This is a genomic window from Marinitoga sp. 1138, from assembly GCF_013363265.1.
GTDB lineage: Bacteria > Thermotogota > Thermotogae > Petrotogales > Petrotogaceae > Marinitoga > Marinitoga piezophila.
This window is the reverse complement of sequence record NZ_LBFA01000020.1, coordinates 1-57,671: the sequence shown is the minus strand read 5'-3', so window position 1 is coordinate 57,671 and position 57,671 is coordinate 1. Positions and strand designations below refer to the sequence as shown.

General features: G+C 28.5%; 51 protein-coding genes, 5 tRNA genes and 1 pseudogene (1 of these 57 running past the window's edge). 14 read left to right on the top strand and 43 right to left on the bottom strand.

The annotated features are described in order from the left end of the window. The 13 genes from XO11_RS07600 to XO11_RS07540 all read right to left on the bottom strand — a co-directional run. Positions 1-1,035 carry the 5' portion of a glycoside hydrolase family 57 protein gene (locus XO11_RS07600; RefSeq protein WP_014297024.1) on the bottom strand. 552 nt of this gene lie to the left of the window's left edge, so only the first 1,035 of its 1,587 coding nucleotides appear in the window; the start codon lies at positions 1,033-1,035; its stop codon lies off the left edge, out of view. Next, positions 1,032-1,826 carry a DUF4912 domain-containing protein gene (locus XO11_RS07595; RefSeq protein ID WP_175418450.1) on the bottom strand — a complete coding sequence of 265 codons (795 nt, stop codon included), beginning with the start codon at positions 1,824-1,826 and terminating at the stop codon, positions 1,032-1,034. The genes XO11_RS07600 and XO11_RS07595 overlap by 4 nt, the downstream gene beginning before the upstream one ends. 140 nt (positions 1,827-1,966) lie before the next feature. Next, positions 1,967-2,422: a ComF family protein gene (locus XO11_RS07590; protein ID WP_148265163.1), complete on the bottom strand. Its 456-nt coding sequence runs from the start codon at positions 2,420-2,422 to the stop codon at positions 1,967-1,969. A gap of 148 nt (positions 2,423-2,570) precedes the next feature. Beyond that, on the bottom strand, positions 2,571-3,845 hold the full coding sequence (locus XO11_RS07585; RefSeq protein ID WP_014297021.1) for a HEAT repeat domain-containing protein: 1,275 nt from the start codon (positions 3,843-3,845) through the stop codon (positions 2,571-2,573). Position 3,846: 1 nt separating this feature from the next. Continuing rightward, positions 3,847-4,287, bottom strand: a complete 441-nt coding sequence (locus XO11_RS07580) for a type II secretion system protein (protein ID WP_014297020.1) — start codon at positions 4,285-4,287, stop codon at positions 3,847-3,849. Then, complete coding sequence (locus XO11_RS07575) at positions 4,284-4,826, bottom strand: hypothetical protein (protein WP_014297019.1); 543 nt, start codon at positions 4,824-4,826, stop codon at positions 4,284-4,286. The genes XO11_RS07580 and XO11_RS07575 overlap by 4 nt, the downstream gene beginning before the upstream one ends. After that, complete coding sequence (locus XO11_RS07570; RefSeq protein ID WP_014297018.1) at positions 4,826-5,068, bottom strand: DNA-directed RNA polymerase subunit omega; 243 nt, start codon at positions 5,066-5,068, stop codon at positions 4,826-4,828. Before XO11_RS07570 ends, XO11_RS07575 begins: the two co-directional genes overlap by 1 nt. Positions 5,069-5,070: 2 nt before the next feature. After that, positions 5,071-5,694, bottom strand: a complete 624-nt coding sequence (gmk, locus tag XO11_RS07565) for a guanylate kinase (RefSeq protein WP_014297017.1) — start codon at positions 5,692-5,694, stop codon at positions 5,071-5,073. Then, the gene (locus tag XO11_RS07560) at positions 5,691-5,984 is read right to left on the bottom strand and encodes a DUF370 domain-containing protein (protein WP_014297016.1); all 294 of its coding nucleotides are present in this window, start codon (positions 5,982-5,984) and stop codon (positions 5,691-5,693) included. The genes gmk and XO11_RS07560 overlap by 4 nt, the downstream gene beginning before the upstream one ends. 29 nt (positions 5,985-6,013) lie before the next feature. Continuing rightward, a complete protein-coding gene (locus tag XO11_RS07555) occupies positions 6,014-6,889 on the bottom strand; it encodes a YicC/YloC family endoribonuclease (RefSeq protein ID WP_014297015.1) in 876 nt (291 codons plus the stop codon). A 52-nt stretch (positions 6,890-6,941) separates the two neighbouring features. After that, a complete protein-coding gene (locus XO11_RS07550; RefSeq protein ID WP_175418449.1) occupies positions 6,942-8,276 on the bottom strand; it encodes a cell wall metabolism sensor histidine kinase WalK in 1,335 nt (444 codons plus the stop codon). After that, the gene (locus XO11_RS07545; protein ID WP_014297013.1) at positions 8,251-8,913 is read right to left on the bottom strand and encodes a response regulator transcription factor; all 663 of its coding nucleotides are present in this window, start codon (positions 8,911-8,913) and stop codon (positions 8,251-8,253) included. The genes XO11_RS07550 and XO11_RS07545 overlap by 26 nt, the downstream gene beginning before the upstream one ends. Positions 8,914-8,923: 10 nt before the next feature. Beyond that, positions 8,924-9,373 (bottom strand): hypothetical protein, encoded by a 450-nt coding sequence (locus XO11_RS07540; protein WP_075780668.1) that lies wholly within the window; start codon positions 9,371-9,373, stop codon positions 8,924-8,926. A gap of 120 nt (positions 9,374-9,493) precedes the next feature. On the opposite strand from XO11_RS07540, the gene hslV reads away from it, so the two are divergent. From hslV to ispE, 3 genes are read left to right on the top strand one after another with little or no spacing between them, the layout of a single operon-like run. Then, the gene (hslV, locus tag XO11_RS07535) at positions 9,494-10,027 is read left to right on the top strand and encodes an ATP-dependent protease subunit HslV (protein WP_014297011.1); all 534 of its coding nucleotides are present in this window, start codon (positions 9,494-9,496) and stop codon (positions 10,025-10,027) included. Beyond that, complete coding sequence (locus XO11_RS07530) at positions 10,024-10,608, top strand: NUDIX domain-containing protein (protein WP_175418448.1); 585 nt, start codon at positions 10,024-10,026, stop codon at positions 10,606-10,608. The genes hslV and XO11_RS07530 overlap by 4 nt, the downstream gene beginning before the upstream one ends. Continuing rightward, positions 10,608-11,375, top strand: a complete 768-nt coding sequence (ispE, locus tag XO11_RS07525) for a 4-(cytidine 5'-diphospho)-2-C-methyl-D-erythritol kinase (protein ID WP_014297009.1) — start codon at positions 10,608-10,610, stop codon at positions 11,373-11,375. The genes XO11_RS07530 and ispE overlap by 1 nt, the downstream gene beginning before the upstream one ends. Before the next feature lie 10 nt (positions 11,376-11,385). Here the strand turns inward: ispE and XO11_RS07520 are convergent, their stop codons facing one another. After that, on the bottom strand, positions 11,386-11,916 hold the full coding sequence (locus XO11_RS07520; RefSeq protein ID WP_175418447.1) for a GNAT family N-acetyltransferase: 531 nt from the start codon (positions 11,914-11,916) through the stop codon (positions 11,386-11,388). 877 nt (positions 11,917-12,793) lie between these two features. Between XO11_RS07520 and mnmE the strand changes: the two genes are divergently transcribed. From mnmE to XO11_RS07490, 6 genes are all read left to right on the top strand, one after another. Beyond that, positions 12,794-14,137 (top strand): tRNA uridine-5-carboxymethylaminomethyl(34) synthesis GTPase MnmE, encoded by a 1,344-nt coding sequence (mnmE, locus tag XO11_RS07515; RefSeq protein WP_014297007.1) that lies wholly within the window; start codon positions 12,794-12,796, stop codon positions 14,135-14,137. Positions 14,138-14,148: 11 nt separating this feature from the next. Next, positions 14,149-14,856, top strand: coding sequence for a hypothetical protein (locus XO11_RS07510; RefSeq protein WP_175418446.1), 708 nt, complete (start codon positions 14,149-14,151; stop codon positions 14,854-14,856). A gap of 92 nt (positions 14,857-14,948) precedes the next feature. Further along, positions 14,949-15,024 (top strand) — tRNA-Pro (locus XO11_RS07505). A gap of 20 nt (positions 15,025-15,044) precedes the next feature. After that, a tRNA-Gly gene (locus tag XO11_RS07500) sits at positions 15,045-15,120 on the top strand. Further along, positions 15,121-15,197 (top strand) — tRNA-Arg (locus XO11_RS07495). A 20-nt stretch (positions 15,198-15,217) separates the two neighbouring features. Beyond that, positions 15,218-15,292 (top strand) — tRNA-His (locus XO11_RS07490). A gap of 106 nt (positions 15,293-15,398) precedes the next feature. Here XO11_RS07490 and XO11_RS07485 read toward each other — a convergent pair. The 8 genes from XO11_RS07485 to lon all read right to left on the bottom strand — a co-directional run bounded on the left by XO11_RS07485 (position 15,399) and on the right by lon (position 26,087). Further along, positions 15,399-17,447 (bottom strand): hypothetical protein, encoded by a 2,049-nt coding sequence (locus XO11_RS07485; RefSeq protein WP_175418445.1) that lies wholly within the window; start codon positions 17,445-17,447, stop codon positions 15,399-15,401. A 142-nt stretch (positions 17,448-17,589) separates the two neighbouring features. Next, the gene (oraE, locus tag XO11_RS07480; RefSeq protein ID WP_041639013.1) at positions 17,590-19,785 is read right to left on the bottom strand and encodes a D-ornithine 4,5-aminomutase subunit OraE; all 2,196 of its coding nucleotides are present in this window, start codon (positions 19,783-19,785) and stop codon (positions 17,590-17,592) included. Beyond that, a complete protein-coding gene (locus XO11_RS07475) occupies positions 19,785-20,156 on the bottom strand; it encodes an ornithine aminomutase subunit alpha (RefSeq protein WP_014297001.1) in 372 nt (123 codons plus the stop codon). The genes oraE and XO11_RS07475 overlap by 1 nt, the downstream gene beginning before the upstream one ends. Continuing rightward, positions 20,156-21,568 carry a 2-amino-4-oxopentanoate thiolase subunit OrtB gene (gene ortB, locus XO11_RS07470; protein ID WP_014297000.1) on the bottom strand — a complete coding sequence of 471 codons (1,413 nt, stop codon included), beginning with the start codon at positions 21,566-21,568 and terminating at the stop codon, positions 20,156-20,158. The genes XO11_RS07475 and ortB overlap by 1 nt, the downstream gene beginning before the upstream one ends. Further along, complete coding sequence (ortA, locus tag XO11_RS07465) at positions 21,565-21,870, bottom strand: 2-amino-4-oxopentanoate thiolase subunit OrtA (protein ID WP_014296999.1); 306 nt, start codon at positions 21,868-21,870, stop codon at positions 21,565-21,567. The genes ortB and ortA overlap by 4 nt, the downstream gene beginning before the upstream one ends. 20 nt (positions 21,871-21,890) lie before the next feature. Beyond that, positions 21,891-22,904 (bottom strand): 2,4-diaminopentanoate dehydrogenase, encoded by a 1,014-nt coding sequence (gene ord, locus XO11_RS07460; protein WP_175418444.1) that lies wholly within the window; start codon positions 22,902-22,904, stop codon positions 21,891-21,893. A 241-nt stretch (positions 22,905-23,145) separates the two neighbouring features. Continuing rightward, positions 23,146-23,724 carry a ribosome biogenesis GTP-binding protein YihA/YsxC gene (gene yihA, locus XO11_RS07455; protein ID WP_014296997.1) on the bottom strand — a complete coding sequence of 193 codons (579 nt, stop codon included), beginning with the start codon at positions 23,722-23,724 and terminating at the stop codon, positions 23,146-23,148. Between the two features lie 2 nt (positions 23,725-23,726). Beyond that, a complete protein-coding gene (lon, locus tag XO11_RS07450) occupies positions 23,727-26,087 on the bottom strand; it encodes an endopeptidase La (RefSeq protein WP_175418443.1) in 2,361 nt (786 codons plus the stop codon). Between the two features lie 199 nt (positions 26,088-26,286). Here lon and XO11_RS07445 point away from each other — a divergent pair, with 199 nt between their 5' ends. After that, positions 26,287-27,021 carry a WecB/TagA/CpsF family glycosyltransferase gene (locus tag XO11_RS07445; RefSeq protein WP_041639012.1) on the top strand — a complete coding sequence of 245 codons (735 nt, stop codon included), beginning with the start codon at positions 26,287-26,289 and terminating at the stop codon, positions 27,019-27,021. A gap of 35 nt (positions 27,022-27,056) precedes the next feature. Here the strand turns inward: XO11_RS07445 and XO11_RS07440 are convergent, their stop codons facing one another. Next, positions 27,057-29,144, bottom strand: coding sequence for a methyl-accepting chemotaxis protein (locus tag XO11_RS07440; RefSeq protein ID WP_175418442.1), 2,088 nt, complete (start codon positions 29,142-29,144; stop codon positions 27,057-27,059). 211 nt (positions 29,145-29,355) lie between these two features. Here XO11_RS07440 and XO11_RS07435 point away from each other — a divergent pair, with 211 nt between their 5' ends. Both XO11_RS07435 and XO11_RS07430 read left to right on the top strand, forming a co-directional pair. Then, a complete protein-coding gene (locus tag XO11_RS07435; protein WP_175418441.1) occupies positions 29,356-31,491 on the top strand; it encodes a hypothetical protein in 2,136 nt (711 codons plus the stop codon). A gap of 40 nt (positions 31,492-31,531) precedes the next feature. Beyond that, a complete protein-coding gene (locus tag XO11_RS07430) occupies positions 31,532-32,734 on the top strand; it encodes a flagellin (RefSeq protein WP_175418440.1) in 1,203 nt (400 codons plus the stop codon). Positions 32,735-32,776: 42 nt separating this feature from the next. On the opposite strand, the gene XO11_RS07425 is transcribed toward XO11_RS07430, so the two are convergent. Together XO11_RS07425 and XO11_RS07420 are read right to left on the bottom strand one after the other, a co-directional pair. Next, on the bottom strand, positions 32,777-34,900 hold the full coding sequence (locus tag XO11_RS07425; protein WP_175418439.1) for an RND family transporter: 2,124 nt from the start codon (positions 34,898-34,900) through the stop codon (positions 32,777-32,779). Between the two features lie 13 nt (positions 34,901-34,913). After that, complete coding sequence (locus XO11_RS07420; protein ID WP_175418438.1) at positions 34,914-35,510, bottom strand: TetR/AcrR family transcriptional regulator; 597 nt, start codon at positions 35,508-35,510, stop codon at positions 34,914-34,916. A 184-nt stretch (positions 35,511-35,694) separates the two neighbouring features. Here XO11_RS07420 and XO11_RS07415 point away from each other — a divergent pair, with 184 nt between their 5' ends. After that, positions 35,695-38,217, top strand: coding sequence for an adenosylcobalamin-dependent ribonucleoside-diphosphate reductase (locus XO11_RS07415; protein ID WP_175418437.1), 2,523 nt, complete (start codon positions 35,695-35,697; stop codon positions 38,215-38,217). 22 nt (positions 38,218-38,239) lie between these two features. Here the strand turns inward: XO11_RS07415 and XO11_RS07410 are convergent, their stop codons facing one another. The 18 genes from XO11_RS07410 to XO11_RS10650 all read right to left on the bottom strand — a co-directional run bounded on the left by XO11_RS07410 (position 38,240) and on the right by XO11_RS10650 (position 56,753). Then, the gene (locus XO11_RS07410) at positions 38,240-38,467 is read right to left on the bottom strand and encodes a hypothetical protein (RefSeq protein ID WP_175418436.1); all 228 of its coding nucleotides are present in this window, start codon (positions 38,465-38,467) and stop codon (positions 38,240-38,242) included. Between the two features lie 166 nt (positions 38,468-38,633). Continuing rightward, positions 38,634-40,841 carry a methyl-accepting chemotaxis protein gene (locus tag XO11_RS07405; protein WP_175418435.1) on the bottom strand — a complete coding sequence of 736 codons (2,208 nt, stop codon included), beginning with the start codon at positions 40,839-40,841 and terminating at the stop codon, positions 38,634-38,636. Positions 40,842-40,903: 62 nt separating this feature from the next. Beyond that, on the bottom strand, positions 40,904-43,606 hold the full coding sequence (locus XO11_RS07400; protein ID WP_217671890.1) for a fibronectin type III domain-containing protein: 2,703 nt from the start codon (positions 43,604-43,606) through the stop codon (positions 40,904-40,906). Between the two features lie 26 nt (positions 43,607-43,632). Continuing rightward, on the bottom strand, positions 43,633-44,775 hold the full coding sequence (locus XO11_RS07395; protein WP_014296985.1) for an Ig-like domain-containing protein: 1,143 nt from the start codon (positions 44,773-44,775) through the stop codon (positions 43,633-43,635). 28 nt (positions 44,776-44,803) lie between these two features. After that, positions 44,804-46,570, bottom strand: coding sequence for a lipopolysaccharide assembly protein LapB (locus XO11_RS07390; protein WP_014296984.1), 1,767 nt, complete (start codon positions 46,568-46,570; stop codon positions 44,804-44,806). Then, the gene (locus XO11_RS07385) at positions 46,567-46,836 is read right to left on the bottom strand and encodes an EscU/YscU/HrcU family type III secretion system export apparatus switch protein (RefSeq protein WP_175418433.1); all 270 of its coding nucleotides are present in this window, start codon (positions 46,834-46,836) and stop codon (positions 46,567-46,569) included. Before XO11_RS07385 ends, XO11_RS07390 begins: the two co-directional genes overlap by 4 nt. Further along, complete coding sequence (locus tag XO11_RS07380; protein ID WP_175418432.1) at positions 46,829-48,001, bottom strand: hypothetical protein; 1,173 nt, start codon at positions 47,999-48,001, stop codon at positions 46,829-46,831. The genes XO11_RS07385 and XO11_RS07380 overlap by 8 nt, the downstream gene beginning before the upstream one ends. A 54-nt stretch (positions 48,002-48,055) precedes the next feature. Then, entirely contained in the window at positions 48,056-48,880 is an 825-nt protein-coding gene (gene ylqF / locus XO11_RS07375) for a ribosome biogenesis GTPase YlqF (RefSeq protein WP_014296981.1), read from the bottom strand. Positions 48,881-48,934: 54 nt separating this feature from the next. After that, positions 48,935-49,009, bottom strand: a tRNA-Arg gene (locus XO11_RS07370). Positions 49,010-49,223: 214 nt separating this feature from the next. Beyond that, complete coding sequence (locus tag XO11_RS07365; RefSeq protein ID WP_175418431.1) at positions 49,224-49,946, bottom strand: ABC transporter ATP-binding protein; 723 nt, start codon at positions 49,944-49,946, stop codon at positions 49,224-49,226. Between the two features lie 11 nt (positions 49,947-49,957). Then, a complete protein-coding gene (locus XO11_RS07360; protein ID WP_175418430.1) occupies positions 49,958-50,770 on the bottom strand; it encodes an ABC transporter permease in 813 nt (270 codons plus the stop codon). Positions 50,771-50,772: 2 nt separating this feature from the next. Further along, positions 50,773-50,934, bottom strand: a complete 162-nt coding sequence (locus XO11_RS07355) for a hypothetical protein (protein WP_156865423.1) — start codon at positions 50,932-50,934, stop codon at positions 50,773-50,775. After that, entirely contained in the window at positions 50,918-52,258 is a 1,341-nt protein-coding gene (locus XO11_RS07350) for a radical SAM protein (RefSeq protein ID WP_175418429.1), read from the bottom strand. The genes XO11_RS07355 and XO11_RS07350 overlap by 17 nt, the downstream gene beginning before the upstream one ends. Beyond that, a complete protein-coding gene (locus XO11_RS07345) occupies positions 52,255-53,550 on the bottom strand; it encodes a radical SAM protein (RefSeq protein ID WP_175418428.1) in 1,296 nt (431 codons plus the stop codon). Before XO11_RS07345 ends, XO11_RS07350 begins: the two co-directional genes overlap by 4 nt. 654 nt (positions 53,551-54,204) lie before the next feature. Continuing rightward, entirely contained in the window at positions 54,205-55,473 is a 1,269-nt protein-coding gene (locus XO11_RS07340; protein WP_014296976.1) for a radical SAM protein, read from the bottom strand. Between the two features lie 11 nt (positions 55,474-55,484). Beyond that, positions 55,485-56,216 carry a GNAT family N-acetyltransferase gene (locus XO11_RS07335; RefSeq protein ID WP_014296975.1) on the bottom strand — a complete coding sequence of 244 codons (732 nt, stop codon included), beginning with the start codon at positions 56,214-56,216 and terminating at the stop codon, positions 55,485-55,487. 60 nt (positions 56,217-56,276) lie between these two features. After that, positions 56,277-56,420: a hypothetical protein gene (locus XO11_RS07330; RefSeq protein WP_014296974.1), complete on the bottom strand. Its 144-nt coding sequence runs from the start codon at positions 56,418-56,420 to the stop codon at positions 56,277-56,279. Positions 56,421-56,621: 201 nt separating this feature from the next. After that, the gene (locus XO11_RS10650; protein WP_014296973.1) at positions 56,622-56,753 is read right to left on the bottom strand and encodes a hypothetical protein; all 132 of its coding nucleotides are present in this window, start codon (positions 56,751-56,753) and stop codon (positions 56,622-56,624) included. Positions 56,754-57,053: 300 nt separating this feature from the next. On the opposite strand from XO11_RS10650, the pseudogene XO11_RS07325 reads away from it, so the two are divergent. Beyond that, positions 57,054-57,671, top strand: a pseudogene (locus XO11_RS07325) (hypothetical protein); the annotation flags it as partial.

Sequence of the window (57,671 nt, the reverse complement as noted above, 5' to 3'; positions counted from 1 at the left end):
TGGATATTCGTTAGATAGCTTTTTTAACTGTTTTTTCCTTTTTTCAACGAAATCTTTTGCATGTTCTTTTACAACGCTATATGCTTCATCTATATCATATAATCCTTTTTCGAATAATTCTTTTTCCTTTCCTGTTATTTTATGATATTTTATTCCTGTGTTGCATCTTACTCCACTTTTATCAATATAATCTTTTATATACTCATATTCCCTATCAAATCCTATATCTCTATAAAATTCTCTATATCTTGGATCCGATGTATATCCATATTCCGGATCAAAAATCTCAAAATTATTTTCTTTATCTCTTCCAAATACAAATAATCCTTCATGTGTCATTATTGGATTATATACATTATACAGTGGATAACTTTCACCGTGTATCAGAGCTTCTCTTTCAAGTATTGTATATTCTATTCCAAATTCCTTTAATATTGCATCAAGTCCTTCATAATAAGCTAATTCAGGAAGCCAGAAACCTTTTGGATAATATCCAAATGCTTTTTTAAATGTTTCAAGACCATATTTTACCTGCATTTTAACTATATCAGGATATTCCTGATATATTGGAAGAACCGCATGAGTTGCTGCTGTGGTAATTAATTCGAGATAACCTTTTTCTGCATATTCTTTAAATGCTTCAAGAATATTTTTCTCATATTCTCTTTCAAATATAACAAGAATTTCTTTAAACCTATTTAGATAATAGTCTGCCATTTTATGTTTTTGTATCTCTTCATCTTTTGTTTTTATATATTCATTTTCTGCAAGTTTTATAATCTTTTTTAAATAACGAACATACTTTTCCTGTAAATCAATGCTACTCAACATTTCAATTAATGTAGGCGAAAAACTCATTGTTAATTTAAATTCTATTCCTCTATGTTCAAGCTTTTTAAACATCTGAATTAATGGCACATATGTTTCTGTTATAGCCTCAAAAAGCCATCTCTCTTCCATAAACTCTTCATAATCCGGATGTCTTACATATGGAAGATGTGAATGTAAAACAAATAATATATTTCCTTTTTTCATTTCTTTATCCCCCTATTTAAAGAATACAAGTTCCAGATAAATGATCCTCCACCTGATATAGGGGGTTTATCTCCCAATTGAGAAAATATAATATTTCCATTAGAGACTCCGGAAATTTTTTCAATTATATTAAATTCTTTTTTATGCTTTATTTTTCTTTTTTTACCAGTTTTTAAATTATACATATATACTGATTCTGAAAAATTTGGCTTATCAGATGGCATCTTCACTCTATTACTTCTAATTATCGCTATAAATTCTTTTTCCTGTGTAAAATACCCTAATTCTGCAATGTATTCTTTGTTAGGAACTGGTAAATAAAAATAGTAGTTTGTATATTCTTTTAAATCATTTGGATATTCATATGTTCTATGAGGTACATCTATATCCATTTCTATTCCTGTTATATCATAAAATCTCATTATAAGTTTTGTACTTTCAGAAATTTTATTTAATTTTTCTATTATTTCATTTGAAAATTCCCAAAATGCATGAACCCAATTTGCATTTACACTTGTAATAACAAGAATATTTTTATTTAATTTCTTCCCGTATTTAAGTATAGAATTTTTATTAATTGACTTCGTTGTAAAACTGTTCATAACCGTTGGATCTGTAATTAATCCTTCTTCCTTCAATTGTAATAGCTTGTTTTTTATAACTTTTATAATATCTTTTTTTCTCATTGATCTTTTTAATTTAATGCCCATATTTTTGGCAATATTTCTTAACTCTTGAATGCTGGGCTCATCATTTTCAAGCAACATGGATAGTTTTTTGTCTATTATCATTTCTATGACCTCCGATAGAATTTTGTCATTTAAATTCTATCATATATTTTTTTTTAGCAAACAAGAGCATATTTAAAAATTTTTCTTATAACTATATTTAATTATTTGTAATAACCAGATTTTCAACATTATGAACAAATTCATTTCTTTACATTTTTGCAAAGAGTTATAACAGTAATTTTACCTTTTAGTATATTTAATACCTCTTCTATTGTAGCACCTGTCGTATAAACATCATCAATTAGTATATAATCTTTTTTTTCTAACTCACTGACCAATACGAATTTTCCTTTTATTTGCTTTTTTCTTTCTTCAATCGTATTAGCTTCTACCTGGGATTTATTATACCCTTTTTTTACTGAAATTGCATGATTTATTTTAAAGCCTGTATATTTAGAAAAATTCTTTGCAATTTCCTTTACAGGATTATATCCCCTTATTTTATAATGACGTTTTATTGACGGAATATATAATATTTCTGGTTCATTTGAAAAATCTATTTTAAAATATTTATATGTTTTTAATAGCATTTTTGAAAGAAAATCAGCATAATGTATTTTTTCACGAAATTTGAATTCCTGTACTATTCTTTTCATTGTTTCCTCATAAAACGAGGAATGGTATATAATTGTGTTATTTAATACTGTTATTGAAGGATCAAATAACTTTTCTTTGCATTCAATACAAAGAAATTCATAGAAAGGTATTTTTTTCCCGCAGGAAATACATTTATTTGGAAATATCTCATTCAAGAACACTTGGAACAACCTCTGGATTTAATTTTAAAAGTGTTGTTAATGCTGCTAATTTTAAAGCACCATTTTCATTTTCATCTTTTAAAATATTATATGGTGTTTCCCAGAAATTGTTTGCTTTTAATATTTTTAATATATTTATGGCATTTTTCCTTAAATTAACTGGATATGATTTATTTTCTGCGATTTTAGAAACTTCCATTAAAAATTGTTCTGCCTTTAATTTTCTTATTATTTGCAATGCATAACCTTTTCTCTTTACTGAAAGTGATTCTAAAAACTCTGGAATTTTATCAAGTAATGTATAATCAAGAAAATGTAAAAGATAACTTACCGCACCGCTCAAAAATTCATCTTCTACGGTATCCAATATTTCCCTTGCATAATCTACATAATTCATATCATCCTTATCTGCTGCAAGTTTAAATCCAAAATTCTTAATTTTAGGAATTTCTGATTTTATAAATTCGTCTATTACCCAATCTTCTACTATATCATTTCCGCATATTTTCTTACCTTTATTAACCAATTCATATAATAAATCTATATCTTTTTCTTCTTCAATATTCTTTGTAAAGAAATTCTTCGATATTTCACACGGCAATGCAGACATATATTTTATTATCAATAATTTTATCTCTTTTGATGCATTTAAATACGCCTCACCTAATGCATTATATACAGTAACAGAGTCATTCGCTTCAAAAAATCGTTTTAACAATAACTTTTTTAATGTCATGGATATTTCTTCTGATAATAGGCTATCGTTTATTGAATCGCTATAATCCAACAATACTTTTATTTGCGCATTAGGTTCATCTTTAAAATAAGGTTTTATTTTTTCTATATCTTCTGGATAGAACTCTATAAATGAATTAACCAATTGAAATCTAACCTTGAAATCCGGATCTTTTGAAAGAGGATATATTTTTTCAAAGTTCTCACATCCAAGAGCTAAATATAATTTTACACTTTCTTTTCTTATTACCGGAGAAATATCTGTAAACAATTCTTCTAATAAGTCGCATCTTAATTTCCCCATTTTTTCCAGATATTTTAACGCAGAAAGACGTACATTTGCATTATGGTCTTTTAACATTTCCTCTATATGAGTTACTTCAACCTTTTGTTTAGAAAGTTCCTGTATTGATTTTGCTTTAACTGTGGAAACCTTTGATTCAAGCAATTCAAGATATGTTCTCATGTTTTCAATTCTTATTTTTTCCTGTAATAATTTGTATGCCTCAATTATTGGATTTGCCATTTTACCACTCCTCAGAATATATATTTAATTCATAATTATCAAATCTAAATTTCATTATTTTGTTTTGATAGTTTAAATCTGACATATTTACACTTCTATATAAATAATCTCTAGTTTTTTGACCGGCTTCATTGATATACACCACACTTAAATCATTTCCATATTTTTCTATTATTACTGGTTTATCTTCATTATTTAAAAATATCATTTGTTTAGTAAGACTGTATTCTTTAAATTCTATTGTTTCAGGTTTTATATCGTATTTTAATAATTTAAACAATGATAAAATTGAATTTTCTGCATTAAGTCTTTTAAAATCTTTATATAAAATCTCTTTATACATAACAATTGTCCTTGCACTAATTGCAAGGACAATTGCTGATATTATTGATAGTATCATCAAAGATATTACACTTTCAAGAAGAATATATCCTTTTTTCATTGTATTGGCTCCGAAAAATATATTGAAAAATCCTTTCTTCCATTTAAAAATCTAAATTCAAGTTTTAAATCATCTATGAAATCTTCTGGTGGTGGAACTATATAAGTTATCTTAAAAAACATATAATCGCTTAAATTAGTGGAATATGTTTCCTGTGAAAGCGGATAACCAAACCCTGCTTTTAAACTTATATTTTCCATATTTAATTTCAATCCTGAATATAAAAGATAAATACTTCTATTTTCTGTTGCATCTTTTGTAATTCTATCATTAAACCATGCAACACCAAAATTTATATTACTGGTATCGCTTATTTTAAGAATAGAAGTACTTACATCTATTAATGTTATAAAAGATAATTCCGGCTCATTTACATATGAAATATCTGTTAAAAATTCAAAGTTATTTTCGTCTAATCCCAGACGCAATCCCATATTCCAATTATCTTTCCCTGTTAATATAGACATACCTATATCAAAATTAATAGCACTTGCTATAAATGCAATGATTAAAAAAGTAAATAGTAAAGTTTTTTTCACTATTTCACCTCTGGTTTTAAGTCAGAAAGTCTATCTTTGTTTTTTAATCTTACATGTCCTTTCTCAATTTCTTTAAAAGCTATGGTAACAAGGTTATTGTCAGAAGTCTCTACAAGTGGTTTTGATGTCGCATCAAAACCTTCATCTTTTAATATCTGTACTCTTTTTGCAACCATAATTGGCACAACATATTTGAACCCAACTTTTTCCATTATTTTATCATAGTTAAAATCCATTGACATACTCATTCCTCCTCAAATTTAAAGAATGAATAATTACCAAGATGTTCGGTAACCCTTTCAGTCTTTATTTGTTCAGCTATAAATATTGAAATTAATTGGTTGATTGATTCGTTTAAATCCTCATTTACTATTAGATAATCAAATTCATTTATTTTAGATAATTCCCATTTTGCATCTTCAAGACGTCTTTTAAGATCTTCCATCTTTTCTGTTCCTCGATTTAAAAGACGCTTTTTTAATTCAGAATATGATGGTGGTGCAATAAATATAAGAACTGTTTCTTTTCTCATTTGTTTTACCACATTTAATGCACCCTGAACATCAATATCCAGGACTATACTGAAACCTTCATTGATTTTTTCTTTTATAAAACTTTTTGATGTTCCATATTTATGACCATGCACTTCGGCATATTCAAGAAATTCGTTATTTTTTACCATTTCATCAAATGTTTTTTCATCTACAAAGAAATAATCCTTTCCATTTACTTCGCCAGGACGAGGTTTTCTTGTTGTATATGAAATGGAAAAAGTAAATCCCTTAAGTCTTTTCATTGCTTCTTTTATAATTGAAGATTTACCTACTCCACTTGGCCCACTAACGACATAAAGTATTCCTTTTGTCATTTAGAATAAACCTCTCTCCTGATTTTTTCAAGAGCACTTTCAACATCATAAAAATTCTGCATAAATCTTCCACTAATTGTTTCAGGTTGTATAGCACTTAATATGATATGGTTACTATCAGTAATTACAATAGCTCTTGTTTTTCTTCCATATGTTGCGTCAATTAATTTTCCTTCTTCTTTTGCAATATCCTTTAATCTTTTTAATGGTGAAGATTCTGGGTTAACAATAGCGATAACTCTATCACCAATTACAACATTACCAAAACCAATATTAATTAATCCGTACATACACACACCTCCGAATATTTTGTTTTATATCAATGTATATTTTGAACCTGCTCTTTTATCTTATTTACATATAGCCTTCCATCAAGCGAAAAAGCTGTAATTTCTTTTAATTTTGATTTAGAAGCTATTGTATTAAATTCTCTATGCATTTCCTGGGCAAGAAAATCAAGATTCTGGCCTATTGATTCTTTTTCAGAATTTACAACTTCCTTAAATTTCTTGGTATGCATTTTTAATCTATCGATTTCTTCTGTAATATCTCCTCTTTCAAGAATTAAGGCTATTTCATATTCCAATCTTTCTTTATTGTATTCAATATTTAAATCCAGGTCTTTTAATGATTCTTTTAATTTATTTTTATAATATTCCTTCATTTCTCCACTTTTTTCTTCTATTAATGTAGTTAATTTTTCTATTTCTTCTACATATTCAAGAATAACCCCTTTAATCTTTTCACCTTCAGACTCCTGAACACTTATAACCTTATCTATAGCAATATTAACAGCCTCTTCAAGACCTTCCCATATTACCAATAATTCTTCTTCATCAATTGAATACCTCATTATTTCTTTAAATTTTACCAGTAAATCAAGAGATGGACTATCACTAAGGTGGAGATATTGTGCAAGTTCATTTAATGCATCGTAGTAAGATTTTGCTAATGGTTTATCTATTTTTATAATACTTTTGGGTTGAAGAAGTCTAATATCAATATATACACTTAATGATCCTCTTTTAAAATTCTTTTTTAGAAGATCATTTACTTTTAATTCCAGTGAAGAATATATCCAGGGGAGATTTGTTTTAATATTTAGATGCTTTCCATTTAAAGATTTTATTTCAACAGTATAACTATAATTACCTATATTTTTCTCTATTCTTCCATAACCTGTCATACTTCTCATATTTTCACCTCTTAATATCATTATACAACAAAAAAATAAAAAAACAAAATTTTCAAGAAAATTTAATCTTAAATGAACTTCCTTTACCCAGAATGCTGTTAACCTCTATTTTTAATCCTAATTTTTCACTTAATTTCTTTGCTATTGATAATCCAAGCCCAAATCCTTTACCTGTTCTTGATTTTTCAGATTTATAAAATCTCTCAAAAATCCTATTAATCTCATCTTCAGGAATTCCAGGCCCTTCATCTATAATTTCAATTGTAGAATTATACATTTTTATATATACATTGTTTTTATTATTTTGCTTTGTGTATTTTATAGCATTTTCAAGAATAACTTTTATTATAATTCCAAGGTAATTACTATTTGTCTTTACATATAAATCCTTTAATTCATAATGTATATTTATATCCTCGTTTTTATATATATTTATAATCTTTTCTACTACATCCTTTACATTTAATTCTTCAAAAACTATATCTTCTTCATTTTTAGTAAGCAATAATAAATTTTCAACCATATCTTTTAAATACTCTGCAGAGTTTTTTATATTTTCAAGTGATTCCTCAAAAATTTGTTTATCCTCTTTTCCCCAACGTTCTATTAATTTTATATATCCAATAATAGATGTAAGCGGCGTTCTTAATTCATGAGATACATCAGATACAAACTGTTTCTGCAACTTATAACCTTCATCTATTTTTTCAAGCATTAAATTAATATTCTGAGTCAACTTGTCAAATTCATAATAATTTTGCTCTGGCATTCGTTTATTTAAATTTTCAACATTAATCTCCGCTATTTCTTCAGAAATAATCAATAACGGTTTAAGAGAACGTTTAGCAAAGTAATACGATACTAATAGCGATATTAAAATACTCAAAAAACTTAAATTAAGCGCCATAGAATTAAATGTTTTCAATAATGCTGTATATTCAAGGGATGGCCCACCTATAATCAAATCTGAATTATCAAAAATTTTTGTTTTTATAAAAATATAATAGATATCATCTTTTTCATATACAGCATATTTTTCTTTCATATTAAATAATTTTTCATCTACTATTCCATATGGGTCATTTACAATAATGCCATCCAGGATAACAACCTTATTAGCCAACAAGCTTGCTTTCAATCTTTCAGCATCCTTTAAAAGCGAAGGTCTTGACATCATTCTTCCCATAAAGTGTTGAGGCGTGTCTGAAAAACGTTCAACCTGCTGTTTTAAATAAATGGCATAAGTTTTCACAGATGATTTTTCAACAAAATATCGAAGAGAAAATATGATAGCAAGTAAAACCACTATCATAATTCCTGTATATATAAATGTAAGGCTCCAGACCACACTTTTTTTATTATCAATCCTCTTTAAATACGTAACCAACACCTCGTACTGTCTTTATTTTTTTTCCTTCTTTTCCAAGCTTTTTTCTTAAATAATTAATATATACCTCTACCAGATTTATATTTTCAAGATCATCATATCCCCATATTTCTTCAAGTAATTTTTCTTTTGATATTACCACATTTTTATTCTGCATAAAATACTTTAATAGATTGAATTCAGTAAGTGTTAAGTTTACAACTTTTTCATTAACCTTCACTTCCATTTTTTCAAGATCCATTTCTATATTCCCAACCTTCATACTTTCATGTTTTCCCAGCCTTCTTAATAATGCTTCTATTCGTGCAACCAGCTCTTCTATTTCAAAAGGCTTTACCATGTAATCATCTGCACCTGTTTTTAATCCTTCAATTTTCGAAGGCAGATCGCTTTTTGCAGTTAGCATAATTATTCCAACATTATGATCATAATTTCTAATTGAGTCAGCAACTTCAATACCATCTATTTCAGGAAGCATTAAATCAAGTATAATAACATCGGGCTTGAATTCCTCGTACTTTTCAAGCCCCTCTTTTCCTGTAAAAGCAACTTCTACAATATATCCTTCATGTTTCAATTCAAGTTCTAACAACCTTGAAATACTTTTATCGTCTTCAACTACAAGAATTTTATACATTAATTACACCTCAATACGTAAAACCAACAAAAATATCCTTTAATGTTGTTGATATAATCACATTTCCATTGAGCCCTTCTACAAAAAATCTAATTCCATATTTTGTGGAATATTCCAGATCAGAAGTAATAGGTTGTTCAATAAACATTGAAGCTTCTCTTTTTCCAAAGGTATAAATCACAGAAAATTCTGTTTTATATTCCAATGTATTAATTGAAGTTGCAAAATCAAATGTACCATTTAAATCAAAAAGATTGTATTTTATAAAAGGTACAAAAAAACCTGAAGCAAATCCATATTTTATTTCAGATGGACTTTTAAAAGACAAAATTCCTTCCATTCTTCCATCCAAATCCCTTAATGTTGGAAACACAACAGACATGTTAAAAACAGTTTTTGCTGAAAATGCCACGTTAAATATTAATACTGTCATAGCCAAAAATAAAAATACTTTTTTCATAATCTTTACCCCTCCTGTGATATAATTTGTATTGTTGATTAATAAAATTATAAGCAAAATTCTTTACGAATTAATTAAAAATGAGTATATTAATAAATAATAGAAAAATGAGGTGAAAGTATGGAATTTAGAGGAACAACTATTGTAGGAGTAAAAAAAGACGGAAAAACAGTAATTGCTGGAGACGGACAAATAACTCTTGGAAATACTATATTTAAAGGAACTGCAAGAAAAGTTAGAAGATTGGGTGAAGGAAAGGTTGTTGCCGGGTTTGCAGGTTCTGTTGCAGATGCATTAGCTTTATTTGAACGTTTTGAAGCAAAATACAGAGCAAACGCTGGAAATCTTTTAAAAGCTGCCGTTGAATTATCAAAAGATTGGAGAACTGATAAAATTCTAAGAAAATTAGAAGCTATGTTACTCGTTGCTGATAAAAACTATCTTTTATTAATTTCTGGAAATGGTGAAGTAATTGAACCAGAAGAAAACGTTATGGCTATAGGTTCAGGAGGACCATATGCACTTGCAGCAGCTAAAGCTTTACTTAAAAATTCCGATCTCGATGCAGAAAAAATCGCTACAGAAGCATTAAAAATTGCCGGTGAAATATGTATTTACACCAATCAAAACATCACTGTGGAGGTTGTGGAATGAAAGAAAAAGTCTGGGTTATAGATAATGAAGTCCTAAACGATATTGAATTTGATAACAGTTTTGCAGTAGTTGAACAAACCATTCTTGAAAAAATCTTTAAAAATGCATACTTTATAGATAGAGATATAGCTGAAAATGATGAATCGAAAAAACAAATTATTCCATATGTTGTTTTAAAAAATGAAAATAATGAAATACTTGTTGTAAAAAGAACAAAAAAACAAACAGAAAAAAGATTGCATAATTTATATAGTGTGGGAATTGGCGGTCATATAAATCCCGTTGATGAATCTGAAAACCCTGAACAAACATTTTATAACGGCCTTAATAGGGAATTAGATGAAGAAACAGATATTGAAAAGATCAAATCATTAAAATACGTGGGATTAATACTTGATGATACCACATCAGTTTCAAGAGTTCACCTTGGAATATTGTTCATTGCATATATAACAAAAGCTGAAATAAAAGAAAAAGAAAATTTTGAAGAAACCTGGATATCAGAAAAGGAATTAAAGAATTTTGATGGAAATTTTGAAGGTTGGTCTGAAATAGCATTAAAAGCTTTAGAGGTGATCTAATGCTATTTAAAGCATATGCCAAGGTTAATCTCTATCTTGATGTTGTTAATAAACGATCAGATGGATATCATGATATACTCACATTATTCCAGACAATTCCAATATATGATGAAATTGAAATAGAATTTTCAGAAAAAGAAGAATTTCACTCAGAACCAGAATTGAATTTTCCCTGGGAAAAGAATATTATAAAAAAAGCTATTGATACATTTAAAAAATTAACGGGATATAAATTTAATCTCAAAATTCAATTGCAAAAAAAACTTCCTCAAGGTGGCGGAATTGGTGGTGGAAGTGCTGATGCTGCAGCTGTATTAAAATTTTTAAAAGAACATTATAATATTTCTGATAAAGACATTATTGAAATCGGTACGAAAATTGGTGGTGATGTTCCATTTTTAATATTTGGTGGAACAGCAATTGCTGAAGGTATCGGGGATAAACTTACATTTCTTAATCCATTAAACCTTAATTTTGAATTTAATTTTCCAGGAATACATGTTTCAACACCGGAAATGTATGGTGAAATAGACAATAACTGGAATGAATTACAAAGATATGGAGATCCATACAAGCTTTATGAAGCATTAAAAGAAAAAAATTTTATGTTAGCCAGAGAAAATGCGTTTAATATCTTTGAACAGGTTGTATTTAAAAAATATCCTGAACTAAAAAAAATAAAATATGATATGTCAAAAAAATCTGTATTTTCTTTAATGAGCGGCTCTGGAAGCACTATATTCGCAATAAATAAGGCGCAACCTTAAAGGTAGCGCCTTATTTATTCCATTCTTTCCTCAATATCCCCATTATTACTTCATCGTGATATTTTCCTTCTCTAAAAATTTGTTCTCTTAGTATTCCTTCAACTTTAAATCCAACTTTTTCATATGATTTTATCGCTCTTTGATTAAAACTAAAAACATGCAACTTCACTTTATTTATATTCATTTCTTTAAAAACAAAATCAACAAGCAACTTCATAGCTTCTGTTCCGTATCCCTTATTAAAAAAAGGTTTCCCTATAAAAATTCCGACAGTAGCTACAGAATTTTTCCAATCTATTTCATTTACCCCACAACCACCTATATATTCTCCGGTTTTCTTTAATTCAATAGCAAAATCATACTTTCCTCCACCAAAAGGATTGAGTTTTTCATACCACTTTTCTTCATCTTCCATTCTAAAAGGATAAGGAATCCCCGGCATTAAATTCTTTCTAACTTCTTCATCATTAATATATTCAAGAACCTTTTCTAAATCATTTTTTGAATAAGCTCTTAATTTCACTAATTCCCCTTCTAACATAATTCCACCCCCATATTTCGTTAAGCTAATTATATCAAAAATTCTTTTTTCTGTCAATAATATAGATTTACTGAAATTAAATCATCTTTTATATTAAAGTTATTTTAAAAGTAGAAAAATAATATTCTCTCAGACGACAAGAATTTCTGATCTTTGTTCTATAAAAAACACTCCTAAAAAGGTTCATTCAGGCGGTGAAATTTCTTATTCCTCACTCCAATATTGCTTGCCGCCGCCGCTCAGACATCGCCTCCTGCGCTGCTTCGCTAAAAATCACATCCGTGTGATTTTTACGGCTCACGCAATATCTCCGTTCGGGAAATTTCAAGCCTTCATTCACCTTTTTACTCGTGTTTTTTATGTTTTACTTATATAATAAAATATAATAAGAAATAAGAAAATAGAAATAATAATATGAGCGAAAACTTGAAAATTCCGAAGAGAAACAACTATGATTGAGAAAAATAAAAACGAACGAAAACTCGCAGGTTGCCCGAGAAAATCACGAATGGAGGCTGTCAAAAAAACAGGATGTTTTTTTGAGCGCAGCTTCTGCAGGGATGCAGAATCTAAGCGACAGCCGGGAATGAGTGATTTTCGAGGATTAGCAACCAAGTTGTTTGAGGGAGTTTTTATTTTTCTCAATCAACATCAAAAGGACGAACATGGATGTGAGTCTGCAACAACCGGTGGGAACAAGAATTTTTGAGGATTAGTATCGAACACCAAGAGTAAATCTTTTTATAAAGTTTCCTAATAAATATATTTTTACTTTAATTTCAGTAAATCTATATTTACAATAAAAAATTATAATATTAAAAAAAGAAACTACATTAATATGATATAATAAATCAGAAATTTTTCAAGGAGTGGTTATATGATTTTTGATACTATTGCTGCAATTTCTTCGCCTCCAGGAACTGGAGCAATTTCAGTAATAAGACTATCTGGTGATAAAGTTATTAAAGTTATTAAAGAACTATTTAATATGGAAAATCCAAAACCCAAATATATGTATTATAGTTTTCTAAAACAAAATAATGAATTAATTGATGAAGTAACGTGGGTATATCATAAGGGACCAAAAAGCTACACAGGCGAAGATATGCTCGAAATATTTGGACATGGTGGTATTCTCCTTACAAAAAAAATATTAAATATAATCTTATCTTTAGGTGTAAGAGAAGCCTTGCCTGGCGAATTCTCTAAACGTGCTGTAATGAACAAAAAAATGGATCTTATAAAAGCTGAAGCTATAAATGAAATGATACACGCTAACTCAGAATATTCCTTAAAAGCTGCAGCAAGTCAAATAGACGGAAAGCTTTCAAAAGATATAAAAGAATTAAAAAGCGTCTTATACAATATTGCGGCAAGAATTGAAGTTGAAATGGATTATCCTGATGATTTTGAAGTTGACAACTTTGAATTTTTGGATTCCCTTAATTCTGTAAAAGAAAAACTCAATTATCTATATGAAAATGCTGATAACGGAATTGCAGCAGTTGAAGGAATTAAAATGGCTATTGTTGGAAAACCAAATGCTGGAAAATCCACACTTTTAAATGCACTTTTAAGAAAAGATAGAGCTATAGTGACTGATATTCCTGGAACAACCAGAGATACTATAGAAGAAAATTTAAACATTCGAGGTATATATATAAAAGTAATTGATACAGCAGGAATTAGAGAAACAGGAGATATTGTAGAAAAAATAGGCGTAGAACGTTCGTTAAAAGCTATTGAGGAATCAAAAATGATATTATTTGTTCTTGATAATTCCACTGGAATTGAAGATTATGATCTTGAAATCTTTGAAAAAATAAAAAACTATACAGACAAAAAAATTGTAATTGTAATAAATAAATCAGATATAAAAAATACCGATAAAATTGATATCCCATGGAAGGAATATAAAATAGTGAAAATTTCCGCTGCAAATGGTGAAATCCAGGAATTAGAAAATCTTATTTATAACGAATTAAAAGATGTGGTAATTACAAAAGAGTATACCCTCACTAACGAAAGACAAAAAAACGCTGTTAAAAAAGCTATCGATTCTATTGAAAATGCTCTAAATGGTATTCATTTAGGTCTTACCAATGATGCTATAATGTTTGATGTAAGAAAATCTATCGAATCTTTAAATGAATTAACAGGCGAAGATTATACAGAAACACTTCTTGATAATATTTTTGGAAATTTCTGCGTAGGAAAATAGGAGGTACGAAAATGAATTATAGTATTTTAGCAATATTATTTGGATTAACCCCATTATTGCAGTATTTTATAAAAGGTTGGGCTTTTTTCGGTGTTTCATTAATACTTTTTATAATATTCTATAGAATATTAAAACTTCAAGGAAAACAGGTATTTTCCTTTTTGGCAGGAACAATTATAGCAGCAGAAGCTATTGCATTGTTATTTGGATTTACTAACTTATTTATACTTGCTTATTTAATAACAGTAGCTATTATATTTCTTGTTGCAGCAAATGATGAGAAAAAAATTGATATTTTAAAAGAATATTTATCAGAAAGCGGTGAAAATGAAAAAGATTGGAATTTCTATCATTTATTTTTTGGTCGTGGTGAAGTTTCTTCAATAGAAGAAATTGGAAAGTTATTAGGAAGCATTTTAGGTATAAAAGATGGAAAAATCGCTTTTTCTGTTCAAATGCCAAATGGCGATTATTATAAACGCATTATAAATAAATCAGATATAAAAAGTTATAATCTATATGACATAAAAAGCAATCAAGAATTATACTACGTAAAAATACGTGATTTATTTATGCCGAACAGAAGGCTCAGAACCCTTCATAAACCGCACCTTGAAACATTCTGTTTAACTATCGAAACAACAGATGGTGAGATAGTTTCCTTTTATGAAGAACCTGATGTGTTACAAAAAATTGTAAAACAGCTCGATGAGCTATAAACTTGTAAAAAACTTGAAATAATTTTTAACTTGACAGAATTTGATTTTTGTGGTATTATAATTCTCGGACGTCGAATGAAGACGGTAAGTGGCGGAGCGTAGCGCAGATGGTAGCGCGCCGGTCTTGGGAACCGGAGGTCGCTGGTTCGATCCCAGTCGCTCCGACCAGAAGGTGGCGGTTTTTCTGTGCGGCTGTAGTTCAATTGGTAGAACACTGGCCTTCCAAGCCAGGGGTTGCGAGTTCGAGTCTCGTCGGCCGCTCCAGCGCCCATAGCTCAATAGGATAGAGCATTGGATTTCTAATCCAAGGGTTGGGGGTTCGAGTCCCTCTGGGCGCGCCACCTTTTTTTATTTAGTGATGGTGGCATTAGTTCAGTGGTAGAACGCCTGACTGTGGATCAGGATGTCGTGGGTTCAAATCCCACATGCCACCCCAACAACAAAAAAGACCCATTATGCGGGTCTTTTTTTGTTACATTGTTTATATTAAATTATGTTTTAATCTAAAAAAATAAGCACCGATAATACCGGTGCTTATTTTTTTATTCAACATTTAATGTATAAATAGGACTTATTATAGTTTTATCTTCATTAATAAATGCCAAATAAATCTCACCTAAATCTAAATTTATGTTTTTAACATATTGATAATTTTCTACCTCATATATTTTTATTGTATCTGTGGAATTATTGTTTTCAATATATCCAATTAAATCATCTTCATTATTTGAAATTATAACTTTAAATGTTTTTTGTAATTCCTCAAAATCTGATCTGTTATATACTTCAAAAATCAGATTGTATGCATTATCATTTTTTTCAATTAATATTTTATCCGGCACAAACATTAAATTTTTTCTTGACAAAATTATTTTATAATCATCTGAAAATTCTAATATCATATAATTTCTGTATAAAGTTATTTTAGCTGATTTTTGATTTCCACTTTCATCTTTAAAAGTTATAACATTATCTGATAGTTCTATATTATAATTTTTATTTTGTTCCATAGAAGTTTCATTATAAAAATATAAAAATGCTACTTTAGAATCTATATCAATATTAATTTTATAAAAAAACGTATCAAATGGATTTTTTTCATTCTTATTATAACTTAAATTTATCCAATCACCATTAATTGCTTTAGGCGTAAAATCTATAAAACCTTTATTTTCTACATAATCATGAGGAATATTCATAAATTTTATAGGTTTATATATAGTAATTACATTATTTCCTATAGTTTCATATAAAACTTTAGCCGAAAAATTAGAAACCCATATATTTTCATTATCAATATCAATATCTTGATCCAAATATTGAGAATTTTCAATATAATACTTATTTGAAAATTTATGATAATACAAATTTGTTTGAACTTCCTCAAATTTTTCATCATATTCTTTATGTGTTAAATATTCAAAATATGGCTTTTTTGTATTATCCATTACTAAATTAACTAATTTTTCTTTTACCGGTACCAACCTTTCCTCACTAAGCAAGCTCCAGTCCCATTCTAAATTTTTTATTTTTCCATCAGAATATGCATTTATAACATAACTTGGTACAGGAATACCAAAATTTTCAAAGGTTAAAAATTGCATATTATTAAAATAAAATATCTTTTCTTTTCCATCTTTCGTTTTGAGCTTTATTTGATAATCACCATTAAATGGAAATTCATCAATCAAAGGATTATTAAGCGGAATAAAAACAGCTACATGATAAGCGTTATCATAATATGCTGATTCTATCTGAATATCCTTGATTTTAAACGGTTGCCCTTGAAAGGTTGTTTCAAGATATTCTCCATTAACCAATACTGATAAAAAAGCATTTCCTTCTAAGAATTCTTTGTTCTTTACATTTTCAAAAATTATTTCTATACCTTTTTCTATTGTTTTTATATTTTCATTATCTATTGAATAACTATAAAATACTTTAAACTCCCAATTATCATATTCTTTATCTTCTTCTGAATCTAAAATTCCATTATGATTAATATCTAAATTCATAAACTTTTTCAAAGTTACATCAAAATCTCCAAAACTTTCTAAAACATCATCATCAATTTTTAAAACTTTGCTAAATTGCGACATATTTAATTTCCCAGACTTAAATTTCTTTTTCTCAAATATTAATTTCCCTAAATCAATAATTTTATCTGCTTCATCAAATATTGGAAATGTATTCAATTTTTCGACACCAACAATACCAATAGTTTCAATCCAACCTTCTTCATTCTTTTTAGCTACACCAATAATGTAAATATCACCTTTTTTAAGTTTTAAATCCGCTTTTTCAATTTCAGATAACTTATAAATATTATAATTATTATTTTTCACACTGACAACTATAATATAATAATTTTGTTCATCAATAGCTTTAGTATTTGTTTCATTAATCAATGAACCGGAAAAATCCATCTTCACGAGAACTTCGTCATCTGCAATTTCAACATCATTTTCATTATTTTCTTCATTTGTAGTCAAAGTATTATCATTTTGAGACGTTTTTCTAACATCTATACACGAACTCAATAATGAGGATAATAATAAAATAATGATAAAAATAATATATAATTTTTTCATTCTTCTTCCTCCCTATATTATTTTTATAATTTTAACTAAAAAGTAAAGTTATTCTAGATATATTAATTTTTATATATAAAAACGCTAAAAACTTCCCCATTCTATAAAATTTAGAGAATGGGGAGTATTTGTTTCTATAATATTATTCTTCCATTTTTTCTTTTAATTTCTTTGCAATGAATGTTGCAACATGAGCTCCTTTTGTTCCTCTTCCAAATCCTGCGTCCATTCCATTTTCCTTTGCTAAATCGTCATTTAGCTGTGTTCCTCCAACTATTAATAACAATTTATCCCTTACACCTTTTTCTATTGCTAATTGATGCAATTTTTTCATGTTTTCAACATGTACATCATTATGTGTAACAATCATTGAAGCAAGTACAGCCTGTGCGCCAAATTCAATTGCAGCATCTATTAATTTTTCTGGTGGAACACTTGTTCCAAGATATTCATATTTTATACCGTATTTTTCTATACCGCCATGTTTAATATCGAGAATTTCCCTGATACCAACATTGTGTTCATCATTACCAACTGTACCAGCTACAACCTTTACCTTGTTTTTAGCAAAGAATTCAAATAATTCATCATCTGACATTACTTCTGCTTTTTTAGGCAATACAAGTTCGTCCTTCTTAATAGCAAATGGTACTTTTGCCTTTAACTCAAGATATGTTCCTTCTGTTGGGTGAAGAACTGTTTTTGCAATAACCTGTGCGTCTTCAAGTCCCATTCTCTTACAAATTTCAAGAGCGGCTGCTTCTGCATATTCTGGTGATTCAGGAATTGTCATATCAAGCTGAATGTAACCGTCATAACTCCATTCTACTTCTGGTTTGATTAAGTTATTTTCTCTGTATTCCCTTATTTTTTCAAGTCTCTTATATACATTATCCTCTTCATCTAGTTCGTCTATGTATTGAATTTTATCAGGATTACATAATGTACATCCACCAATTAAGTCACATGGCTTTTCAAGACCTTCTGGAAGGTTGTTATAACCAAAGTGGTGACATACAGGTGCCATGTAATCTTTATCTCTTGGAACAACAGAACCTGCTCCAATTCCTCCATCTTTCTTTCTTACAATACCGTCGCCCATTCTTTCTGGATATTCGCCATTGTCAACGAACATTCCATTTTCAACAGCTTCAAAGTATCCGCCCATTTCAATTATTTCTTCGAGCATTAATATAGCTCTCATCTTTAATTCTCTAACTTTGTCTCTTACATTATCCCAGTTAATCTGAACCATTTCTTTAATGCCGTCTAAAGCAATTAATGTGTGTTTTGCAGTTTCTACGCCACGGATAGAGTTAATGTGCCATGGAACGTTTCTTCCTTCATCTGGTGTAATTGTTGATTGTATATCTGCCTTTGTTAATCTGGAAATTAATGTATCCAATACGTGTATTCTTGTTGCGTCAAAGAGGTCGGATTCTATATATCTTGTATTCATTTGTGCCCTGAATTTATAATCTTTGAATAATTCCCTTATTGTTATTGCATATACGAAGTTTAATCTAAATTCTGGTGTTGGTGAAACTATTGGTGGAACTGTGGATAAAGCAATATTTTCTTTTTTCATTCCAGCCTTTACTGAGTATAATGAGTTAATTGCATGTTGTACCAACAATTCTGGCATAACCTTCCATGCAAATTTTGCTGATGCATTTGCATTGTGAGCTCCGTCAATTTGAAGCATATCAACCGATGCCATAATCTTTTTTGCAACAGCAGCATCAACAAATGATCTGATCATATTAATGCCTCTGTATAATACGTTGTATTGTGGATCCTGATGAGCTCCGTTTACACCTTCTTCAGCAAATAATACAGCAACTTCCGGACCTGCAACACCAGAAACATAACTGTGGAAGTTTATAGGTCTACCCACTTCTTCTTCTATTAAGTCAAGAGCCTTTCTTGAAGCTCTTAATTGCTTTCTTGTAATTGGTATACCACCAATACCCTCTGGTGTTCCTTCAATTAAACCGTCCATATGACTTTGACCTAATGTTCTAATAACCATAATATGGTCTGCACCATGCCATGCGGCCATTCTCATTCTTCTTATATCTTCTTCAAATCTACCTGAAGCAATTTCTGATGTAATTACTTCCTGTGGTTGTGGATCAATATTGTTGAAATAATGTGCTGCTGGTAATGCAACAAAGTTTTTTAGAGGTTCGCTTACTTCATAATATTCAAATTCTCCTATTTTGGTTCTTGGAGGTAATTTTTTTCTCCATGTCCAACCTTTTCTTTTTGGTCTGTATTTATCTAAATCCTTTAAGATTTCTTCTACATTTAATTTTTTGTTAGGCTCTAATTTCATCATTTATCGCCTCCATGAATAAAAATTCTATCCACATCGTCCCAGTATTTTCCTGCAATTAAATCTCTTCCTGCCTGTATGTAATCAATATTATGTTCTTTTGCTATTGTATATACAATATTTCCAGCACCTTTACCGAGTATATTCTTTTCAAAGAATTTATCAACTAATGCTTTTGCTTCCATGCTGTTGAATCCCATTCTCAATAATACAGATCTTTCAACAGATGGTGATGTATGTGTTGAAGCTAATTCAATTAGAGGATCTACTACTTTTTCAACAAGATCCCAGAAATATTTATCTAATTCCTCATCGGACATATTCATTAAATGTTTTGCTCTTTCTTCAAAATCTGATTTTCTTGGTTCCATTAGCTCAATACCTCCTTAATAAGGTTTTTCACTTCTTCTGTAGAAATTCTCAAATCTTCTGCAATAAATTCAATTTCCTTTTCTGTAAATTCTGTTTTTCCAAATCTCTTTTTTAATTCTTTTATATATGATTTTCTCATTTTTTCTATTGGATATTTTATTACCTTTAATTTTGATGGATGATCAGGCAATACTATGTTTTTACCTGGTTTATCCTCTTCAATTGGATCTCCAAATTTTATTTCAATACCATTTTCCTTTGCAAATGTAAGCTGTGCTGAAGGCAATTTACCTGCACCTGTATATTCTGTTTCGTTTACAACAATTATCTGGTCTTCTTCCATTTCCATTGCCAATGCAAATGCAGCAGCTAATGATGTGTTCCCGGCAGGTCCTCTCTGCATACCTTCTATATTTGCAAGCATTTCTGTAATATAGAAGACTTCACCCTGAGTTACAAGCACATATTCATCCATATATCTCAAAGGTCTTGCGGCATTTCTTGGAACATCTGATCTATCCGGAAATGTTGCAAATGGTATTCCAAATCCTGTATGACCTGTTGTAAATGATTTTTTGTTAAAGTCTGTATCTGATGCCATATGCAATCCATGAAGATCCACACTGGCACCTATAATTTTTGTATTAACAGCACCAGCTTTTTTCAATCCTCTGGCTGTTCCTGTTACATTACCACCACCGGCATGAGTAATAACAACAGCATCAGGATACTTTCCAAATTGATTCATTGATTGTTCTGCTATTTCATATCCCAATGTTTCAACACCAGCTATACCAAATGGTGTATAAAGTGAAGCATTAAAATACCCCGTTTCTTCAAGGAGAACGAGGAAATAGTAAAAGAGTTCGGGTCCAACACTTAATTGCACAACTTCTGCACCATATGCTTCACATGCTCTTGCTTTTTCAAGGATTTCTGGTTGTCCAATTCCTCTGCTGTCAAAACATTCTTGAACAATTATTGATTTTAATCCTCTTTTTGAAGCCTGAGATGCAACTGCTGCACCATAATTACCGCTTGTAGCAGCCATTACTCCTTTGTATCCCATAACTTTTGCTCTGTATGCACTAACAGATGCTCTTCTGTCTTTAAACGAGCCTGATGGATTTGTTGCTTCATCCTTTACAAATATTCTTGCACCTTTTCCTTTAGGAGCTATTTGTTTTATTAATTTATTTATATTCTTTAATTCTACAAGAGGTGTGTTTCCAACACCTGTTTCAAGCTGTATTTTTCTTATTTCTTCAATTGAATATCCAGCATCTTTCATCATTGCTTCATAATCAAAGGCTATTCCCTCTATTTCGTATTTTGTATAATCTACTCCTACTGATTGTTTCATTATTTCATTTTTTCTTGCCATTACTGCATCATAACTCATATCTCTCATTGCTGATCACCTTCGATCATATTTCTTAATTGCTTTCCCACTTCTAAAAGTTCTTTTACAGGTTTTCCAAAGTTGTGTTTATATTCAGGATATATTTCTTCCAATTTCCCTTCAACTTCTCTTCCAACTGGCGTTTCTATCTTTACAATATCTCCAATATTAGCTTCATCATTTAACAGAAAACCTTTTATTCTAATTTCCAGAGGAACACGTTTTGTGTCCTCTGGAAGATTAGCAGCTCTTTGCTGTGGATTTAATCCTACAAAATATATTTGAACCCAATCGCCTTTTCTGGCTATCATTGTATCAACTCCTTATGAGCTTATATTGTAAGATCACCTATTAATGATCTTGGAACTGGTAAATCTGCCATTGATAATAATCCTGATTCTGCTTCAATTACTGAAGGAATCATATTTGTAGCAACAGCAATTGTTCCTTTTCCACCAGGTATTTCTGGTTTTATTGCTAAGTTAAGGTTAGGATCTCCTATAATTTCAATATAATCTCCTGTATCTACATTTTCCAATTCAGGTCTTACCTGTTGTGGATGTTTTAATTCAATAACGAGTTTATCTCCCATATATGCTCTTGCAACATGATTACATCCTGCAACCATTCCTGGTTCAACCTTTACATATTTTGTTTCCCTTAAAACATTTGAAATTATTGGTTCTCTTGTCTGTTCAATTTTGTCTATATTCCAACCTAAGGCGTCTGCAATCATATAAATTGATTGTTCAAAACCAATATGTCCTACGATTTTTCCTGATTTTAAACCTTCTTCGAATTCTTCAACTGTTGTTCCAACACCCTGAGTTTCCATAACTGTTGGACCAAATGGTGATAAATCATTAATTCTTGCAGCCTTTATTTGTTCAACATTTAATGCTGCACCTGACAATGCAAGAATTAATGTATCAAGAACAAAACCAGGATTTATACCTGTTCCTAAAACAGAAACTCCATATCTTCTTGCAAGACTATCCATTTCTTCTGCTTCTTCTGGATGTGTATAGAATGGATATGCCATTTCTTCTGCAATTGTAATTACATTAATATGTCTTTTTACAGCAGTTATGATATGTTCTTTCACAACTTTAACAAATGAGTTTGTAGCAATTACAACTAAATCTGGATTTGTTTCATCTAACATTTTTTCTGGTGTGTCATAAACAGGCATATTGATATTTCCAATTCCCAATAATTCTCCTACATCTTTTCCAACATATCTTGTGTCATGAACACCTACCAATTCCAATTCATACTTTGATAAAATATTTTTTGCAATTCCGCTACCCATAGCGCCAAATCCCCATAAAGCTACTCTATACATGTTTTAGGCCTCCCTTTAAAATTTTTATGAATAATTTCTCAACAAAACCTTTACATATTAATTTTATGAAATTTCTTTCATATAGTCAAATTCGCATACTCAAACATACTCACTCATACTCAAGCATACTCTATATTTTTACTAATGATAGAATTTATTCAATAAATTTGACGATTTTTAAGCAAATTTGGAAATATGTACTATAAAATAAAGAAATCTCTCGAAAATTCGAGAGATTTCTTTATTTTAAAAACTTTATTATTTCATTTTTTAGCTGTCCAATACCTTCTCCTGTTTTGGATGAAACAGGGAAGTATATATAATCCCCATATTTTGACAAATGGGATTTTATAAGGTTTAACTGTTTTACTCTTTCGTTTTTCTTTAATTTATCCAGTTTTGTTAAAACAATCATAAATGGAATTTCGAGTTCCTTTAACCATTGTATCATTTCTATATCTTTTTTTTGCGGTTCATGTCTATGATCAATTAGAAGGAATACCATTTGTAATGAATATCTGTTTTTAAAGTAATCCTCCATTAAATCTGCCCATTTTTTCTTTTCGGATTTTGAAACGTTAGCAAATCCATATCCCGGTAAATCTACAAGATAGCCTTTATTATCAACATTATAGAAATTTATGGATCTTGTTTTACCAGGATTGGAACTGATTTTTGCAATTTTAATTCCAAATAATTTATTTAATAAACTGGATTTTCCAACATTTGAACGTCCGGCAAAGGCTATTTCCGCATTTAATATTGGTGGATAATCACCTTTTGTATATGCTGTTTTTACCAGCTCAATTTTTTTAAACATTTCTATCCCTCCATTAAGGCTATTTTTAACACCTCATTTATATTCTCTACTTTATAAACTTTGAGTTTTTCTAATATTTCTTCTGGAATTTTTTCCAGATCCTTTTCATTATGCTTTGGAATTATTATGTTTGTAATTCCACTTCTATATGCAGATAAAAGCTTTTCTTTTATTCCACCAACTGGTAATACCTTTCCCATTAAGGTAATTTCGCCTGTCATAGCAACATCATTTCTAATAGGTATATTTAGAATAGAGGATATTATAGAAGTTGTTAAAGTTACCCCGGCTGATGGACCATCCTTTGGAACTGCTCCTTCTGGAACATGTATATGAAAATCACATTTCTCAAATTTTTCCAATAAACTTTCATCTTTTTTTTCTATGATTTTTTTAGACAACGTCAAAGCTATTTGTGCAGATTCTTTCATTACATCTCCAAGTTTTCCTGTTATTATTAACTTTCCCTTTCCTGATGTAATTAATGTTTCTACCTGTAAAATTTCTCCTCCATATGCTGTCCATGCCATACCTGTTGCTACACCAACTTCTGGTTTTTCAAGTTTATCTGATCTGAAATATGGAGGTGTTCCCAATAACTCTTTGACATTATTTATTTTTACATGAACACTTTTTTCACCTTCTGCTAATTTTAAGGCTACTTTTCTCATTAGTTTTGCCAATATTCTTTCAAGGGAACGAACCCCAGATTCTCTTGTGTATTCTGAAATTATTTTTTGTAAAGCACCTTTTGTTATTTTTATCTGAGTTTTTTCTATTCCATGTTCTTTAAGTAGCTTTGGAATAATATAATCTTTGGCGATATAATATTTTTCTGCATCTGTATATCCTGGAATCTGTATAATTTCCATTCTATCTCTTAAAGCACCTGGTATAGTATGTAATACATTTGCAGTTGTAATAAATATTATTTCAGAAAGATCAAAGGGTATTTCAAGATAATGATCTACAAAAGCATTATTTTGTTCCGGATCAAGTACTTCTAATAAAGCAGAAGCTGGATCTCCCTGATATGAGATTCCCATTTTGTCTATTTCATCAAGTACTATTACTGGATTTTTTACACCAAGTTTTTTTATTAATTGTATTATTCTTCCCGGCATAGCTCCAACATATGTTCTTCTGTGACCTCTAATTTCAGCTTCATCTCTCATTCCACCAAGCGAAATTCTTCCAAATTTTCTTCCCAAAGCTTCCGCTACAGATTTACCTAATGAGGTCTTTCCAACACCAGGAGCCCCAACAAAACATAATATTGGAGAACGTGGTTTTTTTGATAATTTTCTAACTGCTAAAAATTCCAAAATTCTCTCTTTTGGCTCTTTAAGGCCATAATGATTTTTGTTTAATAATTTTTCTGCTTCTTTTATGTTTAATCTATCTCTCGTTTTCTGTTCCCAGGGCAATTCCAGCAACCAATCTATATATGTTCTTGAAACATTAGCTTCAGGCGAAAATGGTGACATTTTCTCTAACCTTGAGAGCTCGTATTCCGCTTTTTCTTTTACATATTCAGGTGCTTTTAATTTTTTTATCTTTTCTTTTAATAATGTAAATTCATTTTCCGCTTCACCGGTTAATTCTTCCTGTATTACTTTAAGTTTTTCTCTTAAATAAAATTCCTTCTGACCTTTTTCTATTTTCTCACGCACTTTACTTTCAATTGTTTCTTCTATTTCCAGTAATTCAACTTCCTGAGTTAAAATTTCAAGTATCATTTCAAGCCTTTTTTTAGGATGTAACTCTTCAAGAATTTCCTGTTTTTCAGTATGTTCTATTGGCAATACAGAAGCTACTAAGTCACTTATTACTTCTGGATCCTCTGTTTCTTCTATAATCATTATAGCTTCCTGTGGAAATTTCTTTGTATGACTGATATACTTTTCAAATAATGATTTTACTCTTCTAACAAGAGCTTCTAAAACCTTTGTTTTTTTATATGAAACATTTAGTGGTTTAATTTTACATTTTATTACTTCATCAAATTCTGTAAATTCCTTTATTTCTGCTCTTTTAAGTCCTTCAACAAGAACTTTATATTCTCCTTCAGGTCCCCTAATTATTTGAACAACTTTTCCTATAGTACCTATTCTATAAAAATCATCTATTGTTGGCTCTTCTAATTCTATATTTTTTTGAGAAACAAAGAACATTAAATTGTTATACTTTTCAAGCGATTCTTCCAGAGCAGCTATTGATTTTTTTCTTCCTATTATCATTGGTATTATTGAGTTTGGAAATACAACAAATTTAGCCCTGGTAGGGATCAGAGGCAGTTCTTCAGGAAATGTTTCGCTTAATGTCTTGTCTATAAATTTATCTATAGCACTTTTTTCTGCCATATGCTCAACCTCCATTATTATTGTAATTTTAACAATCCTATCAATATTTTAATCATTTATTATGGTAAAATAAAAACAGAAATGCATAAAATATTTTAACACATATTAATGTAATTTATAGGTATTATAGGTAAAGATAAAGAAAAAATAAATAGAAGCGTTTATTAAAAAACATAAAGGTGGGAATATAGTGACTCAAATGGTTCAGTTGTTTGGTCTTAGATTGTTATCGGGGAAAAAAGAAGATATGTGGAATTTTATAAAGCATAAAATGGAAACAGATGAAAAGGTCTGGATAGTGACCTTAAATGCTCTTATGTTTCTTGAATATTTCAAAAATAATGAATATAAGTATGAATTGCAAAATTCAACCATTTCTATTCCTGACGGCATAGGTGTTGTAAAATATCTTGAAAAATGGGGATATCATACAGAGCGCTGTCCAGGAATTGATACAATGCTTAAAATCTGCGAATGGCAAAAACATAACATATTTTTACTTGGTTCAGAGCCAGGGATAGCTGAAAAGGCAAAGGAAAACCTTGAAAAAAGATTTGAAAATATTTCTATTGTTGGAACACATCACGGATATTTTAAAGATAATGAAACAGAAGATATTATCGATATGATTAATAATAGTGGTGCCGAGGTTTTATTTGTTGGTATGGGTGTTCCAAAACAGGAAGAATTTATATATAAGAACTTACATAGATTAAATGTTAAATTAGCAATGGGTGTAGGCGGTAGTATAGATGTAATTTCCGGAAAGGTTTCAAGAGCTCCAAGATTTTTCCAATTATTCGGTCTTGAATGGTTATATAGAATGATAAGAGAACCAAAGAGATTTAAAAAGTTTCCAGATTTAATGTATTTTTATTTTAAAATTTATCGTTCAAAAGAGGTTCCTGTAAATTTAGAGGTTATAAATTTATAATAAAAGGGCATGCGATTTGCATGCCCTTTTATTATTTATATTTTAAATTTTTTAATAAGTTCCATCAATGATTGCGATAATTTATTACTTTCTTCTGCTGCTTCATTTACCTGTCTTGAACTTTCTGTTTGTTGTTCAATCGCGGAAACCATATGTTTTACCTGCTGAGAAATTTCATCTATAACTCCAGAAATTCTATCCATAGCAGCAGCCATTTCTTCTGTTGATGCGCTCTGTTCTTCTGCTCCCGAGGATAATTCATGAACTTTCATATTTATATCTTCAACCTTTTCATGAATTGCTTTAAATTGTTCAAAAACATTTTCGGATTCAATATCAATATCTTTAATTACCTTTGCTATATCGTTCATAGCTTCATTTGCATCCTGAGCTCCTTCTTTTACTGATATAAGTATCTTTGCAATTTCTTCAGTTGCAGATTTACTCTGTTCTGCCAATTTTCTAATTTCATCTGCAACTACCGCAAATCCTTTTCCAGCCTCACCAGCTCTTGCAGCTTCTATTGCAGCATTTAATGCCAATAGATTTGTCTGTTCTGTAATTTTTGTTATTGTTTCTACAATATTTCCAATATTTTGAGCTTTTTCAGACAAAGCCTGTACTTTTTCCTGTGTAACTTTCGATTCTTCAACTGCTTTTTCTACTATTTCTACAATTTTTTCTACAGATTTTTCACCATTTTTAGCTGCTTCTGATGTTTCAGTAGCTTTAAACGCTAACTCTTCTGCACTTTGCGAAATTAAATGAGCTGAATCCGCGATTTCTTCAACACCTGATGATACTTCTTCAACAGACGCTGATGCATCATCTGTGTTACTTTCAATTATTCTGGATTGAGACTGTAAATCTTCAGAAATAGCATTTTGTTCTTCGGAAACTGAAGCCAAAGCGTCAGCTGATAAAGCCAATTTATTGGATGATTCAGATATTAATTGCATGGATTTTCTTAAATCTTTTGCCATTACTGCAAGAGAATTTGCCATCTGTGCAATTTCATCTTTTCCACTTAAAGAGAAGTCTACTGTTAAATCACCTTTACCAAATGCCTTTATCTTTTTCATAAGGATATTTATTCTTTTTGAGATATTTGAGCTTATAATAAGTCCAAGTAATATTGAAACTATCACACCTGCAATTATCCCTGTAAGAACCATAAACAATGCTTTTTGTGATTTAGAAAGAGCATCTTCGCCTTTTTTCTCCGCTTCTGCTTTATTATATTCAACTATTTTCTTTAATACTGCTGTGGATTCTTCAAACAACGGTAAATCTACATTTAAACTTTGATATGCCATTTGATCTTTTAACTTTAAAGCCTCATCTGAAATATTATTAATTGTATCAAAAACATCAAATATTTTATCTAAATATGGCATTAAAGCATTATTATATATTTTCTGCATCATTTGTGTTTTACTACTATCCTGCTTTTTTAAAAATCTGTTTATTGTACTTGCAGTTTTTAATAATCCAGAATTGTATTTTTTCATATCTTTAAACATATCTGCAAGATAATCATTTTCTGTCTGGTAACTATCAAGCCATCTTCCAAATGGGTTTTTGTGGGGATTTAATTCTTCATTAAATGGTTCATTTTCAAGTATGGATTTCTCCAGCATCCAGGCAAAGCGATATAAATCTGCTTCATATGTTTTTATATCTAACTTTAATGATTTTGGATCCAATATTTTGGTTTCATCTAATTTTTTTGATAATGCCATGAAATTTGCATGTTCTATTTTCCAATTTTGTAATTTCTTTTTATATTCTACCCAATATTTTTTTTCCTGATCTGTCAATTTTATCTGTTCATATTCACTAATTAATCTGTCTATTTCCTTCCATGTTTTAGAAATTTTTTCATATTCTGCTGTTCTTAATTTTTGATCAGTAAATCCCAATAAAGCCATTTCTGATCTTTCAATTTCGGTTTGCAATTGATAAATTGACATAATCTTTTGTACTTTTGGAAGATTTTCGCTTGCAATTTCAATTACAGAAGTTTTTATATCGTTTGTAGAGTATATTCCAAGAACACCAATTATAACAGAAATAATCACAATAAGGAAAAAATCAAGTAAAATACGTTGTTTTAAATTCATCATATCACCTCTTTATAAAATTTTCTTTGGTAATTAATTATACTCTTTTTAGTTTAAATTTTAAAGTGTGAAAATTAAGATTAATATTGAATTAATACTCATTTTTTACATACAGGATAATATATTAATTATTTTTGAGGATTCTTATTTTTAGGAAAAAAATTTTTTCCAAAGAATGATATATTGAAAGAATTTCCATGGAGGGATCCGTATGAAATTAAAAAACATATATCTTCTTGTTTTTATATTTATTCTACTTTTTTCAGGGTGTACTAAACCTGCAAAATCAAAATTCGAAGTTAATGTGGAAATATCATATAGTAGCGAGAGTGTTTCTGTTATTAACAAGAGTGTTTCAGAAGCAAATGAATCTATCACTCTTAAAATTTCTTCTCCACTGGCAGATATTGGAAGTGCGACATTAAAAATTGAAGATATGAATAATACATCAAACATAAAATCAGTAAATATGACTGCTGTCGATCAATATACATATACTGCTTCTTTTAAAATTAATGAAGCAGGAAAATATAAGATTACAGGAATATTTTTGTTGGGTGGAGATACGTATGAAAGCAATAATTCATTAATTTTGAACATTTATGACTACCAAAAAGAACTAAACCCAAATTTGAAATTTAAAAATATTAAAACCAACGAAATTATTGATAGCACTGAATTATATGATCCATATAGATACTATACAGCTCTGGTTTCATTTGACAACAATCTATTATATAATAGCGATTTTACATATAAAATATACTTCGATTCTAATTTAATTGAAAGTGGCAGTTTAAAAAACAAAACCTTTGAATCAACTCCTATGTTTTTTGAAAATAAAAAACACACTATTAGCGTTGAAGTTTATGATACACAAAATAACGGTTTTGGAAGAACAACCGTTGAGGTTAACCCTAAAAATATAGATACTACTTTTAATTTTTCCTTTGAATTACATAAAGATTCTTTTAACGGAGACTTAGTTTCAAAAAATAGCACATTAACCACCAATGAACCGTTATATGCATTAATAAACTTAAATGAAAAATATGATTTACCAGCTTCGTATACATATAAGATTTCAACAGAAGATACAACTATTGAATCAACAATGTTAGCAGAAAAAAGTTTTAAGTATGGTCCATTTTATCTTAAAGACGGAGATATTAATCTGAATATTTCAGTAATAAATGAAGTTACGGAATATTCTACAGAAATTATTTATCCTTTAAAGGTTAAGCAATTTGATGAGTTTGATGCAACTCTTGAAATATATAAAAAGGATTATATGAATAAAAATATTTTAATTACTGATGATACTACATTAACAACCAGGGATCCTATATTTTTTAAAATAAGAGTAAATAAAAATTATGATTTTTCAAATGATTTGAAATACCAGATTATATTAAAAAAAGACGGAAAAGATTACAAAGAACCTATAGAATTAACCTCCAATGCAACAGAATTAGAAACAAATACCATGTTTTTTGAAAAAGGAAGCTATGAATTGGATTTAACCATTATAAAAGAAGATACAAAATATACCAAAAAATATTATAAGTATTTTAGAATTTCTGAAGTTATAAATAATTTTGAACTTGAATATACTTTAGAACAGAAAAAAAGTGATGGCTCAATTATTTCGTATTTTATGCCAGAAGAAATAAACGTTGTCCCTCTGTCAGATAAGTTAAACGAATTCAATATTAAATTTAATTTAAAAACAGCTTATACATACCCAGCTACATATGTATATACATTTTCAGTAAATGGAAAAGATGAATATGTGTCTGAACCTATACAAACAAGAACCAATACAGTTTTTACTTCTTATAAATTCCCATCTGGTCATAACTTAGTGGAAATTTCTGTTAAAGATGTTGATAATAATTTTGAAGTAAAAAAGTATTTCGAAGTTCTTGTAAAAGAGGATCAACCACCAGATTTATATAGAGTTACCCTGGACAATCAACTTGTTTATTCTTATGATCCTGAGAATAATATATCAACAATAAATAATATAATCATCTCAACGCCAACAACAAATCCAATAATAAATATAGAATTTATAGATGAATCATTTATTAAAACAAGAAGTTCTTTAACTATTTCTGTAAAGGTTTATGAAACAAATAAAAATTATCAGTTTTCATTATTAAAGGATAATCTTCCAGAAGGTAAAAAAGTAGGTTTTTATGGTGTTTTAGAAGGAATAACTCTTGATTCAACCCAAACCTGGGAAATAAAAATTGATTCTTCCCAGATTGTTGATGAATTTGATAATTCTAAAGCTGATAAATATGACAGTGAGCCATATTCTGTAATATTCAAAACAAAATAAATATTATAATCAATTATAAAAACATGGAGGTGTAGTTTTTATGAGAATCTACCATAACATGGAGGCTTTAAATGCCTGGAGAACGTTAAGTAATGTAAAAGGTGAGATGAGCAAATCACTCGAAAAGCTTTCTTCTGGTCTTAGAATTAACAGAGCAGCAGATGACGCAGCAGGACTTGCAATTTCAGAAAAAATGAGAAACCAGATTAAAGGGTTAAACACAGCTATCAGGAATGCACAGGATGCTATTTCAATGATCCAAACTGCTGAAGGTGCGCTTGATGAAGTTCATTCCATTTTAAAACGTATGAGGGAATTAGCAGTTCAATCCTCTACAGATACTAACACAGATGTTGATAGAGATCAATTACAAAATGAATTCACTGAATTAAGAAATGAAATTAACAGAATTGCTAAGACAACTCAATTTAATACAAAAAATCTTCTTGATGGTTCAATTAGAGGAACAAGAAGCGCAGAAGCTAAACTTGTTTCTCCTGGTTCAGCTCATTTTGAAATTAAAAGTGGAGGAAATTTAAATAGTATAGACGTTAATGCTAATGTTATTATAGAAGTTGGACAATTTGCTGGTGGAGCAACAAGTCAACTTGATGTTAAGGTTACTGTGGTTAAAGAAGATGGAACAATTGATACATCAACTTCAATAGTATCAGTAAATGCGAGTTCTGTAACTGTTGTTGTAGGAAGTGGATCAATTATAATTGGATGGGATAAAACACAGATTTCTAAAATCACAGATTATGGTGGAACTCTTGCTTCTGGAACAAAAATCGATGGTGGTGCAATAGCTGTATATGGCCTTGTAACAGCAGGAGCAAATGGAGTAAATCCTATTCAGTATCATATTGGTGCCAATGAAGGTCAGGTTATATCTTTAGGTTTTGAAAGTATGAAAGCTGATAATATTGGTATTGTAAGTAGTTTGAAGATTAACTCTCAAAGTGACGCAGAATTTGCTGTAAGTGCTATTGATGCAGCTATTTATAAGGTATCTGCATTCAGGGCAAAATTAGGTGCCGCTCAAAATAGGCTTGAACATACAATTAAGAACTTAGGAGTAGCTTCAGAAAACTTAACAGCAGCAGAATCACGTATCAGAGATGCAGATATGGCAAAAGAATATGCAGAATATACAAAACAACAAATCTTACTCCAGAGTGGTACTGCAATGTTGTCACAGGCAAATCAATTACCACAACAGGTTACACAGTTATTCAGATAATATCCTCAATAAAATTAGAACCCTTCATACGAAGGGTTCTAATTATTTTATATCAAATCTCCTGAAAAAATATGGTAATAATATTAATGTAAACATTGATGCACTAAGCATACCAAACCACATTATTACTGAAAGATGTGAATGGAATGTAAATGGAGAAAGGTTTAATATAGACAATCCTAAAGACAATCCTATTGCATTTGCCATAATTGGTTTTTGAACAACATTAAATGTTTCCTCAATTGGATTTTCGCTTCGAGATTTATAATATCCATATGTTCCTATCATATGAATTGCATAATCAATTCCAATACCTATTGTAATGTTTGACATTAAAGCACTTATAATATTAAGCGGAATTTTAAATAATGCCATTACACCAAATTCTATAATTAATGCACCAAATAATGGTAATATTCCAAAAAATGATATTTTTAAACTTCTTACTATGACAAATAGTGATAGAAATACAAATACCACACTAATTATAAGACTGCTTATCTGACTGTGTAATACTGTAGTATTCATTTCATTGAAAACAAAAGGCATTCCTGTTATATTTATTGATTTAAATATTTTCTTATCTTTAAGTTTTAATACATCATTTTCTATTTCTTTTAAAGTTTCTTCTGAATTATCCTTTGGAGTTATTATTGCAAGATAATCCCTGTTTTTAACAAGATCAAATAATGGATTATTTTTCAAACCTTTTTTCATAATTAAAATCTGTAAAGCATTTGGATACATTTTAAAATTGTATAATTCCCTTCCCATTACATCTAAAAATTCCTGTGGATATGTAAAATCATATATTTTATCTTTAAGCGTTTCTTTTAAACTTCCCATTTCATTTAAATATATTTTATCAAGCGGTTCTCGGGTTGTTCCAAAATCTACCATAATAGGAATATTAAAATCAAAAACAGAACTAAGTTTTTCATAGTCTTTTCTTACCTTTGTATATCGTTTAAACATGGAAATCTGATCAAATTTTATTGTTATATTAGTAATTAAATATCCAAAAATTAAAATAAAGATTATGTATATATACACACCTTTTATATTCCAATATTTTTTTACAAAAGAAACATCAAATACATGTGTTCTTTTTCTTTTTAATTCAACATTACCAAAAATAATAAGTGGTAATATATATAATGTTGCAATTCCTGCAAAACCTATACCAAATGATGTCCATATTCCCATTTCTTTCATCATATTTGAATTAATAAATACCATTGAAATAAAGCCAATTATTGTAGTTACAGTTGTCATAATCATTGCAATCCCGGTACTTTTTAATGTTTCAATAACAGCAGTTCTTTTATTAAGACCGCGTTCTATATATTCTATATAATGCGTTAAAAAATGCATTCCATCAGCACTTCCCATAATAATGGTAAAGATCGGAACCAGAACGCTGGCTATAGTTAATTCCTTACCATACCATCCCATTAATCCCAATGTCCACAACGATCCCATACCAGCAGGTATCACAGAGAAAAATGCAGCTTTTTTAGAACCTAATTGTAAAGAGAAAATAATAAGCATTATTATAAACGCAAGAGGCGGAAGATAAATATAAAGATTAAATAAATAATCAAATAATTTTTTTGTAAAATATACCGTTCCAGCACCGTAGTGATTTATACCTTCAAGTTTTTTTTCTATTTCATTAACCACTTTAAAGTCCTCTGTTTTTAATGGTATAGTAAACAGTGTATAGTATTTCCCATTTTTCTCTCTTAAAAACTTATCTTTAAACATTTCAATAGAATCTATCTTTTTTATAAAGTTCTCTGTAATTTCATCAGCATTTTTTATATTGTATCCCGGTAAGTTTTCTGGAAATAAACTGGAAATAAAGTTTACACCATCTATCTCTTCAAGTTCCCTCTGTAATTGCCACAATTTTTTATACGTATTTATATCTTTTAAAGGATCTTTATTAAGTTCAAACATTACAATTAATTGATCTGATAAATCATATTTTTTTTCTATTTCATCGTATGTTGTTAAATACGCAGAATCAGTTGGGAGAAATGTTTTCATATCAACATTCAATCTTATTCTAAATAACCCTATAAGCGCTACAATATTAATTATAGCAAGAAGAATTGATAAACCTTTTCTATGATTTCTTATAAAATCTACATATCTTTCCATATTTATCTCCCCTTTACTTATTTTTATTGATAATGCTTAATGCTCCATGAAGATATAAATCTGCAATATAATCTGCGTAAGTGTCATAAAAATCTTCTGGATATTCTATTCCTGAGACCTGGGGAATAATATCCTTTAAAATAAAATGCGAAAAAATCATACCGCTCAATGCTGGACCTAAAATTTCAAAATGTTTTTCATCTCCAAATCCTTCAAAATGATTTTTAAACACGCTATAAATAATTTCCCTTACCTTAGATGCCCTGTATTCAATTAAATCACTTTCTTCATCAGGAATTTGCATGAGCATAATTCTGAACATCTTTTCATTGTTTTTTATTGATTTTACAAGAGCTTTAATAGCAATTCTTATCCTCTCTTCAAGCGGTTTCCCATCAAGATTTGTAACTTTAAATTCCTCAATAAGCTTTTCAAAAAGAACTTCCATTATTTCTTTCAAAATCCCCATTTTTGAACCAAAATGATAATTAATCATTGATGTGCTTACACCAGCTTTTTTTGCAATTTCTCTAACTCCTGTTGCGGCAAATCCTTTTTTATAAAACAACTCTACTGCTGCATCCATAATCCTTTCCTTTACACCTTTCAAAATCTCACCCCGCTTTCGAACGAACGTTCGTTTTTATTATAATACAAAAAAATCTTTAAGTCAACTGTTTTTTTTATTAATATTATATTATAATATTCCACTATTTCTTGTGTAAATAATTGGTAACTCCCACCATATATTGTGGTATAATCTTTTTTGGAATAAAATCGAAGGGGGTAATGGTGTGACTGAAATTTTTAATCTTGATGATTTTCTTGACCATTTTATAAATATTTCTCCATCTGAAAATGCTGAAAGGATATTACGAGATAGATATTTTCTTAAAGATGGAGAAGGTAATTATCTTGAACATAGCTGGGAAGATATTACAAGGAGGGTTTCAAGATATATAGCCAGCGCTGAAATTTTATATACGGAAGATATTGAAGAAATAAGAAATGTTGAAAAGAAATTTTATAAACTTCTTAAAAGTCGTGTTTTCCTTCCCAATAGTCCAACATTATTCAATTCTGGAAAAACTTTGCCATTAGAAATATTTAAAAAGCCCTTAGAAGAAATGACTATTGAAGATTATAAAAGAATATATAATTCAAGAAATAGACATAATATGTTATCTGCGTGTTTTGTTGTTCCATTAGAAGACTCTATGGAAGGAATATTTGAAGCTGTTAAAGATGCAGCTTTAATTCAAAAATATGGCGGTGGTGTGGGATATGATTTTTCTGTTTTAAGACCAAAAGATAGTTCTATTGCTGGCACAGGTGGAAAATCATCTGGTCCAATAAGTTTTATGAATGTCTTTAATACTACCGCTTCAACAATAGAGCAAGGTGGAGCAAGAAGAGGCGCTCAAATGGCTGTTATGAGATATGACCATCCTGATGTAATTGATTTTATTAATTCAAAAAAGAATAATGATGGTAAGTCTGTATTAAACTATTTCAATATCTCCGTTAATTTCGATAATCCAGAAGAATTCTTAAAAAAGTTAGAAAACGATGAAGAAATTGAACTTAGTCATCCGAATTCAAATATAAAAAAAACAATAAAAGCAAGAGAGTTATTTGATTTAATTGCAAATAATGCATGGAAATCAGGCGATCCCGGAATGCTATTTTTAGGAAGGCACAATAAGTATTATGCACTAAGCGATGTAACTCCTGTAAGTGCTACTAACCCATGCGGTGAGGAACCTCTTCCTCCATATGGAAGTTGTAATCTTGGTTCTATTGATCTGGCTAAGGTTGTGGATTTTGTTAATCTTGGAAACCCTGATCATGAAAATAACGAGCTTTTCAAGGATTTAATTTACTGGTGCAGCCGCTTTCTTGATGATGTTATAGATATTAACGTTTATCCACTTGAAGAAATAGATAAGGTTTCAAAGGAACAACGATTTATTGGTCTCGGTATTATGGGCCTTGCTGATGCTTTGTTTAAAAAGGAATTAGCTTATAATTCTGAAGAAGGAAGAAGGTTTATGGCTGAAAGTACTGCACAGTTTGCATATTATTCACATCTTGCAAGTACTGAATTAGCTAAAGAAAGAGGAAGTTTCCCTCTATTTGACAAATCAAAATACAAAAAAGGATTTATTCCTTTTGCCATGCTCAAAGATGATTTTTCAGAAAATATAAGAAAGTGGAATGAGCTTATTAGAAAACATTTCTTTAATGAAGCAAAAGAATTTAAAAGAAATGTGCAGGTTAATACTGTTGCACCAACAGGATCAATTTCAAATATTGCAGATACTTCAAGTGGTATAGAACCAAATTTTATGCTTGCATATATTAGATATATGACAGACAAAGAAGGTAATAGAGTCCCTTTACCATATATGAACAGAATTCTAAAAGAAAAATTAGATGGAGAACTCACCAGTGAGTTAGAAGCAGAGATTATAGAAAAAGGGAGTGTTCAAAATATTGAAGGTATTTCCGAGGAAATAAAACGCGTTTTTGTAACTGCCATGGACATTTCAGGTGAAGATCACTTAATGGCTCAACATATGATTCAAAGCTATCTTGATGCATCATGTTCCAAAACCATTAACCTTCCTAAAGAAGCAACTGTTGATGATATTAAAAATATATATAAAATGGCTATGGAATTAAGTTTAAAAGGAATTACAATATATAGAGATGGCTCATTAGAAACACAGGTTTTAACCAAAGCAAAAAAGAAAGACGATAAAAAGGTTACTTTCTTTGTTCTTGATGAAAAGCATAAATTAAGAGCAAGGCCAAGAAAGGATACTTTAAAAAGCGTAACAAGAAAATATAAAACAGGATCAGGAACGGTATATATTACAGTTTCATTTGATGATAACGGTGAAGCAATAGAAATATTCCTTTCTGATGGTACAGAAACCGCAGAAATTATAGGAAGACTTTCATCCATCGCTTTGAGATCAGGTGTCTCAGCAGATGAAATTTTAGAGCAGCTGTCAAAAGTAAAAGGTACATATTGTAAAGGTATTTCTGGTGAAATTAAGAAAGCACTTGAGGATTTCGAAGATTTATGGAAAGACAACGAAGGAGATATTGAGGTATTTCATGTTGGAAAACCTTTAAGTAGAGAAGAAGTTGAAAAGTTTGTTCACGCTAATAAACTCGAATATACAAAAGGCTATTATATAGATAACGAAGGTAATACATATTGTCCTACCTGTCTAAGCAAAAATTCCCTGTTAATGACAGAAGGATGTATTTCATGTAAAACCTGCGGATGGTCTAAATGCTCTTAAAATAAATAAAAAGCGGATCTTCCTAATCTTTTTGGGAAGTTCCGCTTTTCTCTTTGATTTCTTCAGAATGTTCACTTAGAGCAATATGCCCATTTATAAGTTCTCCTAATCGGCTTTGAGACTCAGTTTCAATTAAATGACTTTCTTCATCTAGTAATTCTTCAACCTCTTTTAAAAGCTCATTTGCCTGTTTGATCTTATCAGCAATTATTCTTTCAATCTCTTCATGATTATATTGTTTCCCTTTCATACTATCATCCTCTTTGTTTAAACTTATTTTTCACATATGAATTATAACATACTAGTTTATCTCATGTCAAATAATTATTAAAAAGTCCTAATAATTTTACAAATAATTAATTAATCAATGATATATTAATTTAAAAAACACCACCTTAATTGGTGGTGTTTTATTTCTAAATCTTAAATTTTTTAAGTCTTTCGTTTAATTGTTCTACAAGTTTCGATAAATCCATAGCTTTTTCACTGACATTTTCTATTTCCAGACTTTCGTCTTCAATTTCTCTTGTTATATCTGATACTTCTTTTGATATTTCCAATATCATTTGTGCCGTTTTATCTGTAGCTGCAGCCATTTCTTCTGTTGAAGCACTTTGTTGTTGCGCACTTGCTGTTAAATCTTCTACTCTTGCATTAATGCTTTCAACTCTTTCAAGTATCTCTGAGAATTTTCTTTGAATTTCATCTGCACTTATTTCAACCTGACTTATAACTTTTACAGTATCATCTGTAGCCTGATTGGCTTTTGCAGCGCCATCTTTTATTTCATTTAATATTTTGGCTATTTCTTCAGTAGCCTTTCTACTTTCTTCTGCTAACTTTCTAATTTCATCAGCAACAACAGCAAAACCTTTTCCTGCTTCTCCAGCTCTTGCTGCTTCTATTGCTGCATTTAGAGCAAGTAGATTTGTCTGTTCGGTTATACTGGTAATTGTCTCCACAATTTCTCCAATATTCTGAGCTTTTTCAGCCAAAACTGCAACCGTTTTTTCTGTTTCCTTGGATTTTTTTACTGCATTATCTATAATTTCAGCAATTTTTATAATTGATTTTTCTCCATCTTGCGTCAATTGAGTTGTATTATTTACTGATCTTGAAATTTCAGCAGCGGTTTCAGAAACATTTTGAGCTGCTGTAGAAACTTCATTTACTCCTGAAGTTAATTCTTCTGTTGTTGCTGAAGCATTTTCAGAATTAGATTCAATTAATTGCGATTTTTTTAATACATTATCATTGAGAGAAGCCGTTTTTTCTGAAATTTTCGCTAAAATTTCTGAAGATTCTTCTATTTTTTTACCAGCTTCAAGCATCCATAATGTTGTATCTCTTAAATTATCTGACATATTTTTTAATGAATTTGCTATTAAGGCTACTTCATCTTTACCTTCAATTTTAAAATCCACAGTGAAATCTCCAGAAGCAAATTTATCAACTTTTTTGCTGAGATTTACAAGAGGATTGGTAATTTTCCTGGAAAAAATTAGAGACAATAATATTGAAATTAAAATAATAATCAAAGACATAAAAATCAGGGAATTTCTTATCTTTTTAGATGCTGCAAATGCTTCCTCAACAGAAACTTCTGAAATAAACGCCCATTTTACTTCTTTAAATTGAAATGGAGCATAAGCACTGAGGACTTTTTCCCCTTCAAAATTATTTGATACCATCCAGCCTGTTTCACCTTTTAATGCTTTTTCTACAGGCTTTGTATTGGCTTTTTGAGTTAATAATACCTCTTTATCTGGAAGATTGCTTCTTAAATATTTATCTGTTCCCACGATATATGTAATACCGGTTTTTCCCATTCCACTTTTATCTTTTAAAGCAGATTCAAGATAATTTGTATCAATATATACTATAAAATATCCAGATACTTCATCATAATCATTTAAGATTTTTATTCCTGCAAAAAAACCATATTTTTTATTGCCGGCATTATATTTACCTATATCTGAAAAATGTACTTTTGTATCTCCAGAACTTTCTAATATATTAAATAAAATTCCAAGTTGAGTATTTTTATATTTTCCATTTTTCAAATTTGTAGCAAAATCTTCATTCTTTTTTACAGAGTATAGTATATTTCCGTCTTTTGACACAAGATAAATATCATAATAAATATCTTTTGTATCAACAAATTTCGTTAAAAGAGGATGTAAATCTTCATGGGTTGAATTGTAGGGATATAAATCTGTTTGTGCAGCATCTGAAATTTTTGATTCATCGAAATTTTCATCGTAAAAAAAGTTTATCAGCTTTTCTCTTTCTTTATAAGGATTTTTTTCATAATATACTTCTCTTAATTCTTTTAAGAAATTTTCAGTATCCCCCATACTTTTAAACATTGTTTCCTGAGCTACAATATCATTAAAATCCTGCATTATTACTGGAAGTTTTGAAAAATACTCAAGATCTTTTTCTATTAAAGATAAGGTGTTTTTTAAAAACATACTCTTTGAATCACGCGCAACTATCAATTTACTAACAAAACTTTCTTCCAAAGCATTTTGCGATTGAATAACGCTATAAAAAAGAAAAACAGAAAAGGAAATAATAAGTATGAGAGAAACAAACAACAGAATCTTTCCGTTTATTTTCATTATTACCCCTCCCTGAAATAGAATACCCCTTCGTATTTAATATTATAACATATTTTTTACTATTATTTTTCATCTGTAAAATTTGAAAGAATATACTTTTCTGTTGTTTGAATGAATATAATATCTCTTAAATTAGGACTTTTATATTCAGAAACTCCTGCAATTATCATTTTATTGTTTATAAATCCTATATCTGTAAAAATAGTATCCTGTTTTTTTATAGAAAAACTTTTTGCCCAGATTTTTTCTCCGTTAAAGTTGAATTTTGCAATAAATCCTTTTCTTATTAATGTATTTTTATCTCTAACCCAGCCAACAGTATATATATACTCTCCTTCTTTTATAGCTTTTACAATATTTATATCATTTACAAATGGAATAATTTTCCCATATGTTTTAAATCCATTTGAATCTAATCTAACAAAATATGGCTGAAGGACATCTCTAAATGATGTTCCAATCACAATAAATTCATTTTTAGAAATAGGAATTATATTTGAAACAAAATCGTCCTTTGAAGTACCTGCTGTTAAATCCCAGATTTTTTCACCTAATTCATTGGTTTTTATTATATAAAAGTCATATCCTCCATTCCCAAATGATTTTGTGGATCCTGCTAAAATAAATGAATATGGATCCAATTTTATTATTTTGGATGCAAATTCAAGATCATATCCTCCATACTCTTTTGACCATATTCTATAACCTGTTAAAGAATATTTTGAAATTTGTATATTTGTCTCAGAGCGATCATTCCCAATTGTACCTGTGGTGTATATGTATCCTTCATTTTTATCAAAATAAAAGTCTTCAAATGAATCCCTTTTGGTACTTCCAGCAAATGTTTCCCAGAGAATTTTTTTATCTTTTGTATTTAATAAACATAAATACATATCCCCGCGAATATCTTTTTTGCTGGAAAAACCTATAATCATTGCACTTGAATCATCTGTAACCTCTATCTTTTTTCCATAATTTTCAAATTTCTCCAAATATATTTTTACATCTGGATTTGAAAATTTAAAATCAATTTCACCATATAATAAGTTCAATATTTTATATTCGGGATTTTCGCCATAACCTGTAAAATATATTTTTTCATTGTTGATATATAAATCCAAAAGCATCTGATCTGCTGCCATATTTAGCCTTTTTAAAACAAAGTCCATTTTGCCTGTTAAAAATTCTTTTTCAGAACTTTCAACTTTACGTTCATTTATAACAGCTATTACTTTCCAGATATATCTTTTTTCTGGTTTTAAATTTATTGTGTATTCATTATTTTTTATATTTTTTATTTTTTGTTCTTTTATATATCCATTTCCTATTTCTTTTAAAAATATCTCATATCTTATATTTGTCGCATTTTCTGAATGTGGCATTTTCCATTTTAGTGAAACAGTATAAGTATTTATAATATCTCCATTTTCAGGATATAAAAGTATAGGTGTTGATATTAAACTTTCTTTTGTTTCATTTTTTAATATATTTTCATCTGATATAGTATTTTCAGCTATGATTTTATTATTCTCTTTTTTACCGATATCGTAATCATATATTTCAACAATTTTATTGTAATTTCTGTCTTTTAATATAAATACAAAAGTTTGTCTTTCTGTTTTTATAACTTTTGAAACAATTATATTCCCCTGAAAATAATGTTTCCATATTATATTACCTGAAAAGTCCTGAGCATATGTGTATTCACCAAACACATAAATGATATTGTTTATTATTTTCACATCTAAAAAATCAGAAAAACTTTTAAATTCAAGAATTCTTTTGGTTTTATAGTTATAAAGCTTTAGATAGTTTTTTTCATAATATATAATATATCCATTTGAAATCTTTATTTTTTCTGCATAAAACGGTAATTTTATCATCTTCCCAGAAAAATCAGACATTATTAACGAATTTGCATTTTTAAAAACAATTATATTATTATCATATTCAAGTATTTGACCGGGAATTTTAAATTCTTTAATTATCTGGCCATTTAAATCAAAAACAGAAAAGTTTTTTTGGGTTTTTACTGCAAAAAAATCTTTTTTAAATATTACACTTTCTATTTCTGAATCGAAGGATATCCTAAAAACCACACTTTTTCCATTTAATTTTTCCAGTCTTTTGCTGTTGTATATAAATATATTATTATTGCTATCAATTTTAATACTGGCATATATGTTATCAAGATTAATTTGGTTAATTAAATTCCCACTTGAAATATCAAATAATTTTATGTATGAATTATTTAAAAGATATATAAATTCCCCTTTAATATCTATATCTACAAATCTTTCTTTTAATGAAAATTTTATTTTTTTATTTTCATCATATATATCTATAACGTTATTCCCAGCAGTAACAGTATAATTTTCATATGAAAAAATTTGAGTTTTATCCTTCACAAAAGCTACCCATATTAACTCGCCATTATTGTATTTTCTTGTTTTAAATTTCAAAATAGGGGTTTCATATATTTTTTCACCATTTTCTTTAACAGCAATTTTCCAGAAATATGTTGTTTCCGGTTTTAAAAATTTTACCGGATATATATTTGTTGGAAGATTTTCATTATACAAACGGGGAGAATTATTCTCCCCTAAATATATATCATATGTAATTTTTTTATTTTCCGTATTTTCAAAGTTCCATTTTAATATTACACCTGTTGGCGAAATGCCTTCGCTATTATTTTCTGGAAATATACTTTTTAATTTAAGTGATTGTCCAAAAAAGAGCTGGAATAATATAAGATAAAACACAAACAAAATATATTTTTTTATAATAATCACCACTCTTTTACTATTTTAAATCTCTTTGTTGGTGAATTTTCATTATTGACTATAACAATTTTAAATCCTTTCGAAACAATATTACCGGCTCTATCTTCAGCTTCGATTATAATCCTTGTTTCTGAATCTTTAAGCTCCACATTGTTTTTAGTTATAAAAACCTTTTTTACATATTCTTTCTTTTTAAATTCATCAAGCGTTAATGCTGGCGCATCAAGTGATTTTATATGTATATCTCCGTTTATATCTACATCATTAACCAATAATCTTACTGACTTTATTTCAACATCATCTGTAACCATTGCTTCTATATTAACAATTGTTGCACCTGAGGATAACATATTTGGTTTTATAATTGTTATCTCCGGAGCTTTTCCCCCAACTTTTATTTCCTTTTCTAAAGTTACTGTATTTGATGCTCTATCAGTTGCTGAAATTTTTAACTCAAGTGTATCGCCAACAGGATATCTATATGCTTCAAATGTTTGCGTTGTAACCGTAGCATCCTTATCGTGTTCATTGTATTTCATTTCAACTGGAGAAAGTGTTGAATCTATTAAATTACCTTTATGATATAAGTTTATTGAATATTCGCTTAAATCCTCTTTCCCTTCAGCATCTATATCTTTTATATATGCCATTATATCAAATGTACCTTCTACTGTGTCATATGCTTCTTCCGAAGGAAGTAATTTAATAATAGGCTTTCTAACAACCTTTAAGTCTTTTTCCAATTCTGTTTTATTATCAATATTATCTTCAGCTGTTATAAGTATATGTAATATTTCCCCATCAGGGATTTCATCTATAGGATATGGTTTTAATGATATTAATTCTATTGACTTATCGTTTAATACATTAATTTTAAAAGAACTCATTAAATCAAGGCCATCATTTAAAATACTAAATTCAGGATTTCTTACCACTTCTATTTTTTCAGAATTATTTATCATAATCGTCAAACCCTTTAAATATACATCATCTGAAATTTTTAAATGAAAATTAAAACCGCTATCTATAATATCAGAATTAGGCTCTACTAACTGAATAACAGGTTTTTGATCCTGTTTTAACGTACAACCTGCTACAAATAATATCAGGATAATTATCCCCAATAATATACCCCTTAGATTCTTCATTATACTGCCTCCCAACCTATTATTTTAATTAAATTTTTATTAGTTCATCAAGATTGGCTAACCATAATAATAGCGATTGAACTTTTGAATCTTCGAACTCTTCATTTTCAATTTCGCTTTTTAATGGCTTTATATGCATATATGAAATTATTACTTTTATTATATCCTCAAACTCACTTAAATTATATTCTATTAACCCATCAAAATCTATTAAATTTAACTCATAATCTGCAAGCAATCTCGAAAGGCCAAAATGCAAATCTTTCATTTCCTCTATTATATCGCTTATAAACACATCAAGTGTGCTAAAATTGCCAAAAACTTTATCCTGATAAATTCTTAATAAGAATCTTGTTATAAACAGTCCCTTTCCATCTTTCCATAAATATCTCGCCAATAATGTTGCAACTCTTTCGCCTAAACCATAATCTATACCACTTAATAATAACGCATTTGTAATTAATTCTAACCCAGAAATTTCCTCATTTATTTCATCATTTAATAAACTTTCTATTTCAATGTTATTTTTCTTTAAATTTTCATACAATCCTAATTTATCAATAAACCCTTCTTCATCAAAAGAATTGATTAGTGGTATTGTATACTTTTCATCTGCTATACTTTCTAAATAATCTACATACTTTTCAACCTTATCCAATATTGAAACCATATTTCCATACAAACCATAGTTATTTAACTCATTTGCCAGTTGTTTTGCCTTTTCAATTTCACCTTCTGAAATATATGCAAACATTAAAAATGTTTTTGCTGAAACCATAAATTCAGTATCCTTCAATTCGTTATAATATTTTTCTATATCTTCATAATTACCTATTATAGATAATATTTTTATCAAAAATAAAGCTATTAAATTTTTATTTTCTTTTTTAGCAACATTATATGCTTTCTTAGCTGTATCATAAGATTTTATATATTCTCCTATATTTCTATAGGCAATTGCCAATTCGTGTAATATATAATCTGTTTCTGAAATTTCTGCAGCCTTTTTAAGCACTTCTACAGCTTTAAGATGTTTCCCCAAACGTGCATAGGTAAATCCAAGATTATATAACAATTCCACATTTTCAGAATCTATTTTTAATCCTTTTTCCTGAATTAATGCAGCATCTTCATATCTTTGCAATTGATTGAATAATATTCCAAGACGAACATATGCTGCAACAAATCCCGGATCTTTTTCAAGAAGCTCATTAAGCTCCTGAATAGCTTCAGAAAATAACCCATTTTCAATATATACATCAGCTATCTTTAATTTTGGCAAAAGAAATTCAGGATTCAATTCAAGGGCATTTTTATATGCTTCAAGAGCTTCATCATATAATTTCCTTTCAAACATAAGATTACCAAGTTCAAAATGACCAAGATGAAAATTTGGATTCTTTACAAGAGCTTCTTTCAATTCAAGTTCAGCTAATTCTTCCTGCTCGCTTTTTTTTAACAACAAAGCCCTATAAAAGTTAAAACGATAATCTTCACCACCAAGCTTTTTCGCTGCATTAAGATAATAATTTGCCTGTTCAAAGTCATCTTTATTAAGCGCTTCTTTAAATGCTTCATAATAGAAATATACAAGGTAACTCTTATAATATTCATCTTTTGATATTTCATATTGAGCTTCCAAACCCCTTAAGATGACATCGAGAGGCAATTTGTTTTTATTTGCAACCTTTTTCATATCTTCAACAAGCACTGGCAATTTTACTGGAAGATTATATAATTTTGCATATTCTGGTTTTAAATCAAGATATACAATTGCATATTTGTAATTTTTCATAAAATACCTCCTGTATTTTCATTATCGAGTTTCATAACATAAGCAATTATCTTTGCCACAATGGAATACATATCTTCTGGAATTTCTGAAGGAATATCCATTGAATACAGAGATTCCACTACTTTTGTATTTTTCATTATAGGAATATTTTTTTCCTTTGCTATTTCAAGTATTTTTTCAGCTATATGATTTATGCCTTTTGCAATAACTACTGGCACTTCATCTGTTAGTTCATCATATTTCATTGCAACAACCTTTTTATCCATATAAACCATCTCCAGAAAGGTTGGAATCTTCTTTTAATTCTGTAATCTTTAATCCTCCAACGGTAAATCCTTCTCTTCTTATTTCATCAATAAGCGTCTCTATTTTATCTGAAAACTTTTTGTTTTCTTTTTCAATTTCAAAGGAAAGATTCAGGGATTTATTGATTTCATATATAATACATTTGATATTTCCAAAATTTCTGGTTAATATGGAAAAGGAGATCCTTTTTACTTTCACTGTATTTTTAGTATGTTCATCTATTTTAAACTCATTGCCTATATTAAAAAATATTGGAAATCCGAAAAGTGATAAAAATATAAAGTTTTCTTCTGGTTTCATATTTGAAAAATTTTGATATGCATTTATTGCGTTTTTGACGATATTATTATGTGTTTGATTTTTTAGTATAGGAATATCTTTCTTTTCTCCTAAAATATCGTTTTCTTTTTTAATATCTTCATTACCCTTTCTATCTTCTTCTTTTTTTATCCCTGCATTATCAATGGTTTTACTTTTATTAATATTTAACTGTTCTCCCTTATTTTCAAAACTCTGAATTTTAGAATTTTGAAAATTGTCATTATACTTTTGTTCATTATTTTTAGAAATTGTATTGCTTTTTTTAAGTTCTTCTTTTAAATCGGTTATAATCAAACTTTTTATTATATTGGCACTTTTAACAGGATCTGGAATCTTTAACGATTTATTCTTCGTTAGAGAATTATATATCTCTTTTAAAAATGACATTAGGAAATTTTTCTGGCTTTTATTAAAAACTATCTTTTCCTGAATACTTTCATTGGATTTATAAACTCCCTCATTAAATGTATTAATGAACTTTCCAAGCCAGAATAAAAATTTTCTTGTAATATTATTTACTGAATTATCAGGCAAAATTAAATCAATGTTATTTTTAGCGTTCAATAAATTAAAATGTATATACTTCCCATCTATTTTTAAAATTTCTCTGGTCTGTACAATATCTTTTTTTTCGCTTTCATTATTTAAGATATTTATATAATCACCGGGTTTTATATCTTTAAAATTCTTTCCGGGATTTTTTATAATAATCTGTTTGTTGTTATTAATCTTTAAATGGACAATATCAGAATCTATGGCTTCTACAATAGCCAATAATGTTTTTATATTCTTTTGTTTTATCAATTCTTTAAATAGGTTTATTCCAAAAATATTTACCTCATTTAAAATATTAATCCCTCACTTTAATATCTCATAATCCTCCGGATAATCATATACAACCTTTCCAAATTTTCCATCTGACAATTCCTTTAAAAATGTACTCATGGCTCTTTCTATATCGTATTCATTTCCAGACTTTATAAAGTTTCTTTTTTTAGCAAACATATTTAAAAATTCATAATAGTCCTCCGGCGGATTATCTCCTTTAAGCGCTGTTTTTAAAATCTCTGGATATTTTTCCTTGAAAAAGTTAAATCCATACTCTATTGCAAACTCTTTTTCATCATCTTCTGGTTTTACTGAACCAATAAGTATTAATTTATAGAGAATTTTTTTATTGTATATATCAGAATATAAAATTCCAGGTGTATCAAGCAACATAAAATTATCATTCACACTTATCCATTGAACGCCTTTGGTAACTCCTGGTGTATTTCCAACGCGTAATGATTTTTTACCTTTTAAACTATTTATTAGCGTAGATTTACCAACATTAGGAATTCCAGCAACCATTACACGCAATTCTCTAAACTTTTTAGGAAATGTTTTATAAACAACTTTAGTTAAGAAGCTTTTTATACTTACCTTCTTTAAAGAAGTTTCTAAAACCTTATATCCTTTGGATTTATAATAATCTTTCCAGAATTTTAACTGTTTTTCGTCTGCAATATCAATTTTATTAAACAATATTATTCTATCCTTATCTTTAAATAAATCCTCAAACTCATAAGCCCTGCTGGCATATGGAGCTCTAGCATCAACTAATTCCAGAACACCCTGAACAGTTTTTAAATATGTTTTAATTTTCGATTTTGCCTTTTTTATATGACCGGGATACCACATAATGTCACACTCCTTTTTGTAATAACAAAAAATCCGGGAAGTTCCCGGATCTTGTGGTGCCCCCAGGAGGAATCGAACCTCCATTTGCGGATTAGGAATCCGCCGTTCTATCCATTGAACTATGAGGGCGCATATATTATTAGAACCAAATATAATTTTACCAGAATTTTTTTGTATTTGCAATAAAGGAAATATAAATAATTAATTAAAAAAACTATAGAATTTCAATTCTGCAAATTTTTAATTAGTTTCTCACTTTCGATGGATTTTCAAAGTTCGTTTTTATAAACCACACATTCTACTCTTCAATTATACCATATCAAAACAAAATGAGGCTTTCGCCTCATTTGATTAATTCCAGCAATTTTTCTTCATTTTTTCTCGTTGTTTTTTCCAGGATTTCTCCTGTTTTTTTGTCTGCTGTTATTTTCCCTTTTTTTAATACTACTATCCTGTCTGTTTTTTCTATTTCACTTACATCATGACTGGCTAAGATTATTGTTTTTCCTTTTTGACTTAATTCTTCCATTATTTCATATATCTTCATTTTCGTTTCTATATCCACTCCATTTGTCGGTTCATCAAGTAAATATATTTCCGCTTCTTTTATTAATGCCCTTGCAAGGTTTAATCTCCTTTTCATCCCCGTTGATGCTTCCATATACTTTATTTTCCTGGTTTCGTATAGCCCCATTTCTTTTAATCCCTTTTCTACTTTCTTTTTTAATTCTTTTCCTGTTAGATTGTTTAACATTCCGAAGAAGTTTAGATTTTCTTCTAAGCTTAATCTGTAATAGAATGACCTTTCATTTGATGTTGCTATTGATATTAATTTTTTTATTTGTTTTGATTCTTTTTTTATATCGTATCCTTTTATTGTTATTTTTCCTTTATCCGGTATTATGAACATTCCTATTGTTTTTATTAATGTTGTTTTTCCCGCTCCATTTGGTCCAAATATTGTTATTTTTTCTCCTCGGTTTATTGTTAGATTTATATTCTCCAGTGCTTTTATCCCATTTTTGTATATTTTTGTCAGGTTTTTGATTTCTATTATTTTTTCCATTGTTTCACTTCCTAATACTGCGATATTGTGCCATATTTCCTGGCTTTGTTAAATGATTCTCTGAACCAGTATATCCCTATTGGTAATATTATTGCTGTCATTATTATCAGGATTATTATATCCTCTTTTATTTCGTATAGACTGTATCCTTTTATTAATGTTTTTCTCAATCCATCCATTGCATATGTTGTTGGTAGTATATACGATACTCCCCTTATCCATTTTGGCAATATTTCCACCGGATAGTATATCCCTGAAAACATTCCTGTTAAGAATGAATATACCCAACTTACCGGGTCTCCTTTTTTGGTTAGCATTATGAACCCTGCACTTAATAACCCTATTCCACTTAAACTTATCATTGTTATTATCAATAATATTATTGATGCTATTATATTCATTTTTATTTCTACATCAAATGTGTATATTAAGAATATAAATACTATTCCTGTGTTTATTATTGTAAATACCAATCTTGAGAAGATTGTGTATATAAATACTTCCCATAATGGTGTTTCCGACAGGAGCAGGTATTCTATTGTTCCCATTACCTGCTCCTGTCTTATTACACTTTTGAATGTTGTTAAGGAGAGAGTAGTGTAACTCATGAATACGCTTCCTGATATGAAATATGCCAGTATGTTTCCTCCATACTGCTCTATCATTGGAAAATAATTCCCCTGGGCTATAAACCTTCCCATGAATCCAAATTGCAATAATCCCAGGAATCCACTCAGTATTCCCAGTACTGCCTGTGTTTTGTAGCTTTTCCATATTAATATGTCTCTTATTAGAAAATACAGAAACTTTTTTATTTGTTTCATGTTCAGGAATCACACCAATCCCAGAATCCTTTGTCTTCTCCTTTGCAACTTGCATTTTGCTCGCATGCTTGATTAAAGCATTCGTCACAATTTTCAACTTTGTCTTTTCCAAAGTCACAGAATGAGAATAAATTTTCTTCTCTTGGTTCATTTACGAATTCCATTTTTTCGCCTCCTATATGTTTTTTCTGTTAATAATATCATTTCTTTCAGATTATATTTTATTGGAAGGCATCTTTCTCTTCCATATTCTATTACGCCATATTTTTCTGCCAGCACTTTTCCCAGTATGCATCCCCCCATACAATATGGCAATACTTTACAATTTTTACACTCTTCATCAAATGGTTCTAAGGCTAACCATATATTTTTTCTGTGATTTAATTCTACTTTACCGTTTTCCTTTAATTCACCTATTTCTTTTGATATTCCGCCTATTTCTCCCCAGCATTTGTATAATTTCCCATCTGCATCAATTACAAGAGAATTTACACTGGTTGCATCGCATCTTGCCTGATTTATTCTTACAAATGGATTGAAGTTATAATATTCTATTTTTTCTATTATATAATTATATAATTCACTTTCCACTTTCGCAAATTCTTTTAATGTAAATGATTTTAATTTATTGTTATCTGCCATTTCTCCCTGTCTTAAATCTATTTCAACTTTTAAATTATCTTCTGATATTTTATCTATCAATCTTTTTATGCTATTTACATTATGTGGAAATACATTTATTCTTATTTTTACAAATATTTCTTTTGATGCTTTTTTGATATTTTCATATATTTTTTCAAATGTCCCATTTCCATTTTTTAATATTCTTAATTTATTATGCTCTTCTTCTGTTCCATCAAGAGTTATTATTAATTTCCCTACTCCAGCCTTTTTTAATTCTTTTATTGTCGTTTCATTAAGTAAATAACCGTTTGTTATTATAAATGCATCGTATTCTATATTTTCTTTTTCACAGATATTTTTTATATTCTTGCTTATTTTTAATATCTTATTTTTTTCAAGTAATGGTTCCCCACCCCAGAAGGTTACGCTGAATATTTTTGGCTTTTTTTCTTTTATTTTTTCTTTTACCAGCATTATTATTGAATCTATTGTTTGGTTTTTTATATTATTTATTTGAAATGGTTTTTGACTTATTTCTTTTGCCTGACTTTGATAACAGTATTTACAATTGAAATTACAGTTTGTGGTCATGGTTATTGTTAGATGAAAATATTCATTTGAAAATTGAAATTTTTTATATTTTGCTATTATATCGCTTAATTCGTCTCTGTCATTTTCTATTATGAATCCACCTTTTTTTAATATACTTATCTCTTCTTCATTTTCCAGTTTTCCGTTTAATATTTTTTTTATCCTTTCGGCATTCTTTTTTTCAACTTTTAATATTGCATTTGTTATTCCATTAAAAAGAAGAAGACTTCCGTCTTCTTTTTCTATAATGGTATTGTATCTGGAAGCTTTCATCTAACCACCATCTTTTTTTCAAACTTTTTTACCTTATACCATAATTTTATAAAGCTTTCTGTTTCTCGCTTTTCTTCAGGACATCCTCTATTTCCATTTAATGCTGCATTTCTACACCCACCATGACATAATGGTAATATTTTGCACTCTTTACAATTTTTATCTTCATATCCATTATGACTATGCCATTTTAAATGTTTTTTTGTTTCCAGTTTTATTTTTCCGTTTTCTATTTTCCCCATTTCCATTCCTTCTTCTACTGCAACTGTACATGGATATATTTCCCCTTCCGGTCCTATTACCATATTATATACATTATCAAATTCACAATACATATCTCCATTTAATATTGGCAACATTACTTTATAACCTCTGTTTATTGCCATTTCATATAATTTTGAGAGTTTAGTAAATGAATTTTCTTTTCTAAAATCTCTTACATGTACATGAAAATCTTTATTTTTTTCAGATGCTTGAAATATCCATCTAAAATATATTTTCATTCTTTCTTTTGGAAATTTTTCAAGATACTCAAACAATTCTTCTATTTTATCATAATTTTCCGGACCAACATTTACCCTTATTGATACATTTGTTTTTTCTGTATTTTCAAATAATTTTTCTATTCCTTTTATTATTTTATCAAATGTTTTTCCGCCACCTATTAATGGTCGATATTTATTATGTGTTTCTTCTATTCCATCAAGAGTTATTTGCATATTTTTTATTTTTAACTCATCAAATTTTGATACATCTATATAATTTAATAAATATCCATTTGAGGACATTGATGAAAATAATTCTGCTTCACTTTCTCCTATTATTTTCATATTTATATGTTCAATAACTTTAAAATTCATTAATGGTTCTCCACCAAACCACCCTATTGAAATCGTTTTTTTGTTTTTGCTTATGTTTATAATATAATCTGCTATTTCTTCCGCTTTTTCTATTGTCATTATTTTATTTCTTTTTGTTTCATAACAGTATATACAATCAAAATTACACTGAAATGTTGGTATTATTGTAAACATTGCTTTTGAATTATCAAAACGCGCTTTATAATTTCTCATCTTTATTTCTTCATATTCATTATATCCTTCTTCTACTATATAACCACCATATTTTAATTGTTCAAATAATTCTTCATCAACTATATTCCCTTTTAATATTTCTTTTATTTTTTGAACATTTTCACGCTTTACTTCTGCTATCGCTCCTGTTCTTAAATTAACCAATACTGGAACTTCATCTATTTCTAAAAAATAATTGTAGTATGATTCCTTATACATTTTTTTCACCTGCCATGTTATCTTTATAAGAACTTATTTTCATTAGTTTTCAATTATTTCTGTTCTTATATTTTTTGTTATAATAATTTATATATTTAAAAAAATATAAAGTATTTAATTAATGAAATTTATTTAGACAATTTAAATTACATCTCTTATTTTGAATTTTACCATTTCTAACATGACTTTCAAGTGTTTTTTAAAGTAAAAATTCATTATTCATCAGTATTCCAAAATCACATTTTTGACTTTTCCAAAAATTTTAAATATTTTTCAATATACCAATTTTTTTAGCTATTCCTTTTATTGTTCCTGTTTCCTTACACGTTGTAATAATTTCATGTGCTTCCATATTGTTTCATCACCCTATTCTTCTTTCAACGAGTTATATTTCTATTTTACTACCCATCAAAAATTTTTTCTTTCCAGGAGGGCAATTTTTTACCCTTTTCCTTATAAAGGGGCAATTTATGTTTTTTTTCGGAAAACACTTAAAAACTTTTATTAAAATACATTTATATACCAGGTTCAAATGAAAAATATAAAATTCTCCATATTATTTATTTAAACCTAAATATAATATTATTTTTAATCATTTTCATCAAATAAAATCAGAAAGAACCAATTTATTTTACCGTATACACTAAAAAACTATTATAACAATTTTGTATTTTTCCAAATGGTTTTCAAAGATAGTATAAAATCTTTTCTTTGTTCTACATTCAATTTAGTGATTAATTTAATAGTTTCTTCATATATTAAGGTTTTTTCTGTGCATTCTCTTTCAACAACATCAAATTCCGTTTTATTATTTATATATGAATAATGGTAACATGCTCCACCACATAAAAATAAAAATGGGCATTTATTGCATTTATGAGTTAGGCTATTCATATGATAATTAATAATATTTTTTCTTAATTTTTTTATATGATAATTTATATCTTTAATTTCAAGATTATTTATATTACCTAAAAGAAAATCTTTTTCATCTGTAAATCTAGGACATCTATATATATTACCATTTGTAGCTACCGAAAAATAGGTTAATCCTGCATTACAATGGTTTATTTTTTTTATTCTAAATAATATATTCATTAATACTCGAGTTATGTTCGTTATATCAATGTATTCCTTTTTTAATATTAAATTATAATAATATTCAAATAATGAAGATAAACTTTCTAAATATTTTTCAAAATTTTCTTGTGACAAATTATAATCAGGTGCAAAAGTAAATCTTCTAAAACCTAAATTTTTGAGTTCTTTTATACTCTTTAATATATTATAATTTTTATTATTAATTGTTATTCTTGCATTCACTACAAATGACTTTAAAAGTAATTCGAAATTATTTTGTATTACTTCAAAACTTCCTTTACCATTAATAAATTTTCGATTAGAATTATGAAGCTCTTTTCCTCCATCGATACTTAATGTAATTTGGAATTTGTACTTTTTCATAAATTTAATTTTTTCAAGGTCAAACAATGTTCCATTTGTTGTTATTAAATATTTGATCTCTAAATTATCACTTTTTGTTTTCTCTGCATAGTCAACTACTTTTTTTATCAAATCAAAATTTAAAAGTGGTTCTCCTCCAAAAAAAGCTATTGTTATTTCTTTATTACCGTTTTCTATTGCAGAATTCAATAACAGATCTACAGCCTTTTTAGCAATTTCAAATTTCATTACTGTTTTTCCATCTTTATAATATCCAAAATTTGCAAAACAATAATCACATTTTAAATTACAATCATTTATTACATTTAATGCTAAAGTTCTTAAACCTTTTTTATCTATAAAAATCGTTTCATCTGCATTTTCTATATTTTTTATATTATTTTCTTTTTTTATTATTATATTGTTTCCGTCAAATACATATTTAATAGAATCAATCTCAAAATTCCAAACTCTATTCATAAAAAATCCTCCTATTTCCTTACTTTTATTTTTAAAACTATTTCTCTTTTTTTAAATAAAAGTTCTATTTTTTCTGCAATACGGATAGAGTTACTATTATTTTCTGATACCCTATATATTGGTAAAATATTATTATTAATACACCATTTTACAGAGGCTCCTGCCACTTTTTTACCAAATCCCATATTTCTCCATTTTGGATTAGTATATACTATAATATTTCCTCCATTAAAATTAATATCAGAAATGTATGAATATGACACAATTTCACCATTTTTTTCTATGTAAAAAAAACGTTTTTCTAAAATTTTTCTTATATTTCTATTCCATAATTTTTCTAAAAGTATTTTATCGAATTTCTTATTTTTAAATATTGTAAAATATTTTTCTTTTTCTTCTAAATTTAATATCTTTACTTCTTGTGTATCAAAGGTATATTCATTACTTTCAAATGTATATATTCGCATCAAATCAATATTTTCATTTTTTAATCTATTTTTCAAAATATTATATAAAGATAATACTTCCATTTCTTTTTGTAATATAAAACTTGTATAAATTATGTATTCTTTATATTGTGGCGAAATCGAGATTAATAAATTATTATTTAAGTTACTTATAATAAAGGGATATTGGTATACATTATTTATTATAATATTTCTATTTTTTGTTAATATAATCTTCTTGCTTTTTGCTCTATTAATACCTATATAATTTAAATAATAATTTTTAAACTTTATCATTTTTCACCTCATTATAATACATAATCACATATAGATATACAGGGCCCTGTATTCATTATTTTATCCTAAATCTCCCTCTTGACCTCCTTCACATATTACAATAACACTTAATGAAAAAAGTTCATTTAATTCATCATTACTTATTCCAAAATCTAAAATCTCTTCTTTGTTTATTATATTTTCATCCTTTCTTTCATTTAACATAAAAAAGCACCTCCTTCTATTTATTAAGTTACACACTTATTACAATTTTATATATATACTCATAAAAAATGCTTTCAAATTTAAAGATATAAATAATGTATATGATAAAATAAAACAGATTTCTTTCAGCCGGCTGAAAAGATTTAATTTTTTGATATAATATCTACGTAGATATAAAAATTAAAATTAGATTGTGTTTAATTATTTAGAAAATTCAGTTTGAATTTGAGGGTTGGCTGAATGAGTAGCATACTCGTCATCATTATCCCCTGCAAATATTATTGTTGAAAACATAATAATTCCTACAATTATTAATATAATTATTTTTTTCATTGTCCCACCTCCTGCTTTAAATTTTATCATTTCTAACATGACTTGCAAGTGTTTTTTCTAAAATAAAAATCCGCTTTTATCAACATTTGAGAATCGGATTTTTATTCCATTTTAATTAATTTTCATTTTTTTAATTTTTGTTTTTTTTTTTGTAATAATTATAAAAGAAGCTTATTTCCTATTTTTGACTATTTTTATATTTTTATTTTTCAAATTTCATTCCAAAAAGTCCATAAAGTTTCTTGGTTTTCGAATTTTATTGAAACATAATAATTAACTCTTTGTAAAAGGATGATTAACATGACTTCTCATATAAAGGATATTGTTTCCATTGTTAGATACGGATATTATTCAAATCCAATTTCTAATTACATTCTTTCTAAAACTAAAGAAAAATCTGTAGAATATTATTTATTATTATTAAAAAATATTTGGAAGAAAAACAAAAATATGGCAATATTTTATGCAAATAAAATTATTGCAACAACAACAACAACAACAACAACAATATTAAGAGAACTTGCAAGATTTGAACTCATATCTCTTTATGTAAAAAATAATCAATTTGATATGGCTAAAAAAGAATGTGAATATCTAAGAAATAACTTTAAGAATATTTCTGAATATGCCAGGAATTTAATGATTCCTGGTTTAAAATTATTGAATACAAAATATAATATCCTCGATAAGGATTTTAAAGCGTATTCTGATAATTATGAAGAAAATAATGTAGATAAAGCTATCTTAAAATATTCTCAAGCAAGAGAATATATTAAGAATAAAGAATATAATAAAGCATATGAATTATTCATAGAAGGTTATTTTCTTGCAAAAGACTTTCCACATCCAACAATGATGTGTAATGGTTTAAATGGCGCAGCATGGTGGATGAGAAATGAAGATAAAAAGAAGGCTTTA

What these genes read in the sequence shown, in the direction of transcription:
- XO11_RS07595 (WP_175418450.1), bottom strand. Translation starts at nt 1,826, where the DNA reads ATGATAATAGACAAAAAACTATCCATGTTGCTTGAAAATGATGAGCCC.
- XO11_RS07590 (WP_148265163.1), bottom strand. Translation starts at nt 2,422, where the DNA reads ATGAAAAGAATAGTACAGGAATTCAAATTTCGTGAAAAAATACATTAT.
- XO11_RS07585 (WP_014297021.1), bottom strand. Translation starts at nt 3,845, where the DNA reads ATGGCAAATCCAATAATTGAGGCATACAAATTATTACAGGAAAAAATA.
- XO11_RS07580 (WP_014297020.1), bottom strand. Translation starts at nt 4,287, where the DNA reads ATGAAAAAAGGATATATTCTTCTTGAAAGTGTAATATCTTTGATGATA.
- XO11_RS07570 (WP_014297018.1), bottom strand. Translation starts at nt 5,068, where the DNA reads ATGTCAATGGATTTTAACTATGATAAAATAATGGAAAAAGTTGGGTTC.
- gmk (WP_014297017.1), bottom strand. Translation starts at nt 5,694, where the DNA reads ATGACAAAAGGAATACTTTATGTCGTTAGTGGGCCAAGTGGAGTAGGT.
- XO11_RS07560 (WP_014297016.1), bottom strand. Translation starts at nt 5,984, where the DNA reads ATGTACGGATTAATTAATATTGGTTTTGGTAATGTTGTAATTGGTGAT.
- XO11_RS07555 (WP_014297015.1), bottom strand. Translation starts at nt 6,889, where the DNA reads ATGAGAAGTATGACAGGTTATGGAAGAATAGAGAAAAATATAGGTAAT.
- XO11_RS07545 (WP_014297013.1), bottom strand. Translation starts at nt 8,913, where the DNA reads ATGTATAAAATTCTTGTAGTTGAAGACGATAAAAGTATTTCAAGGTTG.
- XO11_RS07540 (WP_075780668.1), bottom strand. Translation starts at nt 9,373, where the DNA reads ATGAAAAAAGTATTTTTATTTTTGGCTATGACAGTATTAATATTTAAC.
- hslV (WP_014297011.1), top strand. Translation starts at nt 9,494, where the DNA reads ATGGAATTTAGAGGAACAACTATTGTAGGAGTAAAAAAAGACGGAAAA.
- XO11_RS07530 (WP_175418448.1), top strand. Translation starts at nt 10,024, where the DNA reads ATGAAAGAAAAAGTCTGGGTTATAGATAATGAAGTCCTAAACGATATT.
- ispE (WP_014297009.1), top strand. Translation starts at nt 10,608, where the DNA reads ATGCTATTTAAAGCATATGCCAAGGTTAATCTCTATCTTGATGTTGTT.
- XO11_RS07520 (WP_175418447.1), bottom strand. Translation starts at nt 11,916, where the DNA reads ATGTTAGAAGGGGAATTAGTGAAATTAAGAGCTTATTCAAAAAATGAT.
- mnmE (WP_014297007.1), top strand. Translation starts at nt 12,794, where the DNA reads ATGATTTTTGATACTATTGCTGCAATTTCTTCGCCTCCAGGAACTGGA.
- XO11_RS07510 (WP_175418446.1), top strand. Translation starts at nt 14,149, where the DNA reads ATGAATTATAGTATTTTAGCAATATTATTTGGATTAACCCCATTATTG.
- XO11_RS07485 (WP_175418445.1), bottom strand. Translation starts at nt 17,447, where the DNA reads ATGAAAAAATTATATATTATTTTTATCATTATTTTATTATTATCCTCA.
- oraE (WP_041639013.1), bottom strand. Translation starts at nt 19,785, where the DNA reads ATGAAATTAGAGCCTAACAAAAAATTAAATGTAGAAGAAATCTTAAAG.
- XO11_RS07475 (WP_014297001.1), bottom strand. Translation starts at nt 20,156, where the DNA reads ATGGAACCAAGAAAATCAGATTTTGAAGAAAGAGCAAAACATTTAATG.
- ortB (WP_014297000.1), bottom strand. Translation starts at nt 21,568, where the DNA reads ATGAGAGATATGAGTTATGATGCAGTAATGGCAAGAAAAAATGAAATA.
- ortA (WP_014296999.1), bottom strand. Translation starts at nt 21,870, where the DNA reads ATGATAGCCAGAAAAGGCGATTGGGTTCAAATATATTTTGTAGGATTA.
- ord (WP_175418444.1), bottom strand. Translation starts at nt 22,904, where the DNA reads ATGTATAGAGTAGCTTTATGGGGATTTGGCGCTATGGGTAGCGGAATT.
- yihA (WP_014296997.1), bottom strand. Translation starts at nt 23,724, where the DNA reads ATGTTTAAAAAAATTGAGCTGGTAAAAACAGCATATACAAAAGGTGAT.
- lon (WP_175418443.1), bottom strand. Translation starts at nt 26,087, where the DNA reads ATGGCAGAAAAAAGTGCTATAGATAAATTTATAGACAAGACATTAAGC.
- XO11_RS07445 (WP_041639012.1), top strand. Translation starts at nt 26,287, where the DNA reads ATGGTTCAGTTGTTTGGTCTTAGATTGTTATCGGGGAAAAAAGAAGAT.
- XO11_RS07440 (WP_175418442.1), bottom strand. Translation starts at nt 29,144, where the DNA reads ATGAATTTAAAACAACGTATTTTACTTGATTTTTTCCTTATTGTGATT.
- XO11_RS07435 (WP_175418441.1), top strand. Translation starts at nt 29,356, where the DNA reads ATGAAATTAAAAAACATATATCTTCTTGTTTTTATATTTATTCTACTT.
- XO11_RS07430 (WP_175418440.1), top strand. Translation starts at nt 31,532, where the DNA reads ATGAGAATCTACCATAACATGGAGGCTTTAAATGCCTGGAGAACGTTA.
- XO11_RS07425 (WP_175418439.1), bottom strand. Translation starts at nt 34,900, where the DNA reads ATGGAAAGATATGTAGATTTTATAAGAAATCATAGAAAAGGTTTATCA.
- XO11_RS07410 (WP_175418436.1), bottom strand. Translation starts at nt 38,467, where the DNA reads ATGAAAGGGAAACAATATAATCATGAAGAGATTGAAAGAATAATTGCT.
- XO11_RS07405 (WP_175418435.1), bottom strand. Translation starts at nt 40,841, where the DNA reads ATGAAAATAAACGGAAAGATTCTGTTGTTTGTTTCTCTCATACTTATT.
- XO11_RS07395 (WP_014296985.1), bottom strand. Translation starts at nt 44,775, where the DNA reads ATGAAGAATCTAAGGGGTATATTATTGGGGATAATTATCCTGATATTA.
- XO11_RS07390 (WP_014296984.1), bottom strand. Translation starts at nt 46,570, where the DNA reads ATGAAAAATTACAAATATGCAATTGTATATCTTGATTTAAAACCAGAA.
- XO11_RS07385 (WP_175418433.1), bottom strand. Translation starts at nt 46,836, where the DNA reads ATGGATAAAAAGGTTGTTGCAATGAAATATGATGAACTAACAGATGAA.
- ylqF (WP_014296981.1), bottom strand. Translation starts at nt 48,880, where the DNA reads ATGTGGTATCCCGGTCATATAAAAAAGGCAAAATCGAAAATTAAAACA.
- XO11_RS07365 (WP_175418431.1), bottom strand. Translation starts at nt 49,946, where the DNA reads ATGGAAAAAATAATAGAAATCAAAAACCTGACAAAAATATACAAAAAT.
- XO11_RS07360 (WP_175418430.1), bottom strand. Translation starts at nt 50,770, where the DNA reads ATGAAACAAATAAAAAAGTTTCTGTATTTTCTAATAAGAGACATATTA.
- XO11_RS07355 (WP_156865423.1), bottom strand. Translation starts at nt 50,934, where the DNA reads ATGGAATTCGTAAATGAACCAAGAGAAGAAAATTTATTCTCATTCTGT.
- XO11_RS07350 (WP_175418429.1), bottom strand. Translation starts at nt 52,258, where the DNA reads ATGAAAGCTTCCAGATACAATACCATTATAGAAAAAGAAGACGGAAGT.
- XO11_RS07345 (WP_175418428.1), bottom strand. Translation starts at nt 53,550, where the DNA reads ATGTATAAGGAATCATACTACAATTATTTTTTAGAAATAGATGAAGTT.
- XO11_RS07340 (WP_014296976.1), bottom strand. Translation starts at nt 55,473, where the DNA reads ATGAATAGAGTTTGGAATTTTGAGATTGATTCTATTAAATATGTATTT.
- XO11_RS07335 (WP_014296975.1), bottom strand. Translation starts at nt 56,216, where the DNA reads ATGATAAAGTTTAAAAATTATTATTTAAATTATATAGGTATTAATAGA.
- XO11_RS07330 (WP_014296974.1), bottom strand. Translation starts at nt 56,420, where the DNA reads ATGTTAAATGAAAGAAAGGATGAAAATATAATAAACAAAGAAGAGATT.
- XO11_RS10650 (WP_014296973.1), bottom strand. Translation starts at nt 56,753, where the DNA reads ATGAAAAAAATAATTATATTAATAATTGTAGGAATTATTATGTTTTCA.